Consider the following 57,671-nt stretch of genomic DNA (forward strand, 5'->3'; position numbering starts at 1 on the left):
TGATCCCATTCCGAACTCAGAAGTGAAACCGGTCCGCGCCGATGGTAGTGTGGGGTCTCCCCATGTGAGAGTAGGTCATCGTCAAGCGCCTTATTCGCTCTTAGGAGCACAAAAAAGCCTCAACCAAATGGTTGAGGCTTTTTATTTTAGATTTAATTTCAGCTGTGTTGATTTTTAATCAGTTCAGCAAAACGGTTTATGCTTAACGACCATAGCGACTGTGAACCACCTGATCCCATTCCGAACTCAGAAGTGAAACCAGTCCGCGCCGATGGTAGTGTGGGGTCTCCCCATGTGAGAGTAGGTCATCGTTAAGCTTCTTATCAGAAAGCCTCATCGTTTGATGGGGCTTTTTCGTTTCTATACTTAAAATTCTATTTTCTAATCCATATATTCTCTAATCCATATATGTTCAAACCCATAATATTAGCGCTGTCCATGTTTCGACTTTAGTGATTCTTTTCTCAATAGTAACTTGAAAATTTGTATATTCACCCTAGGTTATTAAATACAGTATTAGTATTTTTAAGGCAGTGAATGTATGGGAACACCAACCAAAGAAGAAATGGCAATTGCTTTGGATGAGGCAATCAGGCTCAGAGAGCAGGGAGGAGATGATCACTTCTTAGGTAAGAGCTTATTAAGTCTTAACTACCGCTTCATCGAACTAGAGCATGTATATCAGGCTCTTGAGCACTATTTAAATTCCGGTCAGGCTACGGATGATCATGCAAAACTGATCAAGGCCATTGAGCACTATAGGGATCTAGAGTTAAGAGCTAAGGGGAAAGAGCCTGAAGCTAAGTTTGGTCTTTAGGCTCTTAGTTATTAACGGCTGTTACTTGATCAGTCGCTCTAATTCCTCCACGGGTGGCGCGTACCAGTAACTGCCACTTACCGGAGTTGAATATTTCATTAAATGGTCGGACAATTTATCTTCGGTAGTTCCTGTCATTCTTTCCAGCTGAACTTGAATTCTCTTTTGGTCGCATGCAAAGCATAAGAACATTAGGCCTTTTTCCTTTGCATTGCCGTAAGGGGCACTTCGGCGATAAATTTTCATCGCTTCACCATCCACTTTAACATCCGTTCTGCTGACATGAGAGTCTTTCGGCATGGCATCACCTGTTAACTCTTCGTTCTCAACTTTTGTTCGGCCAACGATTTTTTCCTGTTGTTCTAAAGGAAGAGAAAGAAAGCTCTGAAGGTCGTGCTGCCATTTTTGACTGAATACAATTGAGCCTCCCTGGTAGGGCCCTTCATTGATTAAGGCGACTGGGTGACGAGCGTCTTCTTTGGGGTTTGCAGTGCCATCCTCAAAGCCTATAAGGTCTTTATTGTCATGGTATGTAAAGCCGGCTTGATCAAGTTGAACTTCGGCAATTTCTTTTAAGGATTCTTGAATGCAAAGCACTTGGTCATATATATCGCTAACATCATTGCCGTGTAGCCAGAATAAAAGATCTCCTTGATGGGATGGCATTGAATAAACCGGGCCCTTCAAAGCCTTCATTTCGTGAAGTTGCTCAGGGGTTGCTTGCGGAAACATCCGGTCTGCTAATTTAGGACCAAAAGCGATCAACTGAAAAACGGAATTTTTAGGTGCGTAAACCGAAGCCAATGCATGGCCTAGCTGTTCAGCAGTATGAGCCTCATTCAAGGTGTACTCTAGGAAATAGAAGTGCTTTGATTGATCTGAAAATATTGCCGTTTGAGCGGTTGCCATGGAATTCCTTTATGTTCAGTCTGAGATTGAAGCTTAAATTCTATTTATTCTCGACGGGTTTAAAAACAGTTTCTTTGTTAATTTTGAAATTATTAATGGCTTGTATGCCCTGCTCAGAAGAAAACCAGTCCAAGAAGTTACTTGAACCCGTAACATTAACCAGTTGTCTGTCCGAGTTTCTTAGAACGATTGAATAGAGGCTTGTGAGGGTTTTATCCCCTGACCTTAACTCAACGAGCTTGAGTTTGTTTTTGTTGGCGAGCCAGGTTGCGCGGTCAACTAAGGTATAGCCTTGTAATTTATCGGCTTTCTTTAAGGTGGCTTTCATTGAGGTTTTGGTTTCTATATACCACTTTGCTCCTTTTGGCAGTAAGGCATGGGCGTGCCATAAAGATTGCTCTTTTTGATGAATGCTGGACTGGTCCCCTAAAGATAGGAATGGTGACTTTTTGGATACTAGACGAATGAACAAATCCGATAAATTTCTGGCATCTTTGATTTTGGCTGGATCATCACTCGGGCCGACAAACAGGTAATCTGAGGTCATGATGGGGAAACGACCTATGGCCCAGCCTTGCCGAACCAGTGTTTTTTCTTGTTTTGGGTCGTTAATTAATAATAAATCCACCTTGCCGATTGCTCGACGTTTGAGTTTGCTTTTGGAGGTGACAGTACTGTAGTTAATTTTTGAGTGAATGGACTTTTCGATTTGCGGAAAAATCTGCTTGATAAAACCGGATGTTTCCAGAGATTTATGCACCTTCATTGTGAGTACATCGGATGCGTGGAGCAAAGTACTCGAGAAGAAAAGTGCGAATACCAGAGTAATGTTAAAAACTTTTTTGGTCGGCTTAAATTGTGACTTTGACTGAAGCATTGTTTTGTTTGAAATACTCAAAAACGTACAGGTAGATGTGTCACAAGATTATAGAACAGGTTTGTTTAGTCGTAGTGGATTAAAGTCGAGTTTGTGAATTCAGGTCGTGAAGTGTCTGAAAGGTTTCTTTCATTGAATAATAAGTGACTGGAGTGAGAAAATGATGAATTCTTCACTGCGGATTCAGTACTAAGCTGGTAAGTGGTTCAGCAAGTGGTTTGCAAGGTCTTGTATTGCTTGGTCGGCCTCGGGTATGAGACCTGCCTGGAAATGCCAAACGTGCCACATACTTTCCCAGATGTCTAACTCCACTGAGACGCCGTATGATTCCGCTCTTTGCGCTAAACGGATCGCATCGTCTAACAGAATTTCATCCGAACCAACCTGAATGAGCAGAGGCGGCAAGCCGGTCAAGTCGCCATTAATCGGTGAGCATAACGGAGAAGAAGGCGCGAGGTCTGTCGCGTAATTATTGATCATCGCTTCCAGCCAGTCTTTTCGAATCATAGGGTCAATAGCGGCATTGGACCTCACTGACTCTCCAGACATAGTTAAATCAACCCAAGGCGATATTACGCCAAGTACGGCAGGCAGCGGCAAGTTTTCTTCTTTCATTTCTAATACCGATGCGACGGTTAAGCCTCCTCCGGCTGAGTCGCCCGCAATCGCCAGGTTTTTGGGGTTGTGGTCATGAGCCAACAGCCAACGATAAACTTTAATGACGTCACTCAGACCAGCGGGGCATGGGTGTTCCGGGGCTAAGCGATAATCAATGGCAAGCACCATGCTGCCAGTCGCTCTGGCCAAATGTGCGGTTACGTTTCGATGTGATTTTGGTGAGCCAATATTGTAGGCTCCGCCATGTAGGTAAAGAATCACATTATCACAGTCTAATGTATGTTTATTGGAAACCCATTCAGTTGGTATACCATCCAGTTCGGTTTCTGATATTTCAGTACCGAAAGGCAGTATGTTGAGTTGTAAGCCAAAATCCGTCAGTCGTCTTTGAGTGGTGATGGAGGTGTTGGGGCTAAGCAAGGGTTTTATGCTGGAACGAAGTGTTTTCTTGATCACTTGTGCTCTTAAGCTTGCCATGAGAGTTCCTTGCCTAGGTCGCGAAATGTGCTTTTTTAGCAGTGTACTTGTTTGGTTGATTATCAGCCAGTATCAATTATTAATGACGTCATTAAAAAAATTATAGAATTTTTAACCCTTTTTGGTTTTTGCTTCGTTTATAGAGTTAACGATTGACAACATTCATATATTCAAAAAACCAAGAAGGAGCGCTGAGCATGACTTTTCAGCAAACTATTTTCCCACAGGCTATTTCCCCTCGTAGTGTTTTTGCTCGCAGGCTTTTCGCTCGCACAACATTGTCACTGGCTGTGCTGGTTGGCTTAAACAGCCTCTCCGGGTGTGCAACCCAGAATGATCAAACGGTTGAAGCTGACAGCAGCTCAGCTAAAAAAGAACAACTTGTGGCATCTGAAATCCGTCATCATGAGGAAGTTGCTCTTGTTGAGCGTGAGTCTAAGTCAGGACAACAAAGGTCTCAGAAAAAGGATGTGAGAATGATGGCTGAGTCTATCGCGCCTGCGTCTGCGATGGGTCAAGTTGTTCACTCGACAACGTATCAAATGTCACCAGTCATGCCTGCAGTTTTGCCACCTATGGATGATTATAATCCGGGGTATTTTCAGGAAGACGATCGGGAGAAGTATGCAGCAATTGAAGTAAACCCTGTGAAGCAAGTGGTCACTGATCCGGTATCTACGTTCAGTATTGATGTTGACAGCGGGAGTTACAGTAATGTTCGACGCATGCTTAATCAAGGTGCCTTACCCCCAAAAGATGCAGTTAGAATTGAGGAGATGGTGAACTATTTTGATTACCAATATCCTCAGCCGGATTATCAACAAGCGCCATTCAGTGTGAATACCGAATTAGCGAAATCTCCGTGGTCTTCACAGCAAGTTCTTCTCAGAGTGGGATTAAAAGGCTATCAGCCGGAAGTTGCAGAACGTCCATCGGCCAATTTGGTCTTTTTATTGGATGTTTCAGGTTCAATGAATGCGTCCGATAAACTGCCCTTATTAAAGAAGTCGCTTACCTTGTTATCTAAGCAATTGAAAGAGACTGATAAGGTTTCTATTGTGGTTTACGCTGGCGCCTCTGGCGTGGTGTTAGAGCCTACCAGTGGGAACAACACCCATCAGATTGAGCGCGCTTTGCAACAGCTTCAAGCGGGCGGCTCCACCAATGGTGAGGCGGGAATTGAATTGGCGTATTCAATGGCAGAACAAGCCTTTATTAAAGAAGGCATTAATCGGGTGATTTTAGCGACGGATGGCGATTTTAATGTCGGAACCAGCAGTGTGGACGCGCTAAAAACGTTGATTGAGCAAAAGCGGGAAAAAGGCATCTCGTTAACGACTCTGGGTTTTGGCACGGGGAATTACAACGATCACCTGATGGAGCAGCTGGCAGACGTCGGTAATGGTAATTATGCCTATATTGACGGGCTTAATGAAGCTAGAAAAGTGCTGGTTGATGAGCTTTCTTCTACCTTAATGACCATTGCCAAAGACGTGAAAATTCAAATTGAATTTAATCCTGGGGTGGTGGCTGAATATCGTTTGATTGGCTATGAAAACAGAATGCTTGCTCGTGAAGACTTTAACAATGATAAAGTTGATGCAGGAGAAATAGGAGCGGGTCATACGGTTACAGCGCTGTACGAATTGACTCTGCAAGGCAGTGATGCTCTGAAAGTTGATCCGCTAAGGTATCAACAGAAAACGCCGGCAGCAGGTCAGTCCGTGGCATTGGGCGAGCTGGGGTATTTAAAGCTACGCTATAAGCAACCGGAAGGGTCAAAAAGCCAGTTAATGGAATACCCAATACAGGCCGAAAAGGTTTATTCTGACTTCAGTGCCGCATCTTCTGACTTTAAATTCGCATCGATCGTGGCCGGGTTTGGTCAAAAGTTGCAGGGTGGTAAATATCTTGCTGATTTCAGTTATCAGGATATGATCGATTATGCTCAAAGCAGTAAGGGACAAGATCCGTTTGGTTATCGTAATGAGTTTGTGCAGTTGGTCAGAATGGCCGATGCACTGACCAATTAGTTTCACAGTAAAATCTTTCAAGCCTGGGCGAAGATGACTGATCTGAGTCTGGCTTGATTGAAACTTAACAAGGAATGTTCATTGAAAAACAGACACTCATTAACGGATGAAGAACTGATGAGGCTTTACGCGCAGGGAGATCACAAAGCGTTTGAAGTTTTGTATGGTCGTCATAAAGATAGTCTTTATCGTTATTTTTGTCGTCAATTGAATGATGTATTGGTCGCTCAGGACTTGTATCAAGAACTGTGGAGCCGGGTGATTAAATCATCTCAGCACTATCAGGCGAGTGCCAAGTGGACAACATGGGCGTATCGAATAGCACACAATCTGATTATTGATCACCTGCGAGTGCTCAAGCCTGTCGAACAATGGGATGAAGAAGAGCATTCGGGGATAGAGAGTAAGGCGCAATCAGGACTTTCTGAGCCGGATCAAAGTAATGAGCAGTGGCAAATGGCCGAGCAATTGAAACGCTGCATAGGGCAACTCCCTCAAGCTCAACAAGAGGTGTTTTTATTGAACGAGGAGGCTGGGATGACAGTAAAAGTGATGGCTGAAGTGATTAATATTTCTTCGGAAGCAGCCAAGAGCCGGTTACGTTATGCCAAAACTCAGTTGCAAACCTGCTTACAGCGTTTTTGGGATTCGGTCAGTGCAGCTGACTCAACCAACAAAGGCGATCAACAATGAGTGAAAAGCAGCCCCCTAAAGAAACGTTTGATGTGTCCGCTCTATATCGCCTGCACGCTGTTGAACAACCCCCTGAGAGCCTTGATCAGCGAATATTGGAACAAGCAAAACAGCACACTCAGGCAGCGAATATAGATGAGTTGGATAAGCAACGTTCTAAGCGGCTAGGGCGTAGCTGGCAATGGCCGGTGTCTGCTGCTGCCGTTGTGGTCATCGCAAGTACTTTAACCATAGATCTTTATCAAAAAGACGGGATGACGGTCGAAACCTTCCCCGAGGTGCAGATGCATTCGCCGCTTCCTCCGGCCAGTATGATGAAACCGGCCCAATCTATGAGCGACTTGAGAGACTTTGAAGCTGAACACGATTTAATTTCTGAGCCTGAAATGGCGATGGATGACCTGAGCGAGCCGGCTATCATTCAAAACAAGCAGGTTTTAGAGCGAGAAACGTTACGAAAAGAAGAGCTCAGACTTGAACGTTCAAAGCGTGAACGCTCGGCTTTATCCAGCCCACAGCCAATGGCTGCTGAAATGAGGACTGAAATGAAAGCGCCAAAGCTTGAGCGTCATAGGAGTCCGGTTGAGTGGTTAACAGAAATTGAGAGGTTGCTTGAAGAAGGCAGGGATTCAGAGGCAAGAGAGGCGCTGACGAAATTCCGTGAAGCGCATCCATTGGTTGAGATTCCTGAATCAATACAGGCGTTGCTACCTAAGGTTAATGCATACGAAAAGTAACGGTGCCGTGCTTTTCGTATTCCTTGGATGCCATGGTTTAGGTGTCGCTGTTCAGCCTTTATTCGCCAAGGACGTTGATCAGGGCTTGATCATAGATCTTGTCAGCATCTTTCAGATTGTTGATCGAAATACCGAGGTCATTGACCAGCCCGTTATCGATACCATAAATCCAGCCATGTACTGTGATGGGTTGTTGTCTGTCCCAGGCTTCCTGAACTACGCTGGTACTGACCACGTTCATGACCTGTTCAATCACATTCACTTCACACAGTCGGTCACACTGGTTGTCCATGCCTTTGACTTCATTAAAGCGACGTTGATGTTTACGGTATACGTCTTGAATGTGTCGTAACCAGTTATCAATCAGACCGTTGCGCTGTCCTTCCAGAGAGGCTCGAACCCCGCCGCAACCATAATGTCCGGTGACAATGATGTGCTTCACTTTCAAAACGTCCACTGCGTATTGCATCACGGACAGGCAGTTTAAGTCGGTATGCACCACCATGTTTGCTACGTTTCGATGGACAAATAAATCGCCTGGGAGCATACCTACGATTTGGTTTGCCGGTACTCGGCTATCAGAACAGCCTATCCACAAATATTCAGGGGATTGTTGCTGTTTGAGTCGATCAAAGAAATCCGGATCTTGCTCTTTAATGGACGCTGCCCATTGTTGGTTTTTGTTCAGTAAATCTTTCAGCTGTGACATGCAGGACTCCCGGATCTGGAATATTTGCCGGATTATCGGTTATCTGATTTTGGAACACAAATGTGAATTAAGATTCTTTTGGCTTGGCTGTTTTTTTGCCTGAGTTAGGGGTATCCAATTGAGGGAACCATTTGACCAATTTGTCATGGGCTTTGGTTTTATGCTCGGTTTTAATATGAGCACTGACCGTCGCAAGAGCGGCTAACAGGGTAGCTAAATCGTCGCTGTAGCCTGTCGGTAGCAAATCAGGGATGCCGTCAATGGGAACAATGAAATAGGCAATGGAGGCGTAAATAACGGCACGAGCCCAAGCAGGGGTACGTTCATCCCGGGCAGAAAAATACAGCTTTAGGCTGGTTTCTACTAACTCCTGGCCTGCTCGTTTGGCCTGGCTCCCCAGTTTGCGCCAGAGTTTTTGCTTGAGTGTAAGCGGCTGATCTCGTAATGATTCGGGGATTTCGACAGAAGACATTTACTGATACCTTTGAAACTGTTTTAATCGCCAACTTAGACGGGTGTCACAAAGTTGTGTTGCTCAAACATTGTACAATCATACCTCAATAATAGTACCTCGAATATAACAATAAAAATCGGGTGGACAAGATGACTTTCAACTCTGACCAGGGACGAGCAGTTTCCAAAGCAGGAGACTCGCAGGCGGATCTATTACCAATTAACCTTAATTGTCATAAAGCGTTGAACGTGCTTTTGATTGATGATCATCAAATTTATTTGGATGGTCTTGGCATTACTTTATCCTTAATGGACTCCATTGAGCAGGTTTATCAAGCGACGTGTTTGATTGAAGCCGAAGCCGTCGTCCATGAAGTTTCGCTGGACTTGATTTTGTTGGATCTCACTCTTCCGGTGGAAGATGGCTTTAGTATTATGAGCCAGCTGGAAACGTTATGTCCTAACGTGCCGGTCATCATTTTATCCGGATCGGATTTGCCGGAAGATAAACGGTTGGCCATGAATCGGGGCGCTAAGGGCTTTCTGAATAAGTCCGCCACTGGGGATGAAATTCGTGAAGCAATTAAAAAAGTCTCCGAAGGCGGGGTGTTGTCAGCACCGGTGGCGTTGGCTGCCTCGAATGAAGATGACCTGAATTTGATGAATCAAATTCGGGTCAGTGTTGCCAGGCAGTATCGCATCACTCAGCGGCAGGCTGAGGTGTTGGTGTTGCTTGGAGAAGGGCTGTCGAATAAACAGATTTGTCGTCGGTTAGAACTGACCGAAGCCACCGTGAAATTTCACCTGAAAGCTATTTTCTTGGCACTGGATGTGCATAATCGAACCGAATGCGTTTCAGTCGCCCGGCGATTGAATATCCTGATTTAGAAGCTGAATTATACATGCTCTGCTCTTTCCGGAGGTTTTATGTCTGTGTCTAAAATGGGTATTTGCTGAAATTCAAGGCAGAAGGAACTGCCTTTATTCGGTTCTGAGTTCACCCGTAGGTTAATGTTTAGCAATGCTGTTAATTGCTGAACGATACTGAGGCCTAAACCCATGCCTTCCTCTCTGTTTGGAACAACCTGATAATACTCATCAAATATCATCGAAAGGTGTTCTTCGGCAATTCCCTGACCGTTGTCCTGAATGATGACGGTTAACTTGCCGCTGCAATTATTAGTCGGTTGTGGGCTGAGCTGGCAATACACCGTGAGACAACTTGCTTTCGAATGTCGAATGACATTATTGATTAAGTTGGAAACAACACGCTCGAACAGCAACGAGTCGGTGGTGATGTAAGCATGTGAGTTGATGTGCGTTTCAAGAGTGATGTTGGCGTTGGTCAACTGCGGTTGAACGGTTTGGCAGAGGTCTGTCATCAAAGCATCAATGGAGACCGTTTCTTCATAGGGGGTAACGGCTCCCATTTCTAACCGGCTGTATTCCAGTAAAGAGTCCAATAAGCGATTCAACATGTCCACAGAAGTCGACAGTCGTTCGGTTAACATACTTTGGTTGCTTTTATCGTTGGCGTGTAACAACGCATCTGTGATTAAGTTAATGGCGTTGATGGGTTGTCTTAAGTCGTGTCCGGCTGCGGCCAAAAACTGGGTTTTGGCTTGAGTGTCATTGATGGCTTGCTGTCGGCTTAACTTAACGAGTTGGTGTTTCAGGTAGCCTGTTCTCAGTGTATGTTCTTGCAGGTAGCAGCCTACCGTTCCGATAATGCCCATGGATGCAATGAAGAATAATTGTGAAAGCAGGTCTTCGGTGTGGCCAATCAACACTTCAACTACGCCATATAATAACCACAGTCCCCAAGAGGAAGTAATGGCTTGACGAAATGGCAGCCCTAATAAAAAGAAACCAAATAAAAGTACGGAATAAAGACCGTCATAAGGCAGATCGTAGCCCTCTAGTTGGGCACCAGCAATAATGGCAATGATTCCAAATCCCATCCAAAGGTAGCTGGAGCAGGTGGTCAGTACAATGGTTTTCCAGCGCTGCATCCACCGGATCATGATTAAGGCAAGCAGTACGACAGGAATTAACATGCCTAATCGAATTGAAATGGTAAATTGCCAAACGTTATCGGGTAGAAAAAGAAAATCGACTAGAGCGTACATCACCAGTAAAAACAGACTGAAGACAGCGACCATAGGCAATCGACGCTTGATCAGCATGCCTTGATAGCATTGAAAATCAGGTTCCAGTTCCGAAGAGAACTTTAAGTTGCTAAAACCTTCGATCAGTTGTGCGGTGAGCTTGTCTTGTTGACCTGAAATTGCGTGGCTGGTTTGGATCATAACGTGGTTCTTATTGTTGTTATTTTATTTGTAATGATTACTTGAGTATGAAAAGCAAAAGCAGATGTAAGTATACAAAAAAACCGGCCACATTGTTGTGGCCGGTCAAAGAGGCGACCTTGCTGATCGTAGGTCGGGGTGGAGCGCTTTAAGGTTTTAAAGCTTTTCAGACTGTTGCTCTCTCCGTAACCGGTCGTCTTCACTGGCTGCAATGAGTTGTTCATGTTCTGAGAAGTACTGCTGCCGTAAGCTTGCTTCAATCGCTTTGATCTCAGAGACTTGCATGCCTTCATGTGTCAGGGTTTCAAGTTCTTCTCGGTAATTCTGATAACGGGTATTTCGCTGTTGTGATTGATCATAGTCGGCCATGATGCCCGCAACTTTTTCTGACGGATAATTAGCCTCTATGTGCGCTAAATACGCGTCCCTGTTATCGGCGGTGGCTAAACTGGTTGTAGTTTGCGCAATTGTGCGTTCTTTTTTTAAGTGTTGGCTACTTCTGGAAAGTTCTTCGGGTAACTGCTCATTTAGCATCATAATTTGCTGTGCTTTTTGTTCGCTGCTTAAAGAGTTGTCCAACTGGATTGCCATGGTTTGCACGGTGTAATCGGCGTAGCTGTTTTCAATCCCAAAAAACGCATCATTAACTTCGGCGGAAAGATACTGCTCTTGCAGGGATTGGAGTTGCGTCAAGCTGGACGCAAGCACCTGGAATTGGTATTCACGAGTTTGTTCCTGAGCGGGAATCATGGGTTGACTCATGACAGTAAGCGCAGCGGCTTTGTATTCCAGATAGTCTTCAAGCAACCCCATGGCTTGTTCATTGGCTGGTGGAGCGACCTTGCCGTCGATAAAGGCCCGGAGTTCTGCAATGGCTACTTCAGGCGGCACCTGACCAATGGTGTTGAGAAAATAATCGAAGGTATCACGAACGTCCAGTTCGATGATCAAATTGCCTTCTGAGTCAGTAGCTAATTGACCGTCGATGTCCGTACCGATTAATGAAGGGGCCATTTCTGCAAACTCAGGTCGAACGGTTTTGCTGTCTGGTTGGTAGTAGTCTTCGGCAGACGCTTGTATTTCCCGAATGTTGAGTCGTTCCAATGTTTGTTTGGGTGTTTCAGGTTCGCTGCTTGTCTGTTGTGTCAGCTCTGTGATTGGGGCTGTTTGCGCAGAGAATTCCAGAGAGTCAGTTGTTGGGTGGCTAACCCAATAACCCAGAGTGGCTAAGACGATCAGCGTGACCGTCAATAAAGGTATTAAGAGCGTATAAGTTGACTTGTTCATAGGCAATCTTTTAACCAAGGCGTCAACCCATGGAGGCGTTGACGCTTATTGTTATTATTGTTCAGTGAATGAGCTTACAGGCCGAGGTTCTTCAATCGGTTGGCTTGTGCCCGGTATTGCCCAACCGGATCATGCCACAACGAGTGAATACCTAATGTATGGTTAATGGAGTCAACGTGGTTCATGTCGTAGTGCGTGCCCAGATCTTTGCCCATTTTAGAAGAGCAAATATCCACTAAACCATCGCTTTGGGTTACGTCTTGGCCGATGAATGCCAGTGAGGTAGTTACCTGAAACGGGTCTAAAATGTCCAGCACATTGGTGAATGCAGTGTTACCACTCCAAGAATAGAGTTTCACTGAATGATCGTTGACCGATACAGTTTCAGAGCCTTCACCACAATAGTTTGAAGTATTAACCCCCCAGCCGTGAGTCTGGTTTAACTCGTTGGTTCCGGGTGTGGTGAGTGTCCATAGCGCAGCAATGGCGTCCTGTTGATTATCCGCTCCTGACAGCCAGTTGACGACTTGACCGAAGGCGTTTGCAATAACTTCTGCTCCGCCTTCCACAAGACCGTCTGCCGGGATTACTTTACGAATTACATCAGCCACCTTTGAACCTTTATTGACACCGTCCACCGATGTGATGGAAGCAACGCGGGAGGGTTGATAAGTCAGAGCGACACGAGAGGTCGGCGCCCCTTGGCTATGAGCAATCAGGTTCACCTTACCGCCGTTGCTATCGGCCCAAGGCACAATTTGCGAGGCCAGCTGCTGACCCCGAACTTTACTGTCTTCAAACGCGGATACACTGGCGGCGTAAACGGTAGCACCGCTGCGTTCCAGGTTATAGGGGATGGTGTAGAAGTAATCAATTAACCCTCCAACATCGTCGAAACCTGTGATGCCGTGTACTAACACGATTGGGTATTTTGTTTCTGTATAGCCTGCGTGTGCTGCAGAAGCAGACAGAGTCGCTGCAACTGTCAGTGCAGCGATAGTGACGTGTTTTCCTCAATTCTTGTTGTTATTGCGAGACGGTTTGAAAACACCGTTGTGAATCGTTTGAATTGCCCTTCAATTACGATGCACTGAAACCAGTATAAGAATGAAAATAACGAAAATAATCACCCAAACGGGTAGCCTATTCTGATGGGTAGGTAGGGTGTTTTCGGTAATCCCTGGGAGAAGTTCCCGACCACTTGGTGAAGGCATGATTGAAAGCAGAGGGCTCTGAATAGCCCAGCTTGTCCGCGATGGTCTCAATGGGTAATTTGGAATTTGTGAGTAATTTCCTCGCTCTATGATAGCGAACGGAGTTGAGTATTGTTTGGTAGCTGGTGGATTCTTTGACGAGTTGCCTACGTAAGCTTCTTTCGGAAATTGAAAACAGTGTGGCGACATCGGAAGTTTTTGGAAAACGGTATTCAAATAAATTCAGATACTGGCTCACTTTGCCTGTGAGACCTGAAATCTGAGCGGCCCTTGCTTCGATGAGTTGATCGCACTGAGCCTGATAAAGTTTGCAGGCGAGCGCATTGGACTGCGGGAAAGCATGAGACAGTTCGATATTACTGATGACTAACTTTCCATGGGGTTGGTCAAATTTCACCGGGCATTGAAAGAGTTCTTCGTAGGGTTTAGCCGTTGTTGGTTTGGGGTGGGGAATCCAGACTTCATCTAAGGAGAAGTTATCATCCTGGTTGATCATAATGTCTTTTAATAACTGGTAGGTGCCTGCCAGATCACGATCAATCAAAAACGTTCTAATACTCTCGGGCAGGTTTGCGGGGTAAAGGCTTAACCCGGTTGTGCCCGGAGTCAAGTCGAGCTCCATGGTGCCATAGAGGTAAGCCAGCGCTTGATATTGAATGCCAAGTTTACAGGCATCGTATGCCGTTGGGCTGGTCATTAACATCAGTGAAAACGGGCCGTAACCTGCGATTCCAAACCGGGTACCCAGTTGTAAACCGGCAGACACGTCATCTAATTGCTGAACGATTTCAAGTAAAATCTGCAGTTCCTGAGCTCGATCTATTTGCGCAAAGGGGTCCAGATTCTGCAACGAAAAACCATACTTTGTGAGGATGTCGGCGGTTTCTATCCCCATATTATTGATAGCGTGAACGGTATAGATTAATCCTAGAACGGAGCGTGTGGTCATTGGTTGGCCGGAATTATCAAGTTTTGGTTAGTTGGTAGCCTGTCTTTTCAAGAGTAAGACAATCTATACTTTTGAGCAATTACTCATGTTGTGAGTGTTTGTACTGAAAAAATAATAATTATTGAAATACGAAATTGGGAGCGGCTATCGTGAAGAAATCATCAGGGCAGGAAGTACTTGATATTGCCATCATAGGCACTGGGTTTTCAGGTATTTGCATGGCAATTAAATTGCTGGAAGCGGGTTTTGACTCTTTTGTGTTACTTGAGAAGAAGCAGGAGGTGGGAGGCACTTGGCGAGAAAACACATACCCAGGTTGTGCCTGCGATGTTCAATCACACTTGTATTCTTTTTCGTTTGAAGGAAACCCGGAGTGGTCAAAAGTTTTTTCGGGTTGGGAAGAGATTAAGCAATACATTCTTGAGTGTGTTGAAAAGTATAACTTAAGACAATTTATCAAATTCGAGTATGAAGTTCAGTCCGCTGAGTTTAATGAAGATCAGGGGCTTTGGACGATTTCAGATATTCAAGGCGAACAACTGATCGCTCGCAGTTTTGTGATGGGGACAGGCCCATTGCATGTGCCAGCCAAGCCGAAGATACCTGGGCTGGACTCATTTAAAGGTAAGGTGTTTCATTCCGCAGAGTGGGACCATTCTTTTTCATTTCGAGGTAAGAAAATTGCATCAATTGGTACGGGCGGTTCCGCCATTCAATACGTACCTGAAGTCGCAAAAGTTGTGGATGAGCTCTATGTATATCAGCGCACTCCGGCTTGGGTCATGCCAAGAAATGAGCGCAGTTACACCGAAATAGAAAAGTGGTTATTCAGGACGCTGCCGCCGGTAAGAAAACTGTACCGGTCAATGCTGTATTGGATTAACGAATCCCGTTTGTTGCCAATGAAGAACCCTAAAGTTGCTAAAGTGGTTTCCGGTGCGGCTAAGCTGCATATTAAGAAGTCGATCAAAGACCCCGAATTAAGGAAAAAGCTGACGCCAGATTACACCATCGGTTGTAAGCGCATTCTTATTTCCAATCAGTACTATCCGACGTTTAATCGCTCCAATGTTGAGCTGGTGACAGATGGAATCCAGTCTGTGACAGAGAATGGTATTGTGACTGCGGATGGTAAACAGCGGGAGGTGGACGCGATTATTCTTGGCACCGGTTTTCATGCAGATCCGAGAAAATACATGGCCGACTTTACTATTCGAGGAAAGTCAGGCGTCAAGTTATTGGATGTTTGGAAAGAGGGTGCTGAGTCATACCTGGGAACCACCGTTGCCGGTTTTCCGAACATGTTTCAGTTAGTAGGGCCAAACACCGGGCTAGGCCATAACTCGGTGATATTTATGATTGAATCTCAGGTCCATTACATCATCGAGTGTCTGAAGGAAATGAAGCGACGGAAGGTGGATTTACTTGAGGTCAAAGAAGACGCTCAGTCAGCGTTTAACCAGTGGGTTCAGGAAAACCTGAAGGGTTCTGTTTGGGCTTCGGGTTGTGTGAGCTGGTACTTACAGGATGGAGGGAAAAACTTCACGATGTGGCCTGGCGCGACCTGGCAGTATCGACTCAAAACACGTTCAGTGACGAGCGACCATTACGTTTGGCGTTCTGCTGCAAAGCAATTAACGAACGAACAAGTCGTAGCGCCTTCGAACGTGGCGTGCGCGGAGTGATATTGCTGAGTGCCTAGTATTGAGTGCTTAGTGCTGAGTGAAGTGCACTGAAATTAAAACTTCAGGTTGAAGAAAGGAAAAGTAAATGAAGAAGTTGTTGGTGGTATTGTCTGTTGTGCTGCTTGTGTTGGTCGGCGCATACGGTTTGGGGTCGAAATATAAATACGAACTCTACGATATGGCGATGGCAATGGAACAGAACAAAGCCAAATTAACGCCGGGCGTGGCGATGGTTGGTGACCTCCGTTTTGCTTATCTGGAAGGGCCAAAAGTGGAAGGGCAACCGTCTTTGGTATTGATTCATGGCTTTGCCGCGAACAAGGAAAACTGGATGCGCTTTGCGGCGAACCTTACTGATCAATATCACGTGATCGCGGTCGATTTATTGGGGCATGGAGAGAGCACTCAAGACCCTAAGTTGAGCTATGACATTGATGATCAGGTGTTGTACTTATCCCGGTTTCTGGATGCCAAAAAGATATCGAACGTACACCTAGCCGGTAATTCGATGGGGGGCGCTGTGTCTTCGTTGTTTGCAGCGACCTATCCTGAACGCGTTCTAACGGTTTCCTTGGTCAATCCTGCCGGGGTGTTTGATCACCGCAGTGTGCTTGAAGATTATTTAGAGCGTGGTGAAAACCCTTTGGTGGTGAAAAAGCCATCGGACATTTATACCTTGATGGATTTTGCAATGGTCGATGTGCCTTTCGTTCCATGGCCCATTACTGAGGTAGTTGCCGAACGCTCTATGGCAAAGAAAGCGCTGAACGATCAAATCTTTGAGCAAATTAAAGGCGATCATAAGTACAACTTTAAGCAAGCTCTTACGCGCATTAAAGCGCCTACCCTAGTTATGTGGGGGAAGGAAGATAAGGTGATCAATTATAAAAATGCGGATTTATTCAATGAGCTTGTTCCAAACTCAACCAAGCTGATTTATCAGGATATTGGTCACGCGCCCATGATTGAAATACCGATGCGCTCGGCTGAAGACATCTCAAAGTTCATCATGGAGAACTCTTAAGTGCGTGGCGTGCTCTCAGGGGGATGGAAAGCCCCTCATTTTAAATCACTTTGAAAATACAACTTTCGTAGGAGGGGTTAAGTCGTTTCGTTTGTAATACTTAACTCACCCTCAGGAGAAGAGAAATGAAAGATCTGTCGGGCAAGGTTGCTGTGATTACTGGCGCAGGTTCAGGTATTGGACGGGCGTTGGCGGTGAAGTTGGCAGAGCAAGGATGCCATTTAGCTATCTCAGATTTAAATGAAGTGGGTTTAGAACAAACCCGAAAAATGTGCGAAACCAGCGTGGTAGATGTTCGGTGTTATACGTTGGATGTGGCGGATAAAGATGCGGTGTATCAGCACGCAGATCAGGTTGAAGAGGATTTTGGCCAGGTTAATCTGATCTTTAATAACGCGGGGGTAGCGTTATCGGTCAAGCTGTTAGAAGTGGATATGAAAGACTTTGAATGGCTGATGAACATTGATTTCTGGGGTGTGGTGTATGGAACACAGGCTTTTTTACCTAAATTAATTGCTTCGGGAGAAGGCCATATTATTAATATCTCCAGCGTTTTTGGCATGATCAGTGTGCCTAAACAAGGAACTTATAATGCTGCCAAATTTGCGGTGCGTGGTTATACCGAAGCATTAAGGCAAGAGTTGGCTCTGGAGAATATACCGGTCAACGTGAGTTGCGTTCATCCGGGAGGTATACAAACCGATATCGCACGCAACGCCCGGTTGGGGCCGAATGAAAATCGAAGTTTTGTGGATACCAGTTTTGATAAATTGGCGATGACTAAACCATCGAAGGCCGCCGATATCATTTTAAAGGGGGTTAAGGCGAATAAATCCCGAATTATGGTCGGGCCGGACGCTCATGCAATACATTTTTTATATCGCTTACTCGGGTCCAGGTATCAATCTTTGACCCAACTGTTTGCGAAAAAGGCATTTTTTAATCGTTGTGAGTAATCACAATCGTTAACCTATCTCTGATTCGACGATTTGCTTGATAGAAACCTTTCGTTGAGTTCTTTCCTCCGCCTGATGGCGGAGTTTTTTTATCTCGTCTTTATTCATTTTCCTTTTATGCGGGTAAATGATTCGATCTGATTTTTATCCCGAGTCTGATATTCTACCCCGAGCTTGATATTGTGTTCAGCGTTGGGAAGGCAATCAGGTAGTTCGCTGTATGCTCAATCATTAAATTTATTTAATATTGTCTTCACCTTGAGTTTAAGCCATGGGTTATACACTGGCCCTATCTTTTATTGATGGCCTTTGACATGAGTTACCACTGAAGAGGCCGGTTACTTGGGGAAACGATTATGAAAAAATTCAATACTTTTATTGCTTCTGCCATTACAGCAAGTGCGCTGACGTTTGGAAGTGCTCAGGTACTAGCGGACGATGATGCCGCTGAGTTACTGCAATTGAAACGCACTAAGTTCAGCGTTGAGCAGGCGTTGGAAAAGGTGGCGAAAGAGTACCAGGGGCAAATTCTTGAAGTTGAACTGGATGAAAAACACAACCAATTGATCTACGAAGTAGAAGTGGCGGATCTGGCCAACGAAAAGGTCTATGAAGTGTACGTCAATCCAACCAGTGGTGAGGTGTTTCTTGATGAAACTGAAAACCTTAAATTGTTAGGTTTCAATCGCTTTGATGAGGATAAATTGGCTGCGCTGAGAGCCATGGCGGAAAACCATTTTTCACTGGAAGACCAGCTGATCAAAATTAAGCAAGATTACCCGGGAATCGTGAAAGAAGCCGAGTTTAAACAGAGTAAAGGCGTCAGTTACTACAAAGTAAAAATCTTAACCAACGAAGGCCGCCGTCAAAAAGTCATTGTGGATGCTCTGACCGGTGAAACGATTCCTGTCATGGATCACGATTAAATGCAGGGTACAACTCATGGTCGGTATCTGTGATGCCGGTCACTTACACTTTAAAGGTCTCATGTGAAAGTCCTGATTGTTGAAGATGATAAAACCACGCGCGATTTTTTGCAGCAAGCGCTGACCGAGCAAGGTTATACCGTTGAAACAGCGGCGGATGGTCAGGATGGTTTATTTAAGGCACTGGAGTTAAATTTTGACTTGATCGTGCTGGATCGAATGTTGCCTAAGCTGGACGGGCTGACGGTTTTGGCGACGCTCAGATCCGGAGGTCACAGGGTTCCTGTGTTGATTTTGAGTGCACTGGACAGTGTTGATGAGCGAGTTAAAGGTCTCAAACAAGGAGGCGATGACTACTTGGTTAAGCCCTTTGCATTGGCTGAGTTGTTGGCCCGAGTCGAAATTTTGGGGCGACGGAGTCAGCCCATTGTCGCCGGTGCTCAGGAAACCCGAATTCAGCTTAAAAACCTGACGTTGGATATGCTCGCGCATACGCTGACCATTGCGGATCAGGAAATTGAGATTCAACCAAAAGAGTTCAAGCTTTTAAGATACTTGTTAGAGCATCAGGAACAAGTGGTGTCCCGTACCATGTTGTTTGAAGCGGTTTGGGACTACCAGTTTGATCCGCAAACCAATGTGATTGACGTTCATGTGGCCCGATTAAGGAAAAAACTGACCGAGGCCAATGCTTTGGTTGAAATCACGACGGTCAGAGGGGTGGGGTATCGGCTTGTCTCTCAATAGTTCACTAGGGCTGATGTTTCGCAAGAGTTCCATTTGGCGGTTAACGCTGATATACACCGCATTATCGACCGTGCTGGTTTCTCTGGTTTTGCTGGTGCTTTATTACTTCAGTGTCGGGCAAGTGGTTCGTGCCCAAGACAGAAACTTTTATGAGGTTTTGGCTCAGCACCAATTATTGACCAAACAGCTCAGCCAAACCGAATATCAATTGCAGTTCGGGCCTGAATTTCAGTTGTCTGAAAGCCTCAGTTTGACGTTTCAAGCCGACGACGCTCCGGTTGATGTTGTGGGTCGCTTGTCTTCTGTGCCCGTTGGCATAGCAATGTGTCCGGAGATTTCCAGGTTTCCTGTCTATCAAGCCCGTTACGACGACATTGAAATTCTCTCCGGTTGTACGCTGCCTGCTTACAATGGTCGTGTGTTGATAGCTCAAAACCGGCAGCAGTTGGATCGGTGGATTAAACTGTTCTGGCAAACCAGCTTAGGTGCATTATTAATTACCTTGGTGATTGGTACATTAAGTGGCTGGTGGTTTTCACGGAAGCTGATCAGGAAAGTGAGCGCCGTGAATCAAATTGCGCGCAAAGTAGAGGATGGTGATCTCACTGCAAGAATCTCAATCGGCAAGTCCGGTGATGAATTTGATCAAATGGCCATGCACATTAATCGAATGCTGGGCCAGCTGGAAGACAACTTCGAAACGGTACGGGGAACCACCGATGCCATTGCTCATGATTTACGCACCCCACTGAGTCGATTGCGTCTCAGGTTGGAACATTTGGTGTCTCAAGAGACTGAGACTGTCAAAGCCGATGCGTTGGCGGATGTATTAGAAGAGCTGGACCGTATCATCTTGACGTTTAAGTCCATGCTGGAATTGACCAAACTTGAACACGGTTTAATGAATGCGGGTGATCATCCGGTGGATTTACAGGCGCTGGTGTCAGATGCGGTCGAGCTGATCGAACCTTTGGCCGATGAAAATCGCCAAACCATTACGGTAAATGCTTCACCCGTCTATGTGCAAGGCGATCCCAGTTTATTGTTTCGGGTGATATATAACTTGCTGGATAATGCTGTGAAGTACTCGGGCGAAAACGCATCTGTATTGGTTGAGCTGACCGAGAAAGCATTGATTATTGCGGATAACGGCGTAGGGATTGCTGAAGAAGAAATGACTAAAGCGTTTCAACGTTTATCGAGACTGGATTCAAGTCGGACAACGCCGGGTTATGGCTTGGGGTTACCCGTTGTTAAGGCCATTTTGAAGTTGCACGGTATGAAGATCAAAATGCTCGATAATGAGCCGGGTTTAAAAGTTGTAATTCGTTTGCCACGACCAACCGGATCGAAATAAAGCCGGATCGAAATATAACCGGATAGCCATCACTTGGCATTCATCCGTAAATGCCAAGTGATCGTTCAAATGGGTTACGCTTTCAGCGTCTGAACCACTTGTTTAAATACCCGTGGGCTTGCAATGAATACATCATTCACTGCCTTTGGTGCGCCTGTGCTGTCACCAACTAGTGCTCCGGCTTCCTGGGCGATTAATAATGCTGCTTCCAGTTTGGTTTTAGCACCTTTCACAATTGCGCCATCGGTTTTACCAGCGGCTGCGTAAGCAATGGCCAGTAGCGGACTGTCTTGATCGCAAAGGCTGTAGCCAGAGTTGGTCAACTTTTGTGCCGTTTCAAAGTTACCGCTTGATAGCCAGTTACCGCTCAATACTTTGCCTGTGGCTGAGAAGTTATCTGAAAAGCGGATACGGCGGTCATTGCTTTGAGCGCCTCGTCCTTTCGATGCAGTGAACTCTTCTTGAGTCGCCGGATTAATGATGACTGCATGTTCTGCTTTATCGCGGAAATAATAGGTTAATGCCAATGCAAATGCAGGAATTTGACGAATGTAATTGGAGTGTGTGTCGAGCACTTGGATTTCCCAACGTGCTTGAGCGGAACTGTCACCGATGGCTTCAAACTGGCCCACAACATAGTGCTCTGGGTAGCTTTTGGATAATAGACGAATAATCTGTTGTTCTGCATGTCGTAAGTAATTCGGCAGAATGGTAGGAAGAGGTTTCCCTTCGCGGATTTCTGAATCAAGACGGTCTTGGCTTGATACAAGGGATTCAGCAGCACGGCGCGCAGCGCGCAACGCAGTATTCAGGTACGGATGCATAAACGTATTCACCTGGTCGGTTAACAGAACTTTTAAAAGAGCGGAGCAATGTTTAAAAAATATACAACTTTGCTCAAAATTTCGGCGAAGTATAACAGAAAGAATTCAACTTGCTAGAGTGTATTTATATTTAATGATGATTGGGGATGAAAGTGCTTTCAATATGAAGGGGTATCGAACGTTGGCTTAGCCAGCGGGCTTTTTGTTACACTTGTCCTTCGGCCGTGTGATTACCACCACGGCAGTTGATGAATTTGAAAAGGTTGCCAGAGGTTTATGGAATTTCAGGATAAAGCACAATCAGAAGATGCATCGGTTGGGTTTCAGATGCTGAGTAATATTCGCATTGTGATGGTTAATACTACCCATCCTGGAAACATAGGTGCTGCTGCCCGTGCAATGAAAACCATGGGATTGTCGGAGTTGGTGTTGGTTGAACCTAAGCGACCGATTGATGATGAAGCCATTGCGCGTTCGTCCGGGGCAACCGACGTACTCGAATCTGCTCAGATCGTGCCTTCACTTGAAGAGGCTATTGAGGATTGCGGGTTGGTGATTGGCACCAGTGCCCGATCGAGAAGTATTCCTTGGCCACTATTAAACCCAAGACAATGCGCGGAACAATCCGTACTGACATCAAAACGACAAAAAGTTGCAATAATATTTGGTCGTGAAGACCGGGGATTGACTAACGAAGAGTTGGCGAAATGCAATTTTCATGTACATATTCCGACGAATCCGGATTACAGTTCGCTGAATATCGGAGCGGCGATACAGGTGATTTGTTATGAAATGCGAATGGCCATTGAGCTGCAGGTAAGTGGCGATGAACAGCTCTGGGGGGTTGAGTGGGATAGGGAACTTGCTTCCAGTAAAGAGTTGGATGGTCTGATAGATCATCTGGAGCAAGTAATGGTGACTTCTGAATTCTTGGACCCTGAGAACCCAAGATACATCATGACCCGGATGAGACGGTTATTTAATCGCGCTATGCCGGATAAGGTTGAAGTGAATGTATTTAGGGGTATTCTTTCTTCTATCACTAAAAAACTGGGTCGGTAGTGTTATCGAAGCGTTGGTGCTGAGTATTTCAAGCACCCGTTGTTCGTAGTACAAAATTAAGCAGGACTCTATAAGTAGTACAATATAAGCGTGATGCACGTGGCTTTTGAAAGCTGGAGTAAGATAGTGAGCACTATGATGATCAGCGTAAATATGGAACCGAATCGAACCTTAGTTTGTCCTACTGCCATGGTAGGGCGATGTTGTTGCTCTTGATGATAAAAAATAGCTAAGCACAAAAAGTCGTACAAAATTCAAGAAGAGATCAACATGTTTAAACGTCTGAGAGAAGATATAAATAGTGTTTTTGACCGTGACCCGGCGGCACGGAATTCGTTTGAAATTTTAACTAACTACCCTGGCGTACATGCCGTTATGTTTCATCGGGTATCTCATGCCTTTTGGAAAAAAGACCTGAAATGGTTTGCCAGAAGTGTGTCGAACATTAGTCGATTCGTGACCGGCATTGAAATCCATCCGGGGGCTACCATTGGTCGTCGCTTTTTTATTGACCATGGCATGGGGGTGGTGATTGGTGAAACCGCCGAGATAGGTGATGATGTCACCCTTTATCATGGTGTGACTTTAGGTGGTACGACCTGGAATAAAGGCAAACGCCACCCGACGCTGGAAGACGGCGTGGTCGTGGGGGCCGGGGCTAAAGTTCTTGGGCCGATAACCGTGAAATCGGGTGCCAAAATTGGCTCAAACTCCGTAGTCACCAAAGATGTACCTGAAGGCGCTACCGCTGTGGGGATTCCTGGCCGGATCATTCGCAAGCAGGACAAATGCAATGACGAGGCTGAGCAACGCAGAAGAGCGATCGCCGAGCGAATTGGTTTTGTTGCATACGGTGAGACGCAAGATGCAAATGACCCAATTGCTCAGTCCATTCGCGGTCTGCTGGATCATATCTTGGCAGTGGATCACAAGCTGGAGTCTATGTGTCAAACGCTTGAGAAGCTTGATAGCAGTTATCACGATGAGGCACTACCAGAGCTGAACCCGGAGGACTTTGAAGGGGTGACAAGTGAAGACAGTCCTTCTGAGGTGGTTGCTGATATTCTGGCTGACGAAAAACGTAAAAACATATAGTTAAGCGTTGAATGCATTCCATTTGTGGAAAAAGTGACTTTTGCTTTTTTCACAGGTAGAATGCGCCGAATTCTAATAAACAGAGACTTTCTGTCTTTGTTTTCATCTTGCTGTTGTGTTGAATACCTGAGTAAACCATAAGGTCTTATACTTGACTATTTTTGTCAGGTATTAGATAATGTCACTCTCTATTTGTATGTGAATTATCTCAATGAGGTTGATTGAATGCGTTTGACAACCAAAGGTCGCTACGCAGTTACAGCAATGCTGGATCTGGCTCTACACGCTGACAAGGGGCCGATCAGTTTGGCTGATATTTCTCAGCGTCAAGGTATTTCTCTTTCCTATCTGGAACAACTATTTGCCAAACTGCGTAGAAATGGTCTGGTGGGCAGTGTTCGTGGTCCTGGTGGCGGTTATCATTTAAGTCGCGAAAGTTCTGAGATATGCATTGCTGATGTGGTTGATGCCGTAAGTGAAAAGGTCGATACCACTCGATGCGGCGGAACTGGCGGGTGTCAGGATGGCGATGAGTGTTTGACGCATCATTTGTGGCAGGACTTGAGTGATCAGATTCATGATTTTTTGAGTGAAATATCCCTTGCCCAGCTGGTTGCTAAGCGAGAAATTCAAGCGGTTGCAGAGCGACAAGATCTGAAACAGCGTAAAGAACAAAAGAGTAATGTCATTGCTTCTGTGTAGGCAATTGGCAGTGATCACAAATTTAGAAAAGTCGTTGAGTATGTGATTTATGCGTACACCGATATACCTTGATTATGCGGCATCGACACCGATGGACCCGCGAGTTGCTGAGCAAATGAGTGACTGTCTGACGATGGAGGGGAACTTTGGAAACCCTGCCTCTCGTTCGCATAAATACGGTTGGTTGGCTGAAGAGGCGGTAGAAGTTGCTCGCCTCAATATGGCTGAACTGATTAATGCCGATGCCCGTGAGATTGTGATTACTTCGGGAGCAACCGAGTCGGACAATCTGGCGCTTAAAGGCGCTGCTCATTATTATTCAAGTGCCGCTGGTGGCGAAAAAGGTCGTCACATTATTACTTCGGCTTATGAACATAAAGCCGTTTTGGACAGCTGTAAGCACCTGGAGTCAGAAGGTTATGAGCTTACGTATTTGGTTCCTGATGCCGATGGCTTAATCTCTGTTGAATCTGTGCGGAACGCACTTCGGGCTGACACAATTCTCGTCTCAATTATGCACGTCAATAACGAATTGGGCACAGTGAATGATGTGGCTGAAATCGGTCGTTTGTGTCGTGAACGGTCTGTGGTGTTTCATGTGGATGCAGCGCAGAGTGTCGGTAAAATACCCGTTGATGTACAGGCCATGAGTGCTGATCTGCTTTCTGTTTCTGCTCATAAATTGTATGGCCCGAAAGGCATCGGTTGTTTGTATGTTCGCCGCGATCCATCCATTAAAATTGAGGCTCAAATACATGGCGGCGGTCATGAACGAGGTATGCGATCAGGCACGTTACCGACCCATCAAATAGTGGGTATGGGCGCAGCTGCCAGCATTGCCCGCGATGAGCTTGAGCAAGAAATGGCGGTTCTTTCAACATTAAAAGACCGATTATGGAATGGCATTAATGAGCTTGAAGGCGTTCAGCTGAATGGCTCTTTTGAACAACGTATTCCTGGTATCTTGAACATCAGTTTCGAAGGCGTGGATGGGGAAACCTTATTGATGTCTCTGAACGATTTAGCTGTCAGTACGGGGTCTGCCTGTACTTCTGCGACGGTCGAACCTTCTTATGTTTTAAAAGTCCTGGGCTTGAAGGATGAGTTGGCTCACGCGTCGATTCGGTTCTCGATCGGGCGCTTTACCACGGAAGAAGAAATTGACTACACCATTGATAAAGTAGTGGGTGTAGTAAAACGCCTAAGGGCGTAAGACCGAGAGGTCAGAAAAATTAGTGGTTCGTTGGGTCTGAGGTTGAAATGAATCTACGACTGAACAGCGAACCAATTATTACCATGGTTATCCCTGCTAAATAGGGGAGTAGTTTGATGACTGAAGAAATTAACGAGTTAATCAAGAACGAATACGAAGCTGGCTTTGTGACTGATGTGGAATCAGAAACGTTAGCGCCGGGTTTGAATGAAGACGTTATTCGTTTTATTTCCAAGAAAAAGAATGAGCCTGAGTGGTTGCTGGAGTGGCGACTGAAAGCACTTCATGTCTGGCAAGAGATGGAGGAGCCAAAGTGGGCGCATGTGAACTATCCGGAGATTAACTTTCAGGATGTATCCTACTACTCCGCACCAAAGAGCATGGATGATCGGCCGAAATCGCTGGATGAAGTTGATCCTGAGTTACTTAAGACTTATGAGAAACTTGGTATTCCTTTGCATGAGCAGGAAGCGTTAGCCGGTGTTGCTGTTGATGTGGTGTTTGACAGTGTTTCTGTTGCAACCACCTTCCGTGAGAAGCTGAAAGAAGCGGGCGTGATTTTCATGCCGATCAGTGAAGCTGTGCATGAACATCCTGAGCTGGTTAAGAAATATCTGGGAAGCGTCGTTCCTCAAAAGGACAACTACTACGCGGCGTTGAATTGTGCCGTTTTCAGTGACGGTTCTTTTGTCTATATCCCGAAGGGCGTTCGTTGCCCGATGGAGTTGTCCACCTATTTCAGAATCAACGAACAAAATACCGGTCAGTTCGAGCGAACGTTAATCATCGCCGATGAAGGCAGTCATGTCAGCTATCTGGAAGGCTGTACCGCGCCAATGCGGGATGAAAACCAGTTGCACGCCGCTGTGGTCGAATTGGTTGCGCTGGATGACGCAGAGATTAAGTACTCCACTGTGCAGAACTGGTATCCGGGTGATGCAGAAGGTAAGGGCGGTATTTATAACTTCGTAACCAAGCGCGGAATTTGTCACACCAATGCCAAAATCTCCTGGACTCAGGTTGAGACAGGTTCTGCGGTTACCTGGAAATACCCAAGTTGTGTATTGAAAGGTGATAACAGCATTGGCGAGTTTTACTCCGTCGCGTTGACGAACAACTATCAGCAGGCGGATACCGGCACCAAGATGATCCACTTAGGAAAAAATACTAAGTCGACCATCATCTCGAAAGGCATTTCGGCGGGTAAAAGTCAGAATGCGTATCGCGGCTTGGTTCGAATGAATCCGGGGGCGGCAGGTGCTCGTAATTACACTCAGTGTGACTCATTGTTAATCGGCGATAAGTGTGGCGCGCATACGTTCCCATATATCGAAAGTAAACATCCGAGTGCTGTGGTTGAGCATGAGGCGACGACGTCAAAAGTGAGCGATGATCAACTGTTTTTGTGTCAGCAGCGTGGCATTGACGTTGAAAAAGCCGTGTCCATGATCGTGAATGGTTTCTGTAAAGAAGTATTTAAAGAGTTGCCGATGGAATTTGCCGTGGAAGCCGGCAAATTATTAGAAGTTAGCCTTGAAGGCTCCGTTGGTTAATCTGGTTTGATGAGATATAGAGAGATTATTAATGTTAAGCATTAAAGACTTGCAGGCAAAAGTTGAAGAAAAAGACATCATCAAGGGTCTGAATCTGAATATCAAACCAGGTGAAGTGCACGCGATAATGGGGCCAAACGGTGCTGGTAAAAGTACGTTGGGTAATGTGCTTTCTGGTCGTGAAGGGTACGAAGTTACCGGTGGTACTGTTGAGTTTAAGGGTAAGGACTTACTGGAGTTTGAACCCGAAGAGCGTGCTCGCGAAGGCTTATTTCTGGCGTTTCAGTATCCGGTAGAGATTCCTGGTGTTTCAAATCTTGAATTTTTAAAAGCGTCGGTAGATGCCGTTCGTGAACACCGTGGCCAAGATCCTTTAGATTCTGTGAGCTTTTTGAAGTTGGCTCGTGAGAAGTGTAAAGCGGTCAATTTGGATCAGAACTTCCTGAAGCGTGGTGTGAATGAAGGTTTTTCTGGTGGTGAGAAAAAGCGCAATGAAATCATGCAAATGATGTTGCTTGAGCCGTCGCTGTGTATTCTTGATGAAACTGACTCTGGCTTGGATATTGATGCTTTGCAGGTAGTTGCTGATGGGGTGAACTCTCAGCGCAGCCCGGATCGTTCTTTCATCGTGGTAACACACTACCAAAGACTGCTTGACTACATAGTGCCGGATTATGTGCACGTGTTAGCAAACGGACGTATCGTAAAGTCCGGCGGCAAAGAGTTGGCGCTGGAGCTTGAAGAGAAAGGCTATAGCTGGATTGATGAAGAGGTGGTTTAAGCTATGACAGATGTAGCAACGCAAACCTTCGATTATGCATCTCAAGCATTGGCTCTGGCTCAGAATATTGATGGTCCGGACTGGCTTGCCGATTTAAGAAAAGATGGCCAGCAGGTTTTTGAAGGTCATGCATGGCCAACACGAAAAACAGAGCACTGGAAACACACCAGTTTAAATGCTTTGACGAAGCAAGATTACTCGAAGCTGGCAGGCACAGGCGCGCTGTCTCTGGACGACTCAGAAGCTCAGTTGCTTTATCAGATTGCTGACCTGGAAGCTTTACAGCTGGTGTTTGTGAATGGCCATTTTTCGGAAGCTTTGTCTTCCGATATCGCGCTTGACACAGTAGAAGTTGTTCGCTTTTCACAGGCCAATGACACTCAGCAAGCTGTGATTAAACAAAACCTGGGTAAGATTACCGTCAATGACGAGCATTTATTCAGTGCTCTGAATGCAGGTCAGCTCAGTGATGGTGTCTTTATTCGTTTTCTAAAAAATAAGAAAACGGATCAGGTTATCCAAGTGGTTCACTTGACGACTTCCGGGCAAGCGAGTTTTTCTGTTAATGCTCGTTTATTGGTTGTTGCAGAAGCGGGCTCTCAGGGCACTGTTTTGGAGAGTTTTGTTTCTGATTCCGGTTCACAAAGTGCTCTGGTTAACAGCCTGACTGAATGTCGTATTGAGGATAATGCCAAGTTATTTCACTATCGCTTGCAGTTAGAACAAGAAGACATTGTTCATATTGGCGGTATGCATGTACAGCTGAATGCGGGTAGCCAGCTAGAAAGCTTCCATGTGGGGCTGGGCGGAAAGGTTAAGCGCGTTGATGTGGTGGTGAATCACGAAGGCTCAGGAGCACATTGTGACCTGAAAGGTGTGTATTTACCGCAAAACAGCCAGCATATTGATTATCACACTTGCATTGAGCATAAGGTTCCGCACTGTACGACCGATGAGGTTTTCAGAGGCATTATGGCGGACCAGGCCAAGGCGGTGTTTAATGGCCGTATTCATATTCATCCGGATGCGCAGAAAACACTTGCGCAATTAAATAACAGAAACCTTCTGTTATCGAACAAAGCGGAAATTTATACCAAGCCTGAGTTGGAAATTTACGCTGATGATGTTCGTTGTGCGCATGGGGCAACCATTGCTCAGTTGGACGATAAGGCGATGAGCTACATGTTGTCTCGCGGGATATCTCGTCAGGAAGCGGAAGTGATGATGAGCTTTGGGTTCATCAATGAGCTGCTAAATGACCTGGCTCACCACCCGATTCAGGAGAAGCTTCGTCCTATTTTGGCGGAATTGTTTGGTAAGGATGACTCTTTAACGAGGCACATATTATGATTGAAGCCGTTGCTCAAGAGGCACCAGTAACTTTGGATCTGGATAAAATCCGGAAGGATTTCCCAATCTTGCATCAGCAAGTGAATGGGCACCCATTGGTGTATCTGGACAACGCTGCTACGACTCATAAACCCCAGATGGTGATAGATGCATTGGCGGATTATTATTCTGTCAATAACTCGAATGTCCATCGCGGTGCTCATGCACTAAGTGATCGCGCCACGCAAGATTTTGAAAATGCCCGGGGTAAAGTACAGAACTTTTTGTCGGCTCGGTTTTCAGAAGAAATTATCTGGACTCGCGGTACCACAGAAAGCATCAACCTGGTTGCTCAAACCTATGGCTCAGAGCACGTAAAAGCAGGCGATAATGTAATTATCACAGCGATGGAACACCACTCTAATATTGTACCTTGGCAGATGCTGTGTGAGCGTGTGGGCGCAGAGCTTCGCGTTATTCCGGTGAATGATGCGGGTGAAATGGCGTTTGATGGCTTCCTGGAGTTGCTGGATGAAAACACTAAGTTTGTTTCAGTGGTCCATGTATCGAATGCCTTAGGCTCTATTAACCCGGTTAAAGAAATCATCGCCGAGGCGCATAAAGTTGGCGCTAAAGTGTTGGTTGATGGCGCTCAGGCAGTCGCTCACTGGGAAGTGGATGTTACGGACCTCGATTGCGATTTTTACGTCTTCTCAGGTCATAAATTGTTTGGCCCGACAGGCATTGGTGTGCTGTACGGTAAGAAGGCACTGCTTGAAGCGATGCCTCCGTATCAATTTGGCGGAGAAATGATCGAGCAGGTCAGTTTCTCAGGTACGACGTTTAATAAATTACCGTACAAGTACGAAGCGGGTACCCCAAACATTGCCGGCGCTATTGGACTGGCGGCTGCCATTGATTATTTATCTGGTTTGGATCGTCATGCATTGGCTGCTCATGAAGATGCCTTGCTTGAAAGGGCGAAGCAGCGAGCGGCAGAAATACCAGAAATTCAGTTGGTGGGCACAGCAAAGAATAAGGCAAGTGTGTTGAGCTTTTTAATTAAAGGCGCGCACCCGCACGACGTTGGCACTTTGTTGGATCAACAAGGTGTAGCTGTTCGAACAGGCCATCATTGCGCTATGCCGATTATGGAGCAGTATTGCATTCCTGGCACAGTACGAGCGTCGTTTACTTTCTATAACACGCTCGAAGAAGTTGATGCTTTGTTTGATGCGATCAACAAAGTAAAAATGTTTTTGTTATAAACCATTGGAAAGAAAACCTATGACAGTGGAATCCTTCTCACCTGAAGAGTCTGTACTTACCATTACAGATGCGGCGGTCAAGCATCTATCGGCTCAGATAGCCCGCACTCACTCTGCTGGGCTGCGTTTGGCGGTTAATGAGAGTGGCTGCTCCGGGTACATGTACGAATTGAATTTGATCTCTGATCCTGCGGAAGATGATCATGTGTTTAAGTTGGCGGATGGTGTGACTTTGTACGTAGCGACCGATGCTTTACCCATGATTCAGGGGACGGAAATTGATTACCACACGGAAGGGTTGAACAGCACCATCAAGTTCAATAACCCGAATGCCAAAGCTTTGTGTGGTTGCGGCGAAAGCTTCACTGTCTAATTAGTCTTTTTGCGATAGGTTGTTTATGGAACGTAGAATGGTCGCCACAGTGCGTGATTGTCCGGCTCGATTGGTACCGGATGGCACGCGCATAACTATACCGTCTGGCACGTTTGTCACTATCACTCAGTCTTTGGGTGGCAATTATACGGTGACGGTGAACGGTAATATGGCTCGAATTGATGGCACTGACGCTGAAGCGCTGGGGTTACAGGCGGAAGAGCTTGTTTTCGAGGCGGTTTCGGGCAGCTCAATTCAGGAAGAACATGTTTGGCAGGCACTTAAAACCATTTATGATCCTGAAATTCCGGTAAACCTCGTGGACTTAGGGTTGATATATAAAGTCTCTATCGATCAGGATGCAAAGCTGGTGACTGTGGATATGACGCTCACAGCGCCGGGTTGCGGAATGGGGCCTGTTTTGGTCAGCGATGTTAAATACCGGGTAGCGAAAGTGCCGAACGTCAGTGAGGTGGCTGTGGAATTGGTGTTTGACCCTCCTTGGCATCGAGACATGATGAGCGAAGAAGCTCAGTTAGAAACCGGAATGTTTTTCTAGTTTTAATTAAGCAGCTTAGGCTGCTTTTTTTATGTTTATTGGTTTTCATCGAGTTGTGAGAGCAGAGAAAGTTGAAAAATTGCTTAAGAAACGGTTAAATGCGCGCTCTGAGTAAATAGTGAACAGGTTGTAGATATGTCGAATCCATTTGGAACTGAAATTACCCCGGAAGAAATTGTCGATACCCTTGGCTTCTTCGACAGCTGGGAAGATCGCTATCGCTATATTATTGATTTGGGTAAGCAGTTGCCTGAAATGGATGACGCAAAGAAAACAGAAGACCGTATTGTCAAAGGTTGTCAGTCTCAGGTTTGGATTGACCACTGGGTGGAAGATGGCAGGATCATGTTGAATGTTGACAGTGATGCTCATATCGTACGCGGTTTGTTGGGGGTTGTTATGAGTGCTTACAACGGCAAAACGCCTACTGAAGTGCTGGCTTTTGATATCGAAGGATTTTTTGAAGAGCTGGATCTGATAAAACATTTAAGCCCGACACGCGGCAATGGCCTGAGGTCGATGGTTCAGCGAATTAAAGCCCTGGCAGAAGCGCATTCCTGATGAATGCTTTATAAATTTGTTAAGTGGTTATCTTTATTGAAAAAATACCGGATTTAGTCCGGTATTTTTTTGCCTATTTCTGTTTCTTTCCTACGCTTAGTTGGATCTTAAAACGATAAGGAGTCATCGAGTGGAAACGTACGTCCAAGAGTATATTATTCCGTGGGGGATAAATTTAGGGCTGGCAATATTGGTCTTTTTTGTCGGTAAATTGCTGGTTCAAGTGACCTTATCGGTAGTGAAGCGGGTGATGCAACGCTCGAATGTCGATGAGATTCTGGTTGACTTTATCGCCTCGATTCTCAAGATGCTGCTGATGTTGGTTGTGGTTGTTATCGCCCTGGATCAGTTGGGGGTGGACACCACATCTTTGGTTGCTCTGGTTGGTGCTGCCGGTCTGGCCGTGGGCTTGGCGTTGAAAGATTCGCTTCAGAATTTCGCGGCAGGTGTGATGCTGGTTTTATTCAGACCATTTAAGATGGATGACTTTGTTGAAGTTGCCGGAGTATCCGGCGTTGTTGAAAAAATTACTATATTTTCAACAATGATTCGAACCGGAGACAATAAGCAAGTAATAGTGCCTAATGGCGCGATTTACTCCGGTACTATCATTAACTATTCAGCGAAGGAGAATCGCCGTATTGATTTGGTGATAGGTGTCAGTTACGAAAGTGATGCAATCGAAGCCAGATTGATTCTTGAGTCTATATTGGTTGGGCATCCTCAAGTGCTTAAGGACCCAGCGCCTGTTGTTGCTATGGTGGAGTTGGCCGACAGCAGTGTGAACTTTAACGTCAGGCCCTGGGTGCGTTCAGAAGATTATTGGGGAGTGCGAGCAGAGTTATTGGAAACGATCAAATGCACTTTGGATCAAAAAGGCATTTCTATTCCTTATCCGCAAATGGATGTTCACCTAAGCAAAGAAGGATAATTCTTTCATTTTTCTTTCTTATTGTTTGCACGGTTGAACGGTAACTTAGGCGTTGAAAGTCTGGAACCCTAAGTTTCCTACCCTTTGTTTGCCTGGATAGCTTTACATATTAATTGTGTAAGTCGCTGTGCCAGGCTTTTTTTATTGGGAAACAGCTTTTATCTTTGGCTGTGCTAATATTTATTCTAAGGTTTTGCGCTTTTTGAACGCTAACCAACGTATTGGGTATGCTTTATTGAGCCATTCATTGATTAAAAGGCACTGTTTGTAATGAAATGGATAACTTTTTGTGTTGAAGATGAGGATTATTGTCATCAGGTCAGTTCAGTGAAAGAGGTGCTTCGTTATGAGGAGCCTGTTCCTGTGCCTGGTGCGCCAGACTTCGTTGCCGGAATTATCAACGTACGAGGTGAGGTGATGGTGGTGTTAGATACTCGAACCATCATGGGGTTGCCTCCGTTTCAGATGACCGATGCCAGTCGTGTGATTTGTCTTGAGTTGCCAGAGGGCAACTTCGGGTTGTTGGTGGATTCTGTGTCTGAAATGATTGATTTTGAAGATTCGCAGCTGGATCAGGGCGCGCAGCCGACTATGACGGGATCTTCGATGATGATCAAAGGCACTTACAAAGACGAAAAAGGCCTTAAAATTGCGATTGATGTGGATACCTTTGTGGCTAACTACATTGAAGAGCGTACAGCTGCAATGGCGTAATCTTCAGCGAAGATTTATCAGACTTTACTAAAGGCCTGTTGGGCCTTTTTTTGTATTTCAGAAATAAACCGTCCTAAATGTTCGATAGTCGTCTGATTGTTTAAGAAACGAGTCTTGAATCACTGGTAATGGTTGTCTTATCTGACGTATAATCCGCTCGATTTTTTAGACAGCTAAATACATTTTTCAGAGGAATTATTCCATGGCGGTAGAACGCACTCTTTCTATTGTTAAACCAGACGCAGTTGCAAAAAACGTAATCGGTAAAATCTATTCTCGTTTCGAAAGCAATGGCCTTCAGATTGTTGCAGCGAAAATGGTTCAGCTGTCTCAGGAAAAAGCAGAAGGTTTCTACGCTGAGCACAAAGAACGTCCTTTCTTTAAAGACTTGGTTGACTTCATGACTTCTGGTCCTGTTTGTATTCAGGTTTTGGAAGGCGAAGGCGCAATCCTTAAGAACCGTGACCTAATGGGCGCAACGAACCCTAAAGAAGCTGAAGCTGGCACTATCCGTGCTGATTTCGCTGAAAGCATCGACGCAAACGCAGTACATGGTTCAGACTCTGAAGCATCTGCAGCGCGTGAAGTTGCTTACTTCTTCGCTGACGAAGAAATTTGCGCACGCTAATATTGCTTGTGTAAAAACTGAGCCGGGGCTTTACGCTCCGGCTTTGTGCTTTTTATTTCTATCGCATTTCTTAAACACTACAGTCAATTAAGACCGTAAATCCTGGCCTAAAGGTGAGTCACTATGAATACCTCTTCTGAAATCATCACGTCTGATAAAACCACCTCTTCAGAGGACTCTGTAACGAAAGTCAATCTACTGGGATTGTCTCTCGATAAAATGATCGAATTTTTTGAAAGCATCGGGGAAAAGAAATTCCGCGCTGTTCAAGTGATGAAGTGGATTCACCAATACGGCATCGACAATTTCGATGACATGACCAATGTTGGCAAAGCGCTAAAAGCTAAGTTGGCTAAGGTGTCTGAAATTCGCCCGCCGGAAGTTGTTTTTCATGACTTTTCTGACGACGGTACTCGTAAATGGGTAATTCGGGTTGAGGGTGGCAGTTGCGTCGAAACGGTTTTGATTCCAGCTAAAGACAGAAATACCTTATGTGTGTCTTCTCAGGTCGGATGCTCTCTGGATTGCAGCTTTTGCTCCACTGGTAAGCAAGGCTTTCAGCGGAATTTAACCGCAGCAGAGGTGATTGGTCAGCTATGGATTGCCTGTAAATCATTCGGGGATCGTGATCCTTCCAACCCGCGTCCTGTGTCAAACGTGGTCATGATGGGGATGGGAGAGCCATTGTTGAATTTTGAGAACGTGGTAGATGCCATGAGTCTCATGATGGAAGACAATGCGTACGGTTTATCCAAGCGGCGGGTAACTTTGAGTACGTCTGGCGTGGTGCCTGCTCTTAAAGAACTGGGGGATCGCACCGATGTGTCTTTGGCGATTTCTTTGCACGCGCCTAATGATGAACTGCGTAACGAATTGGTTCCAATTAATAAGAAATACCCGATTTCAGTCTTGTTGGACACTTGCCAGGAATACCTCGATAAATGTGATGATAAGCGTGGCATAACCATCGAATACACAATGATTGACGGCGTTAATGATACGCCTGAGCACGCAAAAGAACTGGCGAAGGTTCTGCGTAGAATCTCGTGTAAAATCAACTTGATTCCGTTCAATCCTTTCCCGAATTCAGGTTATCGCCGCTCCAAACCGGAAGCTGTGAGCCAGTTTCATGCGTATCTTAACTCTGTTGGTATTATTACAACGGTACGTTCTACTCGGGGTGACGATATCGATGCTGCCTGTGGACAACTTGTCGGGCAAGTAGAAGACAGAACGAGACGCAGCGCAAAATATCAAAATGCGGCGCAGTAATTTTAGTGATTAACCTGCTGATAAATAAGTTAGTTGTCATTTGGGCTAGTAACTTCGGTGATGAAGCATATACACTGTCACACAATCCAGATTACGATAGTTGAGGAAGTGAAATGTACCGGGAATTGAAATCCAACTTGAAGAAGCGAAGCTTAACTCGTTTTCTGATTTTGATCGTTGCGTTTACATTTTTATCAGGGTGTACCGTTGTTGAAACTTACTCGCGTTTTACGGATAAAAAAGATCCTGAGAAGTCCATCGAATATCATGTAAAAGCGGCATTTTTGCATTTACAGCACGGTCATACGGAACCGGCAAAACAAAAGCTGAATGAAGTTTTGAACGAAAGGCCAAACCATCCTGCAGCACTGGCAGGGATGGCCTTAGCGTTGGAACGCGAAGGTGAGCCGGAAGATGCTGAAAGCTATTATCGTCGCTCGATCAAAGCAGACCCGGGCTATACCCGTGGTAAAGAGCTGTTTGGTGCGTTTTTGTTTTCTCGTGGCAGATATCAGGAAGCACTGAATCAGTTTGAGGAAGTGACCAGAGACAAACTATACGAAAATCTGGCGGTTGCTAACTTGAATCTTGGCTTATGTGCAATACGTTTAGGCCAAAAAGAATTGGCCCGGGAATCATTCGAAAAATCCGTCACGATTAACTCGAAGCAAACGAAGCCTTACATTCAATTAGCAAAATTGAGCTATGAGGAGCAAGACTATCGGTTTGCTTCGAGATATTATCGTGTTTATGAAAAGAATTTAGGTGCGGTTCAGAACTATACGCCTGCTTCTTTGATGTTGGGCTATCGGATTGAAAAGGGCGCTAAGCGAGATGACATAGCCAATCGCTATATCTTGCTCTTGGCGAAACTTTACCCTAACTCATCCGAGTATGCCGCGTATTTGAAAACCCAATCAAAAACTAATGATGTAAGCACTACCGTAAAGGGTAAGGAAAGCTAACTATGGCGGATGACCAGACAACGGAAGTAACCACAAAAAGTACTTTACCTGTCGGGAAGATCTTAGCTTCGGCGAGAACTGAGCAGGGTTTGAGCACGGATATGGTGGCTGCAAGGTTGTGCCTGACAGAAAGCTACATTAAAGCGCTTGAGAATGGCAATTATGCTGCACTGCCTGGTGATACCTTTATTCGTGGTTATTTAAGAAATTACGCTGATATGGTTGGCCTGAACGGTGAAGAGCTGGTCAGGCTTTACCTTGAGCAGCAAGGTAAGACCAATGAGGAAGAAGCGGCCCGAATTAAGGCAGAGAAAAAAGAAAACCGAAAAGCAGTGAACCCGTTATTGATTCTTGCTGTTTTGGTCGTTGTTGTTGGTGTGTTGATTTTCACTTTGGTGGACTTCGAAGAATCTCCGGCTGAGCCTGAGAATGCACCTTCGGCAGAACAAGTGGAGACCTCTCTGAACGACCAAGCGCTGGAAAGTGTCGAATTAACCAGTGAAGTTGATAACAGTGATGCAGCAGAAAGTGCTGTTGATGTGGTTGCCCCATCGGTTGATACAGAAGCACAGGAGGAGACGGAACCAGCTACCCCTGCAGCGCCGCTGGAAACAACTCAAATTACGTCAGTGGTTGAAGAAGTACAGCCTGTAGTTGAGTCCGTGCTCGATGTTCCGGCGGATGACCCAACGGCTGATTTGCCAAAGGATACGTTGAGTTTTACGTTTATGGGCGATTGTTGGTATCAGGTTATTGATGCCACAGGTACAAAATTGGCTGAGCGCTCCAAATTTGCGGGCGACTCTTCCGAGGTTGAAGGGGTTCCACCTTTTACTGTCACTATTGGTGATACCACGGTGGTGAAGTTGGCTCATAACGGAAATGCGGTTGATTTATCGCCTTATTTCCAGAAAAAGACGGCAAGATTTAAACTGGGTAACTAACTTATCCTGAATTATTAATTAGGTTTACACAAAGTCATTGTAATGAATAAAAATCCTGAATCCCCGATTAAGAGAAGAAAGTCACGTCAAGTGATGGTTGGTAATGTTCCTGTAGGTGGGGATGCGCCTATTGCGGTTCAGAGTATGACAAATACTGAAACGACCGATGTAGCCGCAACCGTTGCTCAAATCAAAAGTTTGGAAGATGCAGGTGCAGACATCGTTCGGGTTTCGGTACCGACCATGGACGCCGCAGATGCTTTTGCGGAAATACGTCGTCAGGTCAATATTCCTCTGGTTTCTGATATTCACTTTGATTACAAAATTGCACTGAAAGTCATGGAACTGGGGGTTGATTGCTTGCGCATTAACCCGGGAAACATTGGCCGTGCAGATCGTGTACGCCAGGTGGTTGATTGCGCCAAAGACAAAAATATTCCGATTCGGATCGGTGTAAATGCTGGCTCTTTAGAAAAAGACTTGCAGCAAAAGTATGGTGAACCAACGGCTGAAGCCTTGGTTGAATCTGCATTCCGGCACATTGATATTCTGGATAAACTGGATTTTCAAAATTTCAAAGTCAGCCTGAAAGCCTCTGAAGTCTTTATGACGGTGGACGCCTATCGCAGAATCGCAAATCAAATTGAACAACCGCTGCATTTAGGCATCACAGAGGCAGGTGGTTTCCGAGGCGGCACCGTAAAATCTTCGGTTGGCCTGGGTCTTCTGTTGATGGATGGTATTGGTGATACGATTCGGGTATCGCTGGCGTCGGACCCGGTCAATGAAATTAAAGTCGGTTATGACATTCTAAAGTCGTTGAAACTGCGAACGCGGGGCATCAACTTTATTGCTTGTCCGAGTTGCTCTCGTCAGACTTACGATGTGATCAATACGATGAATGAATTGGAAACCCGTCTTGAAGACGTAATTGTCCCGATGGATGTTGCTGTAATCGGTTGCATTGTAAATGGCCCGGGCGAAGCGAAAGAGGCGGATATCGGGTTGGCCGGTGGTGCGACTGCAAACCGTGTTTATATCGACGGCAAACCTCATGAAAGACTGAATAATGAGACGTTAGTGGATGACATGGAACGCATGATCCGGGAGCGGGCTGCGGCCAAACAAAAAGAGTTGGATGAACTGATTGCGAAAGCTTGATTTGGTTTGAATCCTAAAAGTTTAAGAATGTATTTTAAGTGGTTTTTAAATAGTTATTAAGTAGTTATGTCTGATGGCGTTTTGATAGACGCGTCAGTTGAGAGAGGTTATTTTGGCACGTATTAAAGCCATTCGAGGCATGAATGACATTCTGCCTGGTCAGACGCAGGTTTGGCAGTATTTGGAAAGCACCGTGAAGTCGGTGCTGGATTCTTATGGGTATCAGCAAATTCGTATGCCGATTGTAGAGCAGACGGATTTATTCAAACGCTCTATTGGTGAAGTGACTGACATCGTTGAAAAGGAAATGTACACCTTTGACGATCGTAATGGGGACAGCTTAACGCTTCGCCCTGAAGGCACCGCCGGCTGCGTACGGGCAGCGGAAGAGCATGGTTTACTATACAACCAAACACAACGCCTTTGGTATAACGGCCCAATGTTCCGTTATGAGCGTCCACAGAAAGGCCGCTATCGACAGTTCCATCAGATTGGTGTTGAAACCTTTGGTATGAATGGCCCGGACATTGATGCTGAAGTGATTTTGTTGAGCGCGCGTTTGTGGAAAAAGCTCGGTATTCTGGATTCGGTTGAATTGCAGATCAACACGTTAGCATCCAATGAAGCTCGTGCTGAATACAAAGCCGCACTGGTTGAGTATTTGAGACAGCACGTTGAGCGTTTGGATGAGGACAGTAAACGTCGTTTAGAAACAAACCCTTTGCGTGTTCTGGACAGTAAAGATTCTTCCACGCAAGAGGTGCTTAAAGATGCCCCGAGCTTGATGGATCATATTGATGAAGAGTCCAAACAGCACTTTGAGGAGCTGTTGGCTCGTCTTGAAGCCGCTGGCATTCAGTACGTTGTGAACCCTAAGTTGGTTCGTGGCTTGGACTATTACTGTAAAACAGTTTTCGAATGGGTTACTTCGTCGTTGGGTGCACAGGGCACGGTTTGTGCCGGTGGTCGATACGATGGTTTGGTGGAACAGTTGGGCGGTCGACCAACACCTGCGGTTGGTTTTGCAATGGGTATTGAGCGCCTGGTGTTATTGCTTGAGACGTTGGATGCGATTCCTGGGTCTGTCACTCAAACGGTTGATGTTTATATGACTAGCATGGGCGATGCAGCAAACCAAGCGGCTATGACTTTGGCAGAAACCTTACGTGAAGCGTCTTCCAAGTTGAGAATTCAGCTTCACTGCGGTGGCGGTAGTTTTAAGAGCCAAATGAAAAAAGCGGACAAAAGTGGCGCTCAGTTTGTGATTATTCTTGGTGATCAGGAAGTTGAAACACAAATGGCTGCGGTCAAAGATTTGAAAGAGGGTGAGCAGGAGTCTGTTGCTTTTGCTGACTTGGCGCCGTATTTGGAAAGTAAGCTCAGCTGAGTGTTGAGTTTTCGAGAATAACCATTGGAAAGAATATTAGGAGAGGGATTGTGGATTACGAAGAGTTTGAACATAGCACGGAAGAAAAAGTAAAGCGTTGGTGGGATGAAAACGGGAAAGGCTTGATCGGTGCTGTGGTTGTGGGCATTGCGGCCGTTTTCGGTTGGGATCAATACCAGAAAAACGACCTTGCACAGTCGGAAGCGGTGTCTGCGCAGTTCCAGAACCTTTTGGAGGAGCGTTTGGCATTGCCATACGATGCTTCTGAAGAAGAGCGCAGTGAAGTGTTTGAATTAGCGAAAAATCTTCGTGCAGATCACGCAGGCAGCTCATATGCGGTTTACGCTGACATGATGATGGCAAAATTGGCAGTAGAATCGAAAGATTTTGCTTTGGCTGAAAGTCATTTGAAACAGGCGTTTCAGGATGCTCCAACATCTGAATTAAAGCAGCTGGCAAACCTTCGTTTAGCTCAGGTTTTATACGCTCAGAATAAAGATGATGACGCTTTGGCGTTGTTGCCTGCAGACCAGGAAGGCGCTTATGGTGCAAGAGGTCTGGAATTGCGTGCTGATATTCTATTGGCGAAAGGCGATAAAGCCGAAGCCCGCTCCACGTATGAAAACGCAATCGCACAAGCCGGTATGTCTGGGTTACCAGTGGATGTACTTGAGCTTAAGCGTAATGATTTGAATGAAGTTGTAACGGCTGAGACGATCAATTAATGAAGGCTTTTCTTAAACATGCAGTCGCTTTAACTCTGTTAGCGGGTGTTGTTGGTTGTAGTTCAACGGACGAAAATGAAGCCGCCTTACCTGCAGAGCTGGTCGACTTTACGCCAGTGATGGAAGCGGATGTTGTTTGGGATCGCTGGGCGGGGGATGGCACTGAAGGCAAATGGCTGCAATTAAAACCGGCAGTTTCTGGTGATTCGGTGTTTGTGTGTGACAGTGATGGTGATTGTTATAGCTATGACCGACACACTGGCGATAAACAGTGGCACACAGATGTAGATCTTCGTGTTTCTGGTGGTGTTGGTGCCGGAAACGGTTACGTTGCACTGGGCACGTTGGATGGAGAATTGGTTGTTCTGAATGCTGAAGATGGCTCAGAAGCGTTTCGGAAGAAACTGACCAGTGAAATTTTATCCAGCCCAGGCATCAAAGATAATTTGCTCGTTGCTCAGGCTCAGAATGGCCACGTTTATGGCTTCAGTTTAGAAACACAGGAGCAAATCTGGCATTACGATGCAAGCTTACCTTTGTTGAGTCTGCGAGGCACGGCTGACCCGGTCATCACTGATAAAGTGACCTATGCTTCTTTTGCAAACGGCAAGGTGGTTGCGCTAAGTAATGACAGTGGCTCTACCCTTTGGGAAAAACGTATTTCGATCCCAAGTGGTAAGTCTGACCTCGAGAAATTGTCGGATGTAGACGGAACACCATTCGTTACTTTTGACACTATGTATGCTGTTGGTTTCAACGGTTTTATTCGTGCGGTAGATCTGTTTTCAGGACGAACGCGCTGGCAAAAAGAGTTTTCTTCTTATGTCGGCCCAGGGTTTGGTTTTGGCCAGGTGTATTTGTCTTTGGATAATGGGCACCTAGTGGCGTTGGATGATCGCTCAAGTTCGGTTAACTGGAAATTAGAAGACTTGTCGAACCGTCGTCTTACTAAACCAGTAACGATGGGGAACTATGTGATTGTTGGAGACTTTGAAGGCTACCTTCATTTTGTTTCACAACTTTCAGGCACGTTTGCAGATCGTATAAGAATTGACAGTTACGGCTTAATCTCAGACCCAGTTGTAGTTGGTGATATGTTGTATATCTACTCCAGTGATGGAACGCTGGCCGCAGTAAAAATTCAGGAAGATTCCTAATCGGAGAAGATAATGGATCCAGTGATAGCCCTTGTTGGCCGTCCAAATGTTGGTAAATCGACATTATTTAATCGCTTGACCAAAAGTCGCGATGCTTTAGTCGCAGATTTTTCAGGCTTAACCCGTGATCGTAAATACGGTCATGGCCGTCTCGATGATCGTCGTTTCATGGTGATCGATACAGGTGGTATCGCTGGCGATGAAAAAGGCGTTGATCAGGAAATGGCTCGCCAATCCATGTTGGCGATGGAAGAAGCTGACATCATATTGTTTTTGGTTGATGGTAAAGCTGGCCTAACCGTTGGCGACGAAGAAATCGTAGAACATCTGAGAAGTACCCACAAGAAAGCTTGGTTGGTTGTTAATAAAACCGACGGCATTGACCCTGATACGGCGATGGCAGACTTTTATGGTTTGGGGCTTACGGCTGAACCTTTCCCTATTGCGGCTTCTCAGAATCGCGGTACACGCTCTCTGATGGAAGAAGTGTTTGAGTACTGGGATGGTTATTTACAATCTTTGGTAGACGATGGTGAGTTAACGGCAGAAGAGCTGGATGGCAGCTCCAGCGCAGAGACCCGAGGCATTAAGATCGGTGTGGTTGGGCGACCTAATGTTGGTAAGTCTACATTGGTGAACCGGATGCTCGGTGAAGAGCGTGTGGTGGTGTATGACATGCCGGGCACCACCCGCGATTCGGTTTATATTCCATATGAGCGTTATGGCAAAGAGTATACTTTGATTGATACGGCGGGTATTCGCCGTCGTAAGCACGTTAAAGAAGTGGTTGAGAAGTTCTCGATCATTAAAACGATGCAAGCGATTGAAGACTCAAACGTAGTTGTGTTGGTGATCGACGCTCAGCAAGGATTGGTTGAACAAGACTTGCATTTGTTAGGCTACGTAATTGAAGCAGGCCGAGCCTTTACCATTGCGATCAACAAGTGGGACGGCTTGGACGAAGAAAAAAAAGACAAAATCAAAAGCGAGATCGACCGTCGGTTGGTGTTCTCTAATTATGCTGATATTCACTTTATCTCGGCGCTGCATGGCAGTAATGTGGGTAATTTGTACGGCTCTATTGAGGCAGCTTACAAAGCGGCAATGGGTAAGTGGTCAACGAATTATTTGACACAAATTCTTGAGGATGCCGTTAAGTCGCATACGCCACCGGTGGTGAAGAATCATCGTATTAAGCTCAGATACGCTCACTTGGGGGGCTCTAACCCGCCAAGAATAATTGTGCATGGCAATCAAACCGATAAACTGCCAAATTCTTACAAGCGTTATCTGGAAAATACCTTTCGCAAGGTTTTGAATATTGTGGGTACGCCTATGATGTTTGAATTTAAGACGGGCGACAACCCGTTTGCGAATAAGCGTGATACCAGAACGCCAAGACAAAAACGCAGTGATAAAGATGAAGTTGCGAAGCGTCTGGTGAAAAAAAGGTTGAAAAGAAAATAAACTGACGTAAATTAACAACACCAGTTACACAAATACACAATAAGATGTGTGACTGGTTTAGACTTTTGTATGGCATAAACTAAAAACTATAATAATTATTTGCCATTGTATTTTGCATTGCCGGGGACAGATAAAAGATTTAGTGGGGTAATTCGATGCAGCCTACCGTGTCCACTCAGGCACTTGCACCTGTGTTTATTAGACTTGCGCGTCAATACAGTATTCCAATGGAAGAAATATTCCGGGGTGCAGGTTTAGATCCGTATAAAGTAGCTCAGCCAGACAGCTACATAACTCAAGAAGATGTCATCAGCTTATTCAGCAGTATGCATCGTTTGTCCGGTGATCAGGCTTTCGGATTGCACGTTGGCGAGCACTTAAGCTATGAAGAGCTGGATATTGTAGGCTCTTTGATTGCTACCAGTCAGACAGGCCGCGATGCGATTGCTCGCTTTAATGAATACCGCAGTCTGTGGCTTCCTTTCATTGATATCAGCATCATTGAAGAAAACAATGAGATTGGGCGAATTCTGTTTGAGACAGAAGAACTTGATACTCGTCGCCATGTGTATTTTGCTGAAGGTATGTTTGCCGGCATGCTGACATTGGCTGAATGGCTAATGGGAAGACCGCTGAATATCATTGAAGTGCGATTCCGACACGCTCAGCCTGATTATGTTGAAGAGTATGCCAAAGTCTTTGATGCGCCAGTGTTGTTTAATCAGGATCGGGATGAGATTGTAGTCGAGCATGACTTGCTTGATGTGCCTTTGGCGGGCCATTTTCCCGTTTATCATGACAACCTGATTGAGATGGCGAATTCCAAGTTACGCCAGATGCCTCATCATAATGTCTTAGTTAACAAAGTTGAAAAGTTCCTCGATGATAATCTTGGTAATGCGCCTGCGAGCATGGAAGATGCCGCATGTAAATTCAATATGAGTTCACGGACACTTCAGCGTAAGTTAAAAAAGCAAGACACATCATTTGCGGTATTGCGTGATAAGGTTCGTCAAAGAAAAGCCATTCGCTATATTCAAGAAGGTGAACTGGAGATGGACCAGATCGCAGATAAACTAGGGTTTGCGGAAACGTCCAGTTTTTATCATGCTTTTAAGCGTTGGTTGGGTTGTTCGCCAGGTGAATATCGCAAGTCGATTCACCCGGTAGCGACAGACTGAATTTATAAACCGCTCTTCTCTGAAGTAACATCAACGATTAATTGATGTTACTTCGGCTTTGAAATCCCCTTCATGAAGTTGAACCGAAACCTGATCGCCAACCTTAACTGATTTAGTAGTCTGGATGACTTTATTACTTTCATTCGTTGTAATTGAGTATCCTCGCTGTAAGGTGTTCAGTGGGCTTATTATTTGAAGAGCTCCAACGGCCTTTGAAAAAGCATGCTGCTTTTCCCGGATAACTTTTTGAATGGATTTTTTCAGTTGTTCGTCTAATTGCGTATTTTTGAGCTTGTAGTGCTCTATTTGCTGCTTTGGGTGAAATTGATTGAGTTTGCTTTCGGCCAATAAGCAGGCTGATTTTTTTTGTTCAATTTTAGTGTGAATTGCTTTGTGCAGTCTGAAGGTTAGTTCGTCGAGCGTCTGAGCGTTTCTTTCGAGCTTCTGTTTTGGGTTGACCAGTTTTGAATTAAATAGCGCCAGGCGTTGGTTCAGCGATTTAAGTCGCTGGTTGATGGCAAAAACCAGACGTTTTTCAATGTTGTTTAAACGAGCCAGCCACTCAAATTGATCGGGGGTAACGATTTCTGCTGCGGCAGATGGTGTCGGGGCTCTCAGGTCTGCCACGAAATCGGTGATGGTGAAATCAATTTCGTGACCCACTGCAGAAATAATGGGAATAGGGCAATTGAACACCATGCGTGCCAATTGTTCGTCGTTAAAACACCACAGGTCTTCAATGGAGCCACCGCCCCGGCCTATGATCAGAACGTCGCACTTATTGTGCTGAATGGCTTTATGCAGTGCTGCCATGATCTGAAGCGGTGCATCTTTCCCTTGAACCTGAGTTGGGTACAGCGTGATTCTGGCCGAGGGAAACCGGCGTTGTGTTACGTGAAGGATGTCCTGAATGGCTGCGCCGGTCGATGAAGTAATAACCCCGATTTCTTTAGTTACAGCGGGTATAGGTTTTTTATGTTCTGGACTGAACAGACCTTCCTGATCGAGCTTGGTTTTTAATTGCTCGAAGGCGGCTAATAGTGCGCCTGTGCCATCGTACTGTAAGCTGTTGGCCACCAGTTGAAAATCGCCCCGTGCTTCATACAGGGTGACACGTACTTTTACACTGACTTTGTCCCCGTTTTTCGGTGGTCGTACCACGGTCGCATTCTGGCGTCGGAACATGGCACACTTTACCTGGGATTTAGCGTCTTTTAAGGTGAAGTACCAGTGGCCGGAGGCGGCAGCCACAAAGCCCGATATTTCTCCGGAGACTTCCACGGTCAGGAAGTGCGTCTCAAGTAAGTCTTTGACGTGGTGGTTTAGTTCAGAAACAGTGAGTGTACGATTGAGGAACATGCTGGTAGTAACGTTGGCCAATAACAAAGTAGTAGGATAGTAACAGGAACGCAGATTGTTTTCAGGGCAATATTTATTTCGGGTATTGATAATACTTGTTTACCAATGCTTCTCACGAGGCTATAATATGCGCGCATAATTCATTACTCAGGAATACATGATTATGCTACGTATCGCTCAAGATGCCTTGACCTTCGATGACGTTCTACTCGTCCCTCGTTATTCCGAAATTCTTCCTAAAGATGTAAGTCTTAAGACTCGAATTACTCGTGAAATTGAACTGAATGTTCCTCTGGTATCTGCAGCAATGGATACAGTTACTGAGTCCCGCTTGGCTATTGCAATGGCTCAAGAAGGTGGCTTGGGTATTATTCATAAAAACTTAACGATCGAACAGCAGGCCGCTCAGGTTCGTGCTGTTAAAAAATACGAAAGCGGTATCGTAAAAGACCCGATTACCGTTCCTAGTACCACTTCTATTCGTGAACTTATTTCTATTACCCGTCGTAATAATATCTCTGGTGTGCCGGTTGTGGATGGCAACGAATTGGTGGGTATTGTGACCGGGCGTGATGTTCGTTTTGAATTGAATCTGGATGCAACCGTTGCGTCGGTAATGACACCGAAAGAAAAGCTGATCACGGTTAAAGAAGGCACCAGTGCTGGTAAAGTTCGTGAGTTATTGCATATCAATCGTATCGAAAAGGTTTTGGTGATCGATGAGCAAGGTGCTCTGACTGGCCTGATGACGGTTAAAGATATTGCCAAGTCCAACGCTTACCCGAATGCTTGTAAAGATGACCAAGGTCGTTTACGTGTTGGTGCTGCTGTCGGTACGGGCCCTGAAACACCTGATCGTGTTACTGCGCTGGTTGAAGCGGGTGTGGATGTGATTGTGGTTGATACCGCTCACGGTCATTCGAAAGGCGTTATTGATCGCGTTGCCTGGGTGAAAAAGACTTTCCCTACTGTGCAGGTTATTGGTGGAAACATTGCAACGGGCGAAGCGGCGAAAGCGCTTGCAGACGCTGGTGCAGATGGCGTGAAAGTGGGTATTGGCCCTGGTTCAATTTGTACAACTCGTATTGTTGCTGGTGTGGGCGTACCTCAGATTTCTGCCATTGCAAACGTTGCGGCGGCGTTGGAAGGAACGGGTGTTCCTTTGATCGCGGATGGTGGCGTTCGTTTCTCAGGCGACTTAGCGAAAGCGATTGTCGCGGGTGCCAGTGTTGTCATGGCTGGTAGTTTGCTAGCTGGTACAGATGAAGCGCCGGGCGAAGTTGAGCTTTATCAGGGTCGTGCTTATAAGTCATATCGTGGTATGGGTTCATTAGGTGCCATGGGTCAAAGTCAGGGTTCAAGTGATCGCTACTTCCAGGACGCAAAAGAAGGCGTTGAGAAACTGGTTCCTGAAGGTATTGAAGGCCGTATTGCTTGTAAAGGCCCACTTTCCAATGTGGTGCACCAGTTGATGGGCGGTCTACGTTCTTCTATGGGCTACACCGGCTGTCAGAACATTGCAGCTATGCGAACAGAGCCTGAGTTTGTTCAGATCACCAATGCGGGTATGAGCGAATCTCACGTTCACGATGTACACATTACCAAAGAAGCGCCAAACTACCGAGTCGGTGGTTAAGGCGCTAGTTAGAAAGTAAGTCGCTTAAAGTGGGGTGTTAAGGCCCCGCTTTTATTTAAGCTCAAGAATTTTTGCTTTTACCTCTGTTTTCAAAGGAAATTTATTCCATGACCCAAGATATCCACGCTCAAAGAATTTTGATTCTTGATTTTGGAAGTCAGTACACCCAATTGATTGCTCGTCGAGTTCGTGAAATTGGTGTTTATTCTGAAATTCACGCGTTTGATATGTCCGAAGAGGATATTCGTGACTTTAACCCGAAGGGGATCATTCTAGCCGGAGGCCCAGAGTCAGTGACCGAAGGTCAGTCGCCTAGAGCGCCGGAAGTGGTATTTAATCTGAACGTTCCTGTGCTGGGTATCTGTTATGGTATGCAAACCATGGCGGAACAGTTGGGTGGTCGCGTTGAATCCTCTGATCTTCGTGAGTTTGGGTATGCTCAAATTCAGGTAGAGGGTGAGAGTACCTTGTTACACGACATTCGGGATCATGTTTCCGAGGGCGGTAAATCGCTGTTGGATGTCTGGATGAGTCATGGTGATAAAGTGGTTGCTATGCCTGAAGGTTTTGAGTTGATGGCATCCACTCCTTCATGCCCGATTGCCGGCATGTATAACGAAAGTAAGAAATTTTTTGGTGTTCAATTCCACCCGGAAGTTACCCATACCCTTCAGGGGCAACGTATTCTTGAACACTTTATACTTGAGCTGAGTGGCTGTGAGAAGTTGTGGACACCGGCTAAAATCATTGAAGACCAAATTGCCAAAGTAAAAGAGCAAGTCGGTGATAAAGAAGTGTTACTGGGCTTATCGGGTGGTGTGGACTCTTCTGTGGTTGCAGCTTTACTTCATAAAGCGATTGGCAGCCAGTTGACGTGCGTATTTGTGGATAATGGTTTGCTTCGTAAGAATGAAGGCGACCAAGTCATGGATATGTTTGCAGATAACATGGGTGTTAAGGTTATTCGTGCCAATGCAGAAGATACGTTCCTTGATAAGCTGAAGGGTGTTTCAGACCCTGAACAAAAGCGTAAGATCATCGGTAATACTTTTATTGAAGTATTTGATGAAGAATCTTCGAAGTTAAGCAACTGTGAATTCTTGGCACAAGGTACGATTTACCCTGATGTGATTGAATCGGCTGCGGCGAAGACCGGCAAAGCTCATGTCATTAAATCACACCACAATGTGGGTGGTTTGCCGGACGACATGAAGCTGGAACTGGTTGAGCCGCTTCGTGAACTTTTCAAAGACGAAGTCCGTAAAGTTGGTTTGGAGTTAGGGTTACCGTATGACATGGTCTATCGTCATCCATTCCCTGGGCCGGGTTTAGGTGTTCGTATTTTGGGCGAAGTGAAGAAAGAATACGCAGACATCCTTCGTGAGGCGGATGCTATCTTCCTGGAAGAGCTGCATAACGCTGATTGGTATCACAAAACAAGTCAGGCATTTACCGTCTTTTTACCGGTGAAATCGGTTGGAGTGGTGGGAGATGCGCGTCGGTATGAGTGGGTTGTGTCGCTACGAGCGGTGGAAACCATTGATTTCATGACGGCTCGTTGGGCTCACCTACCTTACGAACTGCTTGAAAAAGTATCGAACCGGATTATTAACGAAATTTCTGGTATTTCCCGTGTTGCTTATGATGTGAGCTCAAAGCCGCCGGCAACCATTGAGTGGGAATGATGATTTCGGACGAATAGCTGTTTAGCTTAACGTCACTCTAGCGCCTTTTATTTGCAGTGGTTTCCGAGCGGAAATTGATGCAGTAAAAGGCGTTTTTGTTTGTATTCCAGATTAGGGTTATTTTGGCGGGAAAAGTGGTTTTGATGTGGGTAGTGAGTCGATGAATGATCAGTTTTGGATGAAACAGGCCTTGAAGCTCGCAGTGAATGCGTGGTTTGAAGAAGAAGTGCCTGTGGGTGCCATTTTGGTTCAGGATGATAAAATTATAGGCCAGGGTTGGAATCGTCCTATTACGGTGTCGGACCCGACCGCCCATGCAGAAATTCAATGTTTAAGGGATGCTTCGGCCAGAGTGGGCAACTATCGTCTGGTGAACTCTACGCTCTATGTAACTATTGAACCTTGTTCAATGTGTGCTGGTGCCATTATTCACTCCAGAGTAGACCGGGTTGTGTTTGGGGCAACAGAACCTAAAGCCGGAGCGGTTTGCAGTCATCAGGGGATGTTTGAGCAGCCTCAGTTTAACCATAAGGTTGAGTGGCAGGGTGGTGTGCTGGAGAAAGAAACCAGGTTGATGATTCAGCGCTTTTTTCAATATCGCAGAAAGCCGTCAATGGCGAAATTTGCCGGTTATTTGGACGCGTTTATTGAATGACTTCCGGAGTTAGCGTTCAGCGACTGACAGGTCAGTCGCAGGAAGTGAGCTAAAGCATAATAATTGGCATTTCGATGGACGATTCCTGAGGCGGTAACTCAATCGGTGGTTTTTCTTCTTCCTCGGCCTTAGCGATTTCAATTTCTTTTCGTTGCTGGTCGTACCAGCGTAATACGTCTACGTATCTCCGGATATTTTGCACATAGATAACCGGCTCATAGCCACGAGCGTAGCCATGTTTGGTTTTTTTATACCAGCGCTTGTCTTGCAGAAGTGGTAAGAACTCTTTGACGTCTGCCCAGGTGTCTGGGTTTTTACCTGCTTGTTGGGTCAATATGCGGGCATCTTCCAGGTGTCCTCGGCCAACGTTATAAGCCGCCAGGGCAAACCAGGTGCGGTCTGGCTCCTGAATCCTGTCGGGTAAGCTTTTAACAATTTTGGCTAAGTATTTGGCACCGCCGGTGATGCTTTGTTGAGCATTTAGCCGGTTGGAGACACCCATCTCTCTGGCTGTGGGTTGCGTCAGCATCATAAAGCCCCGGACACCGGTCGGGCTTTTTGCTCTGGGATTCCAGTGAGATTCTTGATAGCCGACAGCGGCTAACAGGTAGTAGTCCTGTTGGAATTTCTCTGCGGCCTTTTCGATTTTTTCTTTGTATTTTGGCAGACGACGATTGGCGTGGTATTTAAACGTTTTTGCTCCCACGAAATCGAGGCGAGATTGGTGACCATAATACGTTTCTTGCAGATAGGCGATGTGCTCTTTGGTTTTTTCAGAACTTAGAAATTCGACTGCTTTGTTGTATAGGGATAAATCCTCGGCTTGCTTAAAAATCCAGCCGATTTCGTTGTTATCTTCTGCGCTAAAAGCGACTCGCAGCTCGGGAAAGTAAGCTTGGTACGCATCATAGTCATGGTCTGATGCAAGCAGTACATCAAATTCCTGATTGTGCAGAGATTGAAATAAGGCAATTACGTTTGGTGATTCAACGGCGGTCCATTTCAGGTCAGGAAGCGCTTGAGTGGTGATTTTTAACCAGCGCTCGGCGGGACTGTCTTTAATAACAACAAGGGACTTCCCAACCAGATCTTTCGGGCTTTTCGGCTTTTGAGAGCCTTGGCGAACCAGGGCTATGGATGTCGAGTTCGCATAAGTGGGTGAAATAAGCAGTTTATGATTAATATTGAGGGCGATGCCCGCAGAAGAAAATGCGGCATAGCCATTTTCAACGCTGTGATAAAGCTCCTCGATGGTATCAACGGTGTACATCCTAAGGTTAACGCCCAGTTCATCCGCAAATCTTTTCGTAAGTTCGTACTCAAAGCCTTTGGTTTCACCGTCTTGAACTACCAGAGTACGGTCACTGTCGATCGTGACCACGTTTAATGTGCCTTCTTGCTGGATGGTTTCTAATGCAGTAGGGCGGGTGCAGCCGCCGAGGAACAAACTTGTCAGGCAGGCAAAGATCACAAGTGCTTTACGAAAAGACCTCGTTGAATGTCGGTTGGCCTGGGGGATGGATGTACCTTCGGTGGCACGAATGCTGGTATATACCACCGTACTCATACAATTCCCTGTATTTTCTATGCATCCATTTTTTAACGAATAATCACAATTCAAACTCATAGCACCTCAATTGAAGTCTATCATTGATAAGTAAATCACTGATCCATGTGAAGTGTGGTTATTTTATGTTCTTTTTTTTGAATGAACACCCTAGGCGTTTAATAAGTATGACATATGTAGCCGTTTGCTTGCATTTCCAGTATTATTCACGCCTTGAATTTCCATGTCATGAAGAGTGGGAACGGTCTAAATTATAGTCAGGAACTTCATCAGCATGCTTGAGCTTCGCGGTGCACCAGCGCTTTCCAAGTTTAAATCTGAAAAACTACTCAATATTCTTCAGGATGCCATTCCGAGTGTCAGCGGCGTCTACGCCGAATTTATGCATTTTGCCTCTCTTGACGGAACGCTCAGTCAAGATGAACAAGCAATCATGGATAAAGCACTTCAGTATGGTCCTAGTGAGCCAGTACAGGAATTGGACGGGACTTTATTTTTAGTCGTTCCAAGACCCGGAACGATTTCTCCTTGGTCCAGTAAGGCAACCGATATTTTGCATAACTGCGGTCTGCATCGTGTGAACCGCATTGAACGTGGTGTGGCATATTACATTACGACCTCGAATGCACTTGAAGAATCTGATAAAAAAATATTGGCCGACCTTCTTCATGATCGCATGACTGAAGCTGTATTTTCGTCTATGGGCGGCGCTGAGTTACTGTTTACTCAGGCTGAACCGGCCCCTTTCCGAACGGTAAATATTTTGGAAGGCGAACGTGAAGCATTGGAGACTGCAAATAACGATTGGGGTTTGGCTTTGGCCGATGATGAAATTGACTACCTGGTAGAAAACTTCAAAACGCTTGGTCGCAATCCGACGGATGTTGAACTGATGATGTTTGCCCAGGCAAACTCAGAGCATTGTCGACATAAAATATTTAATGCTGATTGGGTCATTGATGGTAAGCAGGCGGACAAGTCCCTGTTTAAAATGATTAAGAATACCAATGAAATCAGCGGCCAGGATGTATTGAGTGCCTACAAAGACAATGCTTCCGTTATCAAAGGTCATAAAGCCGGTCGTTTCTTCCCTAAAGCGGGCACCAATAAATACGCTTATCACGAGGAAGACATTCATATTCTTATGAAGGTGGAAACTCATAACCACCCGACAGCGATTGCGCCGCATGCAGGAGCCGCAACAGGTTCTGGTGGTGAGATTCGCGATGAAGGCGCTACAGGCATTGGCAGTAAGCCAAAAGCAGGTCTGACTGGCTTTACAGTGTCTAACCTGAAAGTACCTGGTTGGGAGCAACCATGGGAAAAAGATTACGGCAAACCTGAACGTATCGTTTCTGCTCTGGACATCATGATTGAAGGGCCTTTAGGTGGCGCTGCGTTCAATAACGAATTTGGTCGTCCGAACTTGACGGGCTACTTCCGTACCTACGAACAGGAATCCGGTGGTGTTGCGGGCAATGAAGTTCGTGGTTATCACAAACCGATTATGTTGGCGGGTGGTTTGGGTAACATTCGTAGCGAGCATGTTGAGAAGAAAGAAATTCCGGTGGGTGCCAAACTGATTGTGTTGGGTGGCCCGGCGATGTTGATCGGCTTGGGCGGCGGTGCTGCTTCTTCAATGACTTCAGGGTCAAGCAGTGCGGATCTCGATTTTGCCTCTGTTCAGCGTGACAACCCAGAGATGGAGCGTCGCTGTCAGGAAGTTATTGACCGTTGTTGGCAGATGGGTGACGAAAACCCGATTAAGTTTATTCACGACGTAGGCGCAGGTGGTATTTCTAATGCGTTTCCTGAGCTGGTGAATGACGGTGATCGCGGTGGTAAGTTTGAACTGAGAAACGTACCTAACGATGAACCAGGCATGGCGCCTGCGGAAATTTGGTGTAACGAATCGCAGGAGCGATACGTGTTGGCGGTTGCGCCGGAAGACTTAAAACGCTTTGAATCTTTGTGTGAACGTGAGCGGTGTCCTTTTGCCGTTGTCGGTGAGGCGACGGAAGAAAAGCATTTGTCACTTCACGATGAACACTTCGATAACGATCCGGTGGATTTGCCTCTTCAGGTGCTACTGGGTAAGCCGCCTAAGATGGAACGCGCTTTTGAAACGCAATCGGTGGAACTGGATGCCCTGACGCTGGACGGCGTGGCTTTGGAAGAAGCAACCACTCGTGTATTAAGTTTGCCAACGGTTGCGAGCAAGAGCTTCCTGATTACCATTGGTGACCGATCCATTACGGGTATGGTTAACCGAGATCAAATGGTTGGCCCTTGGCAGGTACCGGTGGCTGATGCAGCAGTCACCACAAGCAGCTTTGACACTTACGCCGGTGAAGCGATGGCCATGGGTGAGAGAACTCCGGTCGCTTTGATCAATGCGCCGGCTTCTGGTCGGATGGCGATTGGCGAGTCGGTGACAAACCTGGCTTGTGCTGCCATTAATAAAATTTCCGACATTAAAATGTCTGCAAACTGGATGGCCGCAGCGGGTCACCCAGGCGAAGATCAGAACCTGTATAATACTGTGAAAACGGTAGGCATGGAGCTGTGTCCAGAGCTGGGTATTTCGATCCCTGTGGGTAAAGATTCCATGTCCATGAAGACGGTGTGGGAAGAAGACGGCAACACGAAATCCGTGGTTGCCCCACTATCGTTGGTGATTTCCGGCTTTGCTCCGGTATCTGATGTCCGTAATACCTTGACTCCAGAATTGAAAAAAGATCAGGGCGAAACAGACCTTATCCTGATTGACTTAGGTCGGGGCAAAAACCGTTTGGGTGGTTCGTGTCTGGCGCAGGTATTTAATCAGGTCGGTAACGAATGTGCTGATCTGGACGACGCTGAAGATCTGAAAGCGTTCTTTGCGGTTGTTCAGGGGTTGAATGCTGATGATAAATTGTTGGCGTACCACGATAGATCCGACGGTGGTTTACTGACTACAGTGACTGAAATGGCCTTTGCCGGCCGAACAGGGGTTGATCTTTATCTTGATTACTTAGCGGACCAGGAAGCGGATGTTGTTCCTGTGCTGTTCAACGAAGAATTGGGCGCTGTGATTCAGGTTCGTCGTGATGATGTCGATTTCGTACTGACTCAGCTTAACAGCGCAGGTCTGGGAGATTGCTCCGGTGTGATTGGTTCACTGAACGATGATCATCAAGTGCGTGTTACTCTCAATGGAGAGCTGTTAATGGATCGCTCTCGTTCTGAGTTGCAGCAAGTTTGGTCTCGTAACAGCTACGAAATTCAAAAACTGCGAGATAATGCGGAATGCGCAACAGAAGAATTTGATGCCATTAACGATGATGAAAATCCGGGCTTAACTGCAAATTTAACCTTCGATGTGAATGACGATGTTGCTGCACCGTATTTATTGAAAGGTGTTCGGCCACAGGTGGCTGTGTTGCGTGAACAAGGTGTGAACGGTCAGGTTGAAATGGCTGCGGCGTTTGATCGTGCAGGTTTCGAAAGCGTCGATGTTCATATGAGTGACATCCTGTCCGGACGCGTCACCCTGGATCAGTTCCGTGGTTTAGTGGCTTGTGGCGGCTTCTCGTACGGTGATGTACTGGGGGCTGGTGAAGGCTGGGCTAAATCCATTTTGTTCAATGCCAGAGCGCGAGATCAGTTTGCAGGCCTGTTTGAGAGACAGGATGCTTTTGCATTAGGTATTTGTAATGGTTGCCAAATGCTTTCTAACCTAGCGTCTTTGATTCCCGGAACAGATCATTGGCCGCGATTTGTAAGGAATAAGTCCGAGCAATTCGAAGCACGTGTGGCAATGGTTGAGATTCAGGATAGTCCATCGATTCTATTGCAGGGTATGGCTGGTTCTAAAATGCCGATCGCCATTGCTCATGGTGAAGGCCGCGCTGAATTCAGAGATGCAGATCATTTGAACGTTGCTTCAAATGGTAATTCGGTTGCTCTGCGTTATGTGGATAACTACGGGCAAGTAACGGAGCAATATCCGTTGAACCCGAACGGCTCACCGGACGGCATAGGTGGTATCTGTAACGAAGATGGTCGAGTTACTATTATGATGCCTCACCCTGAGCGAGTGTTCAGAACCGTGCAGAACTCCTGGGCACCATCAAGCTGGGATGAAGACGGTGCATGGATACGGATGTTCCGTAATGCACGTCGCTGGGTCGATTAATGTAACCGAGTAATGTTGTCATCAAAAGCCGCTTTCGAGCGGCTTTTGAGTGTGTGAATACTGAAAAAGTGTGAACTAATGTCAGGTCTTAGTGTGACTTGGCTCTTATTCACATTTAAAGATGATGTATACTAATTAACGTCATTTGAACAGTTACTGAGTCTTGGCGTGCCTTTTACTATGGCTTGCAGGATTCAGTGGAACCTTATTTAATAAGTTATATCTATATTTAAGGTAAAGTAGTTTATGATTATGACAAGGACAGTTGATAATAACGCCTAGAGAGGTAAGGGTGAAAGATCAGAGATATCGTGTTTTTATTGCTCATGATGTTGGTGAACTTCAGGATACTGCGGTTGCCCTTGGTCATGAGCTGCTAAAACATAAATGTCTGCCTCTTGGGCTGGGCTTAAAACCGTCCTCGGCGAACAATCATTGGGATATTATCCGCGCGATGATTGATGAGTCGGATGCTGTGTTTTTAGTTATCGGGAACTCTTATGGGAATTTGTCCCCAAGTGGCGTCAGCTACGTTCATATGGCCTATATTTACGCGACAACCCAAGGTAAAGTGATTTATCCGTTTTGTCTGAAAACGCTTTCCGATAAAAAAGCAAATGACGCCCACATTGAAGAATTCAGAAAGTTATTGTCTGTTCATAAAATTAGGTTCTGGTGCGGTAAAGAGGATCTGAACAAGCAATTGCTGATGGCAGTTCGAAAACTCAAATCATTGCAACAAATTGGACTTGTGCCAGCAGGGGCTGAGGTGAAAGAGAAGACGTTTGTACCGCCTGTCATTAATTCTTCCGTAACGACAACCACCTTACAAAACCAAGAAATAGCCAAATTAAAGAAAGAACTTGAAGAAACCAAGCGAGAGCTTAGTCACTACGAGTCCTATTCTAATCCTAATGGCGCTTCCAATTCTGCGTCAAATAAACCTAAGCTACGAAATAAATTTGTCCTCATTTCGTACAGTGCGAAAGTATTCAGTGGCGGAAACTTTAAAACGATCACTGAAAGCTGGAACATGTCCTGGGATGACATATTCCTGGCCGTCGCTCCTCATATGTTGACGGCCATTTCCGAAGAGAAAATGCGCTTGGTCATTTCAGCGGCACTGGCTACCCATGTTCAGGCTCCGATTAAACAGCAATATCCCAATAGTCATGCAGTGGCGGATGTGCGCCTAACCAATGAAAGCATGAATCGGGTAAAAATTTATTTGCGCGGTCAGGATCTGATTCAAGAGGTCATGCAAGGGCGTGATATTCGTTGGAAACTAACCGATATCGGTGATGAGCAGTTAACGGAACTTTACTCCAATCAGTCTTTGGCCCGCTCAGTATAATAGGGTCGGTATTCTCATGTATAAAATAGCCGTTTTTATTCCTGAATCTCATCTTGATGAAGTCAAACAAGCTTTGTTTGATGCGGGCGCCGGTCGAATTGGTAATTATGACCAATGCTGTTGGCAGGTAAAGGGACAGGGCCAATTCAGAGCATTGGAAGGTTCTGATCCGTTCTTGGGGCAGTGCGGTGAACTGGAACAAGTTGAGGAGTACAAGGTTGAGTTGGTTTGCGAGGATGCGCTATTGATAGCGGCCTTAACAGCCATGAAGGAGGCTCATCCATACGAGGAGCCTGCTTACGATGTTTACCTGTTAGAAGATTTATAACTTGACCTATGAGGCTGTCGAAGCCTGAATTCGTTCTGAAAACTCAATGGTCTCCATCAGTAATTCATAGTTCTTGTAATGATTTTTTATTTTTCTCTCAGATAAATAGTGCTTCAGTGTTTTCTTGACGGTGGGAAAGGCGATTTCTTCCCAGGGGATTTCGTCTTCAGAAAATAATTTAACTTCCAATGACTCCTCTCCCGAGCTGAAGTTCAGGTCGGTTAATTCAGCGTAAAAAAACATGTGCACCTGGCTGATGTGGGGGACATCAATCATACTTA

At 45.7% G+C, this 57,671-nt stretch carries 53 protein-coding genes and 2 rRNA genes (1 of these 55 running past the window's edge); 42 read left to right on the forward strand and 13 right to left on the reverse strand.

Annotated features, from left to right (window positions below; translation table 11 throughout):
• The 3 genes from rrf (ABD744_RS01190) to ABD744_RS01200 form a co-directional block, all read left to right on the forward strand.
• Window positions 1–87, forward strand: a 5S ribosomal RNA gene (rrf, locus tag ABD744_RS01190); the annotation flags it as partial.
• Between the two features lie 114 nt (window positions 88–201).
• Window positions 202–317: ribosomal RNA gene (rrf, locus tag ABD744_RS01195) — 5S ribosomal RNA — on the forward strand.
• A 224-nt stretch (window positions 318–541) separates the two neighbouring features.
• Window positions 542–817, forward strand: coding sequence for a hypothetical protein (locus ABD744_RS01200; RefSeq protein ID WP_344794609.1), 276 nt, complete (start codon window positions 542–544; stop codon window positions 815–817).
• A gap of 21 nt (window positions 818–838) precedes the next feature.
• On the opposite strand, the gene ABD744_RS01205 is transcribed toward ABD744_RS01200, so the two are convergent.
• The 3 genes from ABD744_RS01205 to ABD744_RS01215 all read right to left on the reverse strand — a co-directional run bounded on the left by ABD744_RS01205 (window position 839) and on the right by ABD744_RS01215 (window position 3,698).
• Window positions 839–1,726 (reverse strand): Dyp-type peroxidase, encoded by an 888-nt coding sequence (locus tag ABD744_RS01205; RefSeq protein WP_344794611.1) that lies wholly within the window; start codon window positions 1,724–1,726, stop codon window positions 839–841.
• Between the two features lie 40 nt (window positions 1,727–1,766).
• Complete coding sequence (locus ABD744_RS01210; RefSeq protein ID WP_344794613.1) at window positions 1,767–2,492, reverse strand: ABC transporter substrate-binding protein; 726 nt, start codon at window positions 2,490–2,492, stop codon at window positions 1,767–1,769.
• Window positions 2,493–2,792: 300 nt separating this feature from the next.
• Window positions 2,793–3,698, reverse strand: coding sequence for an alpha/beta hydrolase (locus ABD744_RS01215; RefSeq protein ID WP_344794615.1), 906 nt, complete (start codon window positions 3,696–3,698; stop codon window positions 2,793–2,795).
• A 197-nt stretch (window positions 3,699–3,895) separates the two neighbouring features.
• Between ABD744_RS01215 and ABD744_RS01220 the strand changes: the two genes are divergently transcribed.
• From ABD744_RS01220 to ABD744_RS01230, 3 genes are all read left to right on the forward strand, one after another.
• The gene (locus tag ABD744_RS01220) at window positions 3,896–5,731 is read left to right on the forward strand and encodes a vWA domain-containing protein (RefSeq protein WP_344794617.1); all 1,836 of its coding nucleotides are present in this window, start codon (window positions 3,896–3,898) and stop codon (window positions 5,729–5,731) included.
• An 81-nt stretch (window positions 5,732–5,812) separates the two neighbouring features.
• On the forward strand, window positions 5,813–6,424 hold the full coding sequence (locus tag ABD744_RS01225) for a sigma-70 family RNA polymerase sigma factor (RefSeq protein ID WP_344794619.1): 612 nt from the start codon (window positions 5,813–5,815) through the stop codon (window positions 6,422–6,424).
• A complete protein-coding gene (locus ABD744_RS01230) occupies window positions 6,421–7,161 on the forward strand; it encodes a hypothetical protein (protein ID WP_344794621.1) in 741 nt (246 codons plus the stop codon). The genes ABD744_RS01225 and ABD744_RS01230 overlap by 4 nt, the downstream gene beginning before the upstream one ends.
• A 58-nt stretch (window positions 7,162–7,219) precedes the next feature.
• On the opposite strand, the gene can is transcribed toward ABD744_RS01230, so the two are convergent.
• Both can and ABD744_RS01240 read right to left on the reverse strand, forming a co-directional pair.
• Window positions 7,220–7,870, reverse strand: coding sequence for a carbonate dehydratase (can, locus tag ABD744_RS01235; RefSeq protein WP_344794623.1), 651 nt, complete (start codon window positions 7,868–7,870; stop codon window positions 7,220–7,222).
• Between the two features lie 67 nt (window positions 7,871–7,937).
• Window positions 7,938–8,342, reverse strand: a complete 405-nt coding sequence (locus tag ABD744_RS01240) for a YkvA family protein (protein ID WP_344794625.1) — start codon at window positions 8,340–8,342, stop codon at window positions 7,938–7,940.
• A gap of 131 nt (window positions 8,343–8,473) precedes the next feature.
• On the opposite strand from ABD744_RS01240, the gene ABD744_RS01245 reads away from it, so the two are divergent.
• The gene (locus ABD744_RS01245; RefSeq protein ID WP_344794626.1) at window positions 8,474–9,211 is read left to right on the forward strand and encodes a response regulator; all 738 of its coding nucleotides are present in this window, start codon (window positions 8,474–8,476) and stop codon (window positions 9,209–9,211) included.
• 8 nt (window positions 9,212–9,219) lie between these two features.
• Here ABD744_RS01245 and ABD744_RS01250 read toward each other — a convergent pair whose 3' ends face one another.
• The 4 genes from ABD744_RS01250 to ABD744_RS01265 form a co-directional block, all read right to left on the reverse strand.
• Window positions 9,220–10,632: a sensor histidine kinase gene (locus tag ABD744_RS01250; protein WP_344794628.1), complete on the reverse strand. Its 1,413-nt coding sequence runs from the start codon at window positions 10,630–10,632 to the stop codon at window positions 9,220–9,222.
• 156 nt (window positions 10,633–10,788) lie between these two features.
• The gene (locus ABD744_RS01255; protein WP_344794630.1) at window positions 10,789–11,919 is read right to left on the reverse strand and encodes a lipase secretion chaperone; all 1,131 of its coding nucleotides are present in this window, start codon (window positions 11,917–11,919) and stop codon (window positions 10,789–10,791) included.
• Between the two features lie 74 nt (window positions 11,920–11,993).
• Entirely contained in the window at window positions 11,994–12,839 is an 846-nt protein-coding gene (locus tag ABD744_RS01260; protein ID WP_344794632.1) for an esterase/lipase family protein, read from the reverse strand.
• A 223-nt stretch (window positions 12,840–13,062) separates the two neighbouring features.
• A complete protein-coding gene (locus ABD744_RS01265) occupies window positions 13,063–14,082 on the reverse strand; it encodes an AraC family transcriptional regulator (protein ID WP_344794634.1) in 1,020 nt (339 codons plus the stop codon).
• Between the two features lie 149 nt (window positions 14,083–14,231).
• Here ABD744_RS01265 and ABD744_RS01270 point away from each other — a divergent pair, with 149 nt between their 5' ends.
• The 6 genes from ABD744_RS01270 (at window position 14,232) to ABD744_RS01295 (ending at window position 20,777) form a co-directional block, all read left to right on the forward strand.
• Complete coding sequence (locus tag ABD744_RS01270) at window positions 14,232–15,767, forward strand: flavin-containing monooxygenase (RefSeq protein ID WP_344794636.1); 1,536 nt, start codon at window positions 14,232–14,234, stop codon at window positions 15,765–15,767.
• A gap of 85 nt (window positions 15,768–15,852) precedes the next feature.
• Window positions 15,853–16,791 carry an alpha/beta fold hydrolase gene (locus tag ABD744_RS01275; protein ID WP_344794638.1) on the forward strand — a complete coding sequence of 313 codons (939 nt, stop codon included), beginning with the start codon at window positions 15,853–15,855 and terminating at the stop codon, window positions 16,789–16,791.
• A gap of 125 nt (window positions 16,792–16,916) precedes the next feature.
• On the forward strand, window positions 16,917–17,747 hold the full coding sequence (locus ABD744_RS01280; protein ID WP_344794640.1) for an SDR family NAD(P)-dependent oxidoreductase: 831 nt from the start codon (window positions 16,917–16,919) through the stop codon (window positions 17,745–17,747).
• A 356-nt stretch (window positions 17,748–18,103) separates the two neighbouring features.
• A complete protein-coding gene (locus ABD744_RS01285) occupies window positions 18,104–18,673 on the forward strand; it encodes a PepSY domain-containing protein (protein ID WP_344794642.1) in 570 nt (189 codons plus the stop codon).
• Window positions 18,674–18,736: 63 nt separating this feature from the next.
• A complete protein-coding gene (locus ABD744_RS01290) occupies window positions 18,737–19,420 on the forward strand; it encodes a response regulator transcription factor (protein ID WP_344794644.1) in 684 nt (227 codons plus the stop codon).
• Window positions 19,407–20,777 (forward strand): sensor histidine kinase, encoded by a 1,371-nt coding sequence (locus ABD744_RS01295; protein ID WP_344794646.1) that lies wholly within the window; start codon window positions 19,407–19,409, stop codon window positions 20,775–20,777. The genes ABD744_RS01290 and ABD744_RS01295 overlap by 14 nt, the downstream gene beginning before the upstream one ends.
• Window positions 20,778–20,851: 74 nt before the next feature.
• Here ABD744_RS01295 and ABD744_RS01300 read toward each other — a convergent pair whose 3' ends face one another.
• A complete protein-coding gene (locus ABD744_RS01300; RefSeq protein ID WP_344794648.1) occupies window positions 20,852–21,601 on the reverse strand; it encodes an inositol monophosphatase family protein in 750 nt (249 codons plus the stop codon).
• A 276-nt stretch (window positions 21,602–21,877) separates the two neighbouring features.
• Here ABD744_RS01300 and trmJ point away from each other — a divergent pair, with 276 nt between their 5' ends.
• The 23 genes from trmJ to ABD744_RS01415 all read left to right on the forward strand — a co-directional run bounded on the left by trmJ (window position 21,878) and on the right by ABD744_RS01415 (window position 44,629).
• The gene (gene trmJ / locus ABD744_RS01305; RefSeq protein ID WP_344794650.1) at window positions 21,878–22,663 is read left to right on the forward strand and encodes a tRNA (cytosine(32)/uridine(32)-2'-O)-methyltransferase TrmJ; all 786 of its coding nucleotides are present in this window, start codon (window positions 21,878–21,880) and stop codon (window positions 22,661–22,663) included.
• A 270-nt stretch (window positions 22,664–22,933) separates the two neighbouring features.
• Window positions 22,934–23,758 carry a serine O-acetyltransferase gene (cysE, locus tag ABD744_RS01310; protein WP_344794652.1) on the forward strand — a complete coding sequence of 275 codons (825 nt, stop codon included), beginning with the start codon at window positions 22,934–22,936 and terminating at the stop codon, window positions 23,756–23,758.
• A gap of 225 nt (window positions 23,759–23,983) precedes the next feature.
• Window positions 23,984–24,460 (forward strand): Fe-S cluster assembly transcriptional regulator IscR, encoded by a 477-nt coding sequence (iscR, locus tag ABD744_RS01315; protein ID WP_344794654.1) that lies wholly within the window; start codon window positions 23,984–23,986, stop codon window positions 24,458–24,460.
• Window positions 24,461–24,509: 49 nt separating this feature from the next.
• Window positions 24,510–25,673 (forward strand): IscS subfamily cysteine desulfurase, encoded by a 1,164-nt coding sequence (locus ABD744_RS01320; RefSeq protein WP_344794656.1) that lies wholly within the window; start codon window positions 24,510–24,512, stop codon window positions 25,671–25,673.
• A 116-nt stretch (window positions 25,674–25,789) separates the two neighbouring features.
• On the forward strand, window positions 25,790–27,226 hold the full coding sequence (gene sufB, locus ABD744_RS01325) for a Fe-S cluster assembly protein SufB (protein WP_344794658.1): 1,437 nt from the start codon (window positions 25,790–25,792) through the stop codon (window positions 27,224–27,226).
• Between the two features lie 40 nt (window positions 27,227–27,266).
• Window positions 27,267–28,007 (forward strand): Fe-S cluster assembly ATPase SufC, encoded by a 741-nt coding sequence (gene sufC / locus ABD744_RS01330; protein WP_425562146.1) that lies wholly within the window; start codon window positions 27,267–27,269, stop codon window positions 28,005–28,007.
• Between the two features lie 3 nt (window positions 28,008–28,010).
• Window positions 28,011–29,357 (forward strand): Fe-S cluster assembly protein SufD, encoded by a 1,347-nt coding sequence (gene sufD, locus ABD744_RS01335; RefSeq protein WP_344794662.1) that lies wholly within the window; start codon window positions 28,011–28,013, stop codon window positions 29,355–29,357.
• Entirely contained in the window at window positions 29,354–30,604 is a 1,251-nt protein-coding gene (locus ABD744_RS01340) for a SufS family cysteine desulfurase (protein WP_344794664.1), read from the forward strand. The genes sufD and ABD744_RS01340 overlap by 4 nt, the downstream gene beginning before the upstream one ends.
• Before the next feature lie 19 nt (window positions 30,605–30,623).
• Window positions 30,624–30,977 carry a HesB/IscA family protein gene (locus ABD744_RS01345; protein ID WP_344794666.1) on the forward strand — a complete coding sequence of 118 codons (354 nt, stop codon included), beginning with the start codon at window positions 30,624–30,626 and terminating at the stop codon, window positions 30,975–30,977.
• Between the two features lie 25 nt (window positions 30,978–31,002).
• A complete protein-coding gene (sufT, locus tag ABD744_RS01350) occupies window positions 31,003–31,536 on the forward strand; it encodes a putative Fe-S cluster assembly protein SufT (RefSeq protein ID WP_344794668.1) in 534 nt (177 codons plus the stop codon).
• 135 nt (window positions 31,537–31,671) lie between these two features.
• Window positions 31,672–32,097: a SufE family protein gene (locus tag ABD744_RS01355; RefSeq protein WP_344794670.1), complete on the forward strand. Its 426-nt coding sequence runs from the start codon at window positions 31,672–31,674 to the stop codon at window positions 32,095–32,097.
• A gap of 130 nt (window positions 32,098–32,227) precedes the next feature.
• Window positions 32,228–33,028, forward strand: coding sequence for a mechanosensitive ion channel family protein (locus tag ABD744_RS01360; RefSeq protein WP_344794672.1), 801 nt, complete (start codon window positions 32,228–32,230; stop codon window positions 33,026–33,028).
• Window positions 33,029–33,298: 270 nt separating this feature from the next.
• Window positions 33,299–33,742, forward strand: coding sequence for a chemotaxis protein CheW (locus tag ABD744_RS01365; protein WP_344794674.1), 444 nt, complete (start codon window positions 33,299–33,301; stop codon window positions 33,740–33,742).
• A 202-nt stretch (window positions 33,743–33,944) separates the two neighbouring features.
• Window positions 33,945–34,370, forward strand: coding sequence for a nucleoside-diphosphate kinase (gene ndk, locus ABD744_RS01370; RefSeq protein WP_344794676.1), 426 nt, complete (start codon window positions 33,945–33,947; stop codon window positions 34,368–34,370).
• A gap of 123 nt (window positions 34,371–34,493) precedes the next feature.
• Window positions 34,494–35,642, forward strand: coding sequence for a dual-specificity RNA methyltransferase RlmN (gene rlmN / locus ABD744_RS01375; RefSeq protein WP_344794678.1), 1,149 nt, complete (start codon window positions 34,494–34,496; stop codon window positions 35,640–35,642).
• Between the two features lie 113 nt (window positions 35,643–35,755).
• Window positions 35,756–36,607, forward strand: a complete 852-nt coding sequence (pilW, locus tag ABD744_RS01380) for a type IV pilus biogenesis/stability protein PilW (protein ID WP_344794680.1) — start codon at window positions 35,756–35,758, stop codon at window positions 36,605–36,607.
• 2 nt (window positions 36,608–36,609) lie between these two features.
• The gene (locus tag ABD744_RS01385) at window positions 36,610–37,551 is read left to right on the forward strand and encodes a RodZ domain-containing protein (RefSeq protein ID WP_344794682.1); all 942 of its coding nucleotides are present in this window, start codon (window positions 36,610–36,612) and stop codon (window positions 37,549–37,551) included.
• Between the two features lie 42 nt (window positions 37,552–37,593).
• Window positions 37,594–38,712: a flavodoxin-dependent (E)-4-hydroxy-3-methylbut-2-enyl-diphosphate synthase gene (gene ispG, locus ABD744_RS01390; protein ID WP_344794684.1), complete on the forward strand. Its 1,119-nt coding sequence runs from the start codon at window positions 37,594–37,596 to the stop codon at window positions 38,710–38,712.
• A gap of 109 nt (window positions 38,713–38,821) precedes the next feature.
• Entirely contained in the window at window positions 38,822–40,099 is a 1,278-nt protein-coding gene (gene hisS / locus ABD744_RS01395) for a histidine--tRNA ligase (RefSeq protein ID WP_344797693.1), read from the forward strand.
• A gap of 50 nt (window positions 40,100–40,149) precedes the next feature.
• Entirely contained in the window at window positions 40,150–40,824 is a 675-nt protein-coding gene (locus ABD744_RS01400) for a YfgM family protein (RefSeq protein WP_344794686.1), read from the forward strand.
• A complete protein-coding gene (gene bamB, locus ABD744_RS01405; protein ID WP_344794688.1) occupies window positions 40,824–41,981 on the forward strand; it encodes an outer membrane protein assembly factor BamB in 1,158 nt (385 codons plus the stop codon). The genes ABD744_RS01400 and bamB overlap by 1 nt, the downstream gene beginning before the upstream one ends.
• A 12-nt stretch (window positions 41,982–41,993) precedes the next feature.
• The gene (gene der, locus ABD744_RS01410; protein ID WP_344794690.1) at window positions 41,994–43,448 is read left to right on the forward strand and encodes a ribosome biogenesis GTPase Der; all 1,455 of its coding nucleotides are present in this window, start codon (window positions 41,994–41,996) and stop codon (window positions 43,446–43,448) included.
• Between the two features lie 155 nt (window positions 43,449–43,603).
• A complete protein-coding gene (locus ABD744_RS01415) occupies window positions 43,604–44,629 on the forward strand; it encodes an AraC family transcriptional regulator (RefSeq protein WP_344794692.1) in 1,026 nt (341 codons plus the stop codon).
• Between the two features lie 30 nt (window positions 44,630–44,659).
• Here ABD744_RS01415 and xseA read toward each other — a convergent pair whose 3' ends face one another.
• Window positions 44,660–45,988 (reverse strand): exodeoxyribonuclease VII large subunit, encoded by a 1,329-nt coding sequence (xseA, locus tag ABD744_RS01420; protein WP_344794694.1) that lies wholly within the window; start codon window positions 45,986–45,988, stop codon window positions 44,660–44,662.
• 163 nt (window positions 45,989–46,151) lie between these two features.
• Here xseA and guaB point away from each other — a divergent pair, with 163 nt between their 5' ends.
• From guaB to tadA, 3 genes are all read left to right on the forward strand, one after another.
• Window positions 46,152–47,624 (forward strand): IMP dehydrogenase, encoded by a 1,473-nt coding sequence (gene guaB / locus ABD744_RS01425; RefSeq protein WP_344794696.1) that lies wholly within the window; start codon window positions 46,152–46,154, stop codon window positions 47,622–47,624.
• A 107-nt stretch (window positions 47,625–47,731) separates the two neighbouring features.
• Window positions 47,732–49,309: a glutamine-hydrolyzing GMP synthase gene (guaA, locus tag ABD744_RS01430; protein ID WP_344794698.1), complete on the forward strand. Its 1,578-nt coding sequence runs from the start codon at window positions 47,732–47,734 to the stop codon at window positions 49,307–49,309.
• A 160-nt stretch (window positions 49,310–49,469) separates the two neighbouring features.
• The gene (gene tadA / locus ABD744_RS01435) at window positions 49,470–49,964 is read left to right on the forward strand and encodes a tRNA adenosine(34) deaminase TadA (protein WP_344794700.1); all 495 of its coding nucleotides are present in this window, start codon (window positions 49,470–49,472) and stop codon (window positions 49,962–49,964) included.
• A 49-nt stretch (window positions 49,965–50,013) separates the two neighbouring features.
• Here tadA and mltF read toward each other — a convergent pair whose 3' ends face one another.
• Window positions 50,014–51,531 carry a membrane-bound lytic murein transglycosylase MltF gene (mltF, locus tag ABD744_RS01440; RefSeq protein WP_344794702.1) on the reverse strand — a complete coding sequence of 506 codons (1,518 nt, stop codon included), beginning with the start codon at window positions 51,529–51,531 and terminating at the stop codon, window positions 50,014–50,016.
• Window positions 51,532–51,805: 274 nt separating this feature from the next.
• On the opposite strand from mltF, the gene purL reads away from it, so the two are divergent.
• From purL to ABD744_RS01455, 3 genes are all read left to right on the forward strand, one after another.
• Window positions 51,806–55,708: a phosphoribosylformylglycinamidine synthase gene (gene purL / locus ABD744_RS01445; RefSeq protein WP_344794705.1), complete on the forward strand. Its 3,903-nt coding sequence runs from the start codon at window positions 51,806–51,808 to the stop codon at window positions 55,706–55,708.
• A gap of 292 nt (window positions 55,709–56,000) precedes the next feature.
• On the forward strand, window positions 56,001–57,062 hold the full coding sequence (locus tag ABD744_RS01450; RefSeq protein ID WP_344794707.1) for a DUF4062 domain-containing protein: 1,062 nt from the start codon (window positions 56,001–56,003) through the stop codon (window positions 57,060–57,062).
• Window positions 57,063–57,078: 16 nt separating this feature from the next.
• Window positions 57,079–57,390 (forward strand): YqfO family protein, encoded by a 312-nt coding sequence (locus tag ABD744_RS01455; RefSeq protein ID WP_344794709.1) that lies wholly within the window; start codon window positions 57,079–57,081, stop codon window positions 57,388–57,390.
• 6 nt (window positions 57,391–57,396) lie between these two features.
• On the opposite strand, the gene ABD744_RS01460 is transcribed toward ABD744_RS01455, so the two are convergent.
• On the reverse strand, window positions 57,397–57,671 hold the end of the coding sequence (locus tag ABD744_RS01460; RefSeq protein ID WP_344794711.1) for an NUDIX hydrolase. Its footprint extends 298 nt past the window's final position; only the last 275 of its 573 coding nucleotides appear in the window; its start codon lies off the right edge, out of view; the stop codon is at window positions 57,397–57,399.

The organism is Litoribacillus peritrichatus (genome assembly GCF_039537985.1).
GTDB lineage: Bacteria > Pseudomonadota > Gammaproteobacteria > Pseudomonadales > Litoribrevibacteraceae > Litoribacillus > Litoribacillus peritrichatus.

Coding starts and splice junctions, on each gene's coding strand:
- purL (WP_344794705.1), top strand. CDS start 51,806: ATGCTTGAGCTTCGCGGTGCACCAGCGCTTTCCAAGTTTAAATCTGAA.
- ABD744_RS01300 (WP_344794648.1), bottom strand. CDS start 21,601: ATGCATCCGTACCTGAATACTGCGTTGCGCGCTGCGCGCCGTGCTGCT.
- sufT (WP_344794668.1), top strand. CDS start 31,003: ATGGAACGTAGAATGGTCGCCACAGTGCGTGATTGTCCGGCTCGATTG.
- ABD744_RS01365 (WP_344794674.1), top strand. CDS start 33,299: ATGAAATGGATAACTTTTTGTGTTGAAGATGAGGATTATTGTCATCAG.
- der (WP_344794690.1), top strand. CDS start 41,994: ATGGATCCAGTGATAGCCCTTGTTGGCCGTCCAAATGTTGGTAAATCG.
- ABD744_RS01250 (WP_344794628.1), bottom strand. CDS start 10,632: ATGATCCAAACCAGCCACGCAATTTCAGGTCAACAAGACAAGCTCACC.
- ABD744_RS01205 (WP_344794611.1), bottom strand. CDS start 1,726: ATGGCAACCGCTCAAACGGCAATATTTTCAGATCAATCAAAGCACTTC.
- guaA (WP_344794698.1), top strand. CDS start 47,732: ATGACCCAAGATATCCACGCTCAAAGAATTTTGATTCTTGATTTTGGA.
- ABD744_RS01345 (WP_344794666.1), top strand. CDS start 30,624: ATGACAGTGGAATCCTTCTCACCTGAAGAGTCTGTACTTACCATTACA.
- ABD744_RS01240 (WP_344794625.1), bottom strand. CDS start 8,342: ATGTCTTCTGTCGAAATCCCCGAATCATTACGAGATCAGCCGCTTACA.
- ABD744_RS01230 (WP_344794621.1), top strand. CDS start 6,421: ATGAGTGAAAAGCAGCCCCCTAAAGAAACGTTTGATGTGTCCGCTCTA.
- can (WP_344794623.1), bottom strand. CDS start 7,870: ATGTCACAGCTGAAAGATTTACTGAACAAAAACCAACAATGGGCAGCG.
- ABD744_RS01245 (WP_344794626.1), top strand. CDS start 8,474: ATGACTTTCAACTCTGACCAGGGACGAGCAGTTTCCAAAGCAGGAGAC.
- ABD744_RS01220 (WP_344794617.1), top strand. CDS start 3,896: ATGACTTTTCAGCAAACTATTTTCCCACAGGCTATTTCCCCTCGTAGT.
- ispG (WP_344794684.1), top strand. CDS start 37,594: ATGAATAAAAATCCTGAATCCCCGATTAAGAGAAGAAAGTCACGTCAA.
- ABD744_RS01415 (WP_344794692.1), top strand. CDS start 43,604: ATGCAGCCTACCGTGTCCACTCAGGCACTTGCACCTGTGTTTATTAGA.
- rlmN (WP_344794678.1), top strand. CDS start 34,494: ATGAATACCTCTTCTGAAATCATCACGTCTGATAAAACCACCTCTTCA.
- ABD744_RS01215 (WP_344794615.1), bottom strand. CDS start 3,698: ATGGCAAGCTTAAGAGCACAAGTGATCAAGAAAACACTTCGTTCCAGC.
- bamB (WP_344794688.1), top strand. CDS start 40,824: ATGAAGGCTTTTCTTAAACATGCAGTCGCTTTAACTCTGTTAGCGGGT.
- ABD744_RS01210 (WP_344794613.1), bottom strand. CDS start 2,492: ATGAAGGTGCATAAATCTCTGGAAACATCCGGTTTTATCAAGCAGATT.
- trmJ (WP_344794650.1), top strand. CDS start 21,878: ATGGAATTTCAGGATAAAGCACAATCAGAAGATGCATCGGTTGGGTTT.
- ABD744_RS01280 (WP_344794640.1), top strand. CDS start 16,917: ATGAAAGATCTGTCGGGCAAGGTTGCTGTGATTACTGGCGCAGGTTCA.
- ABD744_RS01355 (WP_344794670.1), top strand. CDS start 31,672: ATGTCGAATCCATTTGGAACTGAAATTACCCCGGAAGAAATTGTCGAT.
- mltF (WP_344794702.1), bottom strand. CDS start 51,531: ATGAGTACGGTGGTATATACCAGCATTCGTGCCACCGAAGGTACATCC.
- ABD744_RS01455 (WP_344794709.1), top strand. CDS start 57,079: ATGTATAAAATAGCCGTTTTTATTCCTGAATCTCATCTTGATGAAGTC.
- ABD744_RS01320 (WP_344794656.1), top strand. CDS start 24,510: ATGCGTACACCGATATACCTTGATTATGCGGCATCGACACCGATGGAC.
- tadA (WP_344794700.1), top strand. CDS start 49,470: ATGAATGATCAGTTTTGGATGAAACAGGCCTTGAAGCTCGCAGTGAAT.
- pilW (WP_344794680.1), top strand. CDS start 35,756: ATGTACCGGGAATTGAAATCCAACTTGAAGAAGCGAAGCTTAACTCGT.
- ABD744_RS01255 (WP_344794630.1), bottom strand. CDS start 11,919: ATGAACAAGTCAACTTATACGCTCTTAATACCTTTATTGACGGTCACG.
- ABD744_RS01340 (WP_344794664.1), top strand. CDS start 29,354: ATGATTGAAGCCGTTGCTCAAGAGGCACCAGTAACTTTGGATCTGGAT.
- iscR (WP_344794654.1), top strand. CDS start 23,984: ATGCGTTTGACAACCAAAGGTCGCTACGCAGTTACAGCAATGCTGGAT.
- ABD744_RS01200 (WP_344794609.1), top strand. CDS start 542: ATGGGAACACCAACCAAAGAAGAAATGGCAATTGCTTTGGATGAGGCA.
- ABD744_RS01385 (WP_344794682.1), top strand. CDS start 36,610: ATGGCGGATGACCAGACAACGGAAGTAACCACAAAAAGTACTTTACCT.
- ABD744_RS01275 (WP_344794638.1), top strand. CDS start 15,853: ATGAAGAAGTTGTTGGTGGTATTGTCTGTTGTGCTGCTTGTGTTGGTC.
- ABD744_RS01265 (WP_344794634.1), bottom strand. CDS start 14,082: ATGACCACACGCTCCGTTCTAGGATTAATCTATACCGTTCACGCTATC.
- sufD (WP_344794662.1), top strand. CDS start 28,011: ATGACAGATGTAGCAACGCAAACCTTCGATTATGCATCTCAAGCATTG.
- guaB (WP_344794696.1), top strand. CDS start 46,152: ATGCTACGTATCGCTCAAGATGCCTTGACCTTCGATGACGTTCTACTC.
- xseA (WP_344794694.1), bottom strand. CDS start 45,988: ATGTTCCTCAATCGTACACTCACTGTTTCTGAACTAAACCACCACGTC.
- ABD744_RS01285 (WP_344794642.1), top strand. CDS start 18,104: ATGAAAAAATTCAATACTTTTATTGCTTCTGCCATTACAGCAAGTGCG.
- ndk (WP_344794676.1), top strand. CDS start 33,945: ATGGCGGTAGAACGCACTCTTTCTATTGTTAAACCAGACGCAGTTGCA.
- sufB (WP_344794658.1), top strand. CDS start 25,790: ATGACTGAAGAAATTAACGAGTTAATCAAGAACGAATACGAAGCTGGC.
- cysE (WP_344794652.1), top strand. CDS start 22,934: ATGTTTAAACGTCTGAGAGAAGATATAAATAGTGTTTTTGACCGTGAC.